The 57,671-nt window shown below is 34.7% G+C and carries 45 protein-coding genes (2 of these 45 cut by a window edge); 17 read left to right on the top strand and 28 right to left on the bottom strand.

Going from position 1 to position 57,671, the window contains the following annotated elements; all coding sequences use genetic code 11:
* Positions 1-257, bottom strand: the start of a protein-coding gene (locus tag EKM00_RS05015; protein WP_126515463.1) for a sodium:solute symporter family protein. 1,216 nt of this gene lie to the left of the window's left edge; 257 of the gene's 1,473 nt are visible here — the first part of the coding sequence; the start codon lies at positions 255-257; its stop codon lies beyond the left edge, outside the window.
* A gap of 495 nt (positions 258-752) precedes the next feature.
* Between EKM00_RS05015 and EKM00_RS05010 the strand changes: the two genes are divergently transcribed.
* Positions 753-2,600 (top strand): CocE/NonD family hydrolase, encoded by a 1,848-nt coding sequence (locus tag EKM00_RS05010; RefSeq protein ID WP_126515462.1) that lies wholly within the window; start codon positions 753-755, stop codon positions 2,598-2,600.
* A 252-nt stretch (positions 2,601-2,852) separates the two neighbouring features.
* Here EKM00_RS05010 and EKM00_RS05005 read toward each other — a convergent pair whose 3' ends face one another.
* From EKM00_RS05005 to EKM00_RS04990, 4 genes are all read right to left on the bottom strand, one after another.
* Positions 2,853-4,169, bottom strand: coding sequence for an ammonium transporter (locus EKM00_RS05005; RefSeq protein ID WP_126515461.1), 1,317 nt, complete (start codon positions 4,167-4,169; stop codon positions 2,853-2,855).
* A 331-nt stretch (positions 4,170-4,500) separates the two neighbouring features.
* Positions 4,501-4,878, bottom strand: coding sequence for a PH domain-containing protein (locus EKM00_RS05000; RefSeq protein ID WP_126454687.1), 378 nt, complete (start codon positions 4,876-4,878; stop codon positions 4,501-4,503).
* An 8-nt stretch (positions 4,879-4,886) separates the two neighbouring features.
* The gene (locus EKM00_RS04995; protein WP_126515460.1) at positions 4,887-6,191 is read right to left on the bottom strand and encodes an amidohydrolase family protein; all 1,305 of its coding nucleotides are present in this window, start codon (positions 6,189-6,191) and stop codon (positions 4,887-4,889) included.
* A 44-nt stretch (positions 6,192-6,235) separates the two neighbouring features.
* Positions 6,236-9,232, bottom strand: a complete 2,997-nt coding sequence (locus tag EKM00_RS04990; protein WP_126515459.1) for an amidohydrolase family protein — start codon at positions 9,230-9,232, stop codon at positions 6,236-6,238.
* A gap of 232 nt (positions 9,233-9,464) precedes the next feature.
* Here EKM00_RS04990 and EKM00_RS04985 point away from each other — a divergent pair, with 232 nt between their 5' ends.
* The 3 genes from EKM00_RS04985 (at position 9,465) to EKM00_RS04975 (ending at position 12,511) form a co-directional block, all read left to right on the top strand.
* Positions 9,465-11,000, top strand: coding sequence for a YifB family Mg chelatase-like AAA ATPase (locus EKM00_RS04985; protein ID WP_126515458.1), 1,536 nt, complete (start codon positions 9,465-9,467; stop codon positions 10,998-11,000).
* Between the two features lie 128 nt (positions 11,001-11,128).
* Entirely contained in the window at positions 11,129-11,914 is a 786-nt protein-coding gene (locus EKM00_RS04980) for a pseudouridine synthase (RefSeq protein ID WP_126515457.1), read from the top strand.
* 396 nt (positions 11,915-12,310) lie between these two features.
* On the top strand, positions 12,311-12,511 hold the full coding sequence (locus EKM00_RS04975; protein ID WP_126515456.1) for a hypothetical protein: 201 nt from the start codon (positions 12,311-12,313) through the stop codon (positions 12,509-12,511).
* Between the two features lie 48 nt (positions 12,512-12,559).
* Here the strand turns inward: EKM00_RS04975 and EKM00_RS04970 are convergent, their stop codons facing one another.
* From EKM00_RS04970 to EKM00_RS04960, 3 genes are all read right to left on the bottom strand, one after another.
* Complete coding sequence (locus EKM00_RS04970; protein WP_126515455.1) at positions 12,560-13,411, bottom strand: cyanophycinase; 852 nt, start codon at positions 13,409-13,411, stop codon at positions 12,560-12,562.
* A gap of 42 nt (positions 13,412-13,453) precedes the next feature.
* The gene (locus EKM00_RS04965; RefSeq protein ID WP_126515454.1) at positions 13,454-15,949 is read right to left on the bottom strand and encodes a serine hydrolase; all 2,496 of its coding nucleotides are present in this window, start codon (positions 15,947-15,949) and stop codon (positions 13,454-13,456) included.
* Between the two features lie 201 nt (positions 15,950-16,150).
* Positions 16,151-16,366, bottom strand: a complete 216-nt coding sequence (locus tag EKM00_RS04960; RefSeq protein WP_126462544.1) for a hypothetical protein — start codon at positions 16,364-16,366, stop codon at positions 16,151-16,153.
* A gap of 666 nt (positions 16,367-17,032) precedes the next feature.
* Between EKM00_RS04960 and EKM00_RS04955 the strand changes: the two genes are divergently transcribed.
* Together EKM00_RS04955 and EKM00_RS04950 are read left to right on the top strand one after the other, a co-directional pair.
* Complete coding sequence (locus EKM00_RS04955; protein ID WP_126515453.1) at positions 17,033-20,053, top strand: SusC/RagA family TonB-linked outer membrane protein; 3,021 nt, start codon at positions 17,033-17,035, stop codon at positions 20,051-20,053.
* 11 nt (positions 20,054-20,064) lie between these two features.
* Positions 20,065-21,420, top strand: a complete 1,356-nt coding sequence (locus tag EKM00_RS04950; protein WP_126515452.1) for a RagB/SusD family nutrient uptake outer membrane protein — start codon at positions 20,065-20,067, stop codon at positions 21,418-21,420.
* 638 nt (positions 21,421-22,058) lie between these two features.
* Here the strand turns inward: EKM00_RS04950 and EKM00_RS04945 are convergent.
* From EKM00_RS04945 to EKM00_RS15240, 3 genes are all read right to left on the bottom strand, one after another.
* Positions 22,059-23,339, bottom strand: coding sequence for a DEAD/DEAH box helicase (locus tag EKM00_RS04945; RefSeq protein ID WP_126515451.1), 1,281 nt, complete (start codon positions 23,337-23,339; stop codon positions 22,059-22,061).
* A gap of 403 nt (positions 23,340-23,742) precedes the next feature.
* Positions 23,743-24,525, bottom strand: coding sequence for a hypothetical protein (locus tag EKM00_RS04940; protein ID WP_126454699.1), 783 nt, complete (start codon positions 24,523-24,525; stop codon positions 23,743-23,745).
* Positions 24,519-24,740, bottom strand: a complete 222-nt coding sequence (locus EKM00_RS15240) for a hypothetical protein (RefSeq protein WP_233592241.1) — start codon at positions 24,738-24,740, stop codon at positions 24,519-24,521. The genes EKM00_RS04940 and EKM00_RS15240 overlap by 7 nt, the downstream gene beginning before the upstream one ends.
* Between EKM00_RS15240 and EKM00_RS15140 the strand changes: the two genes are divergently transcribed.
* Positions 24,702-24,827 carry a hypothetical protein gene (locus tag EKM00_RS15140; RefSeq protein WP_255416626.1) on the top strand — a complete coding sequence of 42 codons (126 nt, stop codon included), beginning with the start codon at positions 24,702-24,704 and terminating at the stop codon, positions 24,825-24,827. The two genes, EKM00_RS15240 and EKM00_RS15140, sit on opposite strands and share 39 nt — an antisense overlap.
* Before the next feature lie 250 nt (positions 24,828-25,077).
* Here EKM00_RS15140 and EKM00_RS04930 read toward each other — a convergent pair whose 3' ends face one another.
* From EKM00_RS04930 to panB, 4 genes are all read right to left on the bottom strand, one after another.
* Entirely contained in the window at positions 25,078-26,406 is a 1,329-nt protein-coding gene (locus tag EKM00_RS04930) for an aldehyde dehydrogenase (RefSeq protein ID WP_126515450.1), read from the bottom strand.
* Between the two features lie 26 nt (positions 26,407-26,432).
* Positions 26,433-27,773, bottom strand: coding sequence for a hypothetical protein (locus EKM00_RS04925; RefSeq protein WP_233592237.1), 1,341 nt, complete (start codon positions 27,771-27,773; stop codon positions 26,433-26,435).
* Between the two features lie 71 nt (positions 27,774-27,844).
* Entirely contained in the window at positions 27,845-28,534 is a 690-nt protein-coding gene (locus EKM00_RS04920; protein WP_126454703.1) for an RluA family pseudouridine synthase, read from the bottom strand.
* A gap of 91 nt (positions 28,535-28,625) precedes the next feature.
* Complete coding sequence (gene panB, locus EKM00_RS04915) at positions 28,626-29,444, bottom strand: 3-methyl-2-oxobutanoate hydroxymethyltransferase (protein ID WP_126454705.1); 819 nt, start codon at positions 29,442-29,444, stop codon at positions 28,626-28,628.
* Between the two features lie 653 nt (positions 29,445-30,097).
* Between panB and EKM00_RS04905 the strand changes: the two genes are divergently transcribed.
* Positions 30,098-31,156, top strand: coding sequence for a sensor histidine kinase (locus EKM00_RS04905; RefSeq protein WP_126515448.1), 1,059 nt, complete (start codon positions 30,098-30,100; stop codon positions 31,154-31,156).
* Positions 31,157-31,405: 249 nt separating this feature from the next.
* Here EKM00_RS04905 and EKM00_RS04900 read toward each other — a convergent pair whose 3' ends face one another.
* The 3 genes from EKM00_RS04900 to EKM00_RS04890 are packed head-to-tail and all read right to left on the bottom strand — an operon-like array spanning position 31,406 to position 32,942.
* Entirely contained in the window at positions 31,406-31,873 is a 468-nt protein-coding gene (locus EKM00_RS04900; RefSeq protein WP_126515447.1) for a PEGA domain-containing protein, read from the bottom strand.
* Positions 31,874-31,887: 14 nt separating this feature from the next.
* Positions 31,888-32,271: a hypothetical protein gene (locus EKM00_RS04895; RefSeq protein ID WP_126515446.1), complete on the bottom strand. Its 384-nt coding sequence runs from the start codon at positions 32,269-32,271 to the stop codon at positions 31,888-31,890.
* 50 nt (positions 32,272-32,321) lie between these two features.
* The gene (locus EKM00_RS04890; RefSeq protein WP_126515445.1) at positions 32,322-32,942 is read right to left on the bottom strand and encodes a hypothetical protein; all 621 of its coding nucleotides are present in this window, start codon (positions 32,940-32,942) and stop codon (positions 32,322-32,324) included.
* Between the two features lie 243 nt (positions 32,943-33,185).
* Here EKM00_RS04890 and EKM00_RS04885 point away from each other — a divergent pair, with 243 nt between their 5' ends.
* From EKM00_RS04885 to chrA, 4 genes are all read left to right on the top strand, one after another.
* On the top strand, positions 33,186-33,596 hold the full coding sequence (locus tag EKM00_RS04885; protein ID WP_126454715.1) for an OsmC family protein: 411 nt from the start codon (positions 33,186-33,188) through the stop codon (positions 33,594-33,596).
* A 295-nt stretch (positions 33,597-33,891) separates the two neighbouring features.
* Positions 33,892-34,371: a hypothetical protein gene (locus tag EKM00_RS04880; protein WP_126515444.1), complete on the top strand. Its 480-nt coding sequence runs from the start codon at positions 33,892-33,894 to the stop codon at positions 34,369-34,371.
* A gap of 1 nt (position 34,372) precedes the next feature.
* Positions 34,373-34,804: a DoxX family protein gene (locus tag EKM00_RS04875; RefSeq protein ID WP_126515443.1), complete on the top strand. Its 432-nt coding sequence runs from the start codon at positions 34,373-34,375 to the stop codon at positions 34,802-34,804.
* Positions 34,794-35,924: a chromate efflux transporter gene (gene chrA / locus EKM00_RS04870; protein WP_126515442.1), complete on the top strand. Its 1,131-nt coding sequence runs from the start codon at positions 34,794-34,796 to the stop codon at positions 35,922-35,924. Before EKM00_RS04875 ends, chrA begins: the two co-directional genes overlap by 11 nt.
* A 306-nt stretch (positions 35,925-36,230) precedes the next feature.
* Here the strand turns inward: chrA and katG are convergent, their stop codons facing one another.
* Complete coding sequence (gene katG / locus EKM00_RS04865; protein ID WP_126454723.1) at positions 36,231-38,483, bottom strand: catalase/peroxidase HPI; 2,253 nt, start codon at positions 38,481-38,483, stop codon at positions 36,231-36,233.
* A gap of 401 nt (positions 38,484-38,884) precedes the next feature.
* On the opposite strand from katG, the gene EKM00_RS04860 reads away from it, so the two are divergent.
* Positions 38,885-39,331 (top strand): tellurite resistance TerB family protein, encoded by a 447-nt coding sequence (locus tag EKM00_RS04860; RefSeq protein ID WP_158614879.1) that lies wholly within the window; start codon positions 38,885-38,887, stop codon positions 39,329-39,331.
* A gap of 487 nt (positions 39,332-39,818) precedes the next feature.
* Here the strand turns inward: EKM00_RS04860 and EKM00_RS04855 are convergent, their stop codons facing one another.
* The 5 genes from EKM00_RS04855 to EKM00_RS04835 form a co-directional block, all read right to left on the bottom strand.
* Entirely contained in the window at positions 39,819-40,391 is a 573-nt protein-coding gene (locus tag EKM00_RS04855; protein ID WP_126515440.1) for a TlpA family protein disulfide reductase, read from the bottom strand.
* A 60-nt stretch (positions 40,392-40,451) separates the two neighbouring features.
* A complete protein-coding gene (locus tag EKM00_RS04850; RefSeq protein ID WP_126515439.1) occupies positions 40,452-41,666 on the bottom strand; it encodes an MFS transporter in 1,215 nt (404 codons plus the stop codon).
* Positions 41,667-41,733: 67 nt separating this feature from the next.
* Positions 41,734-42,042 (bottom strand): DUF202 domain-containing protein, encoded by a 309-nt coding sequence (locus tag EKM00_RS04845; protein ID WP_126462775.1) that lies wholly within the window; start codon positions 42,040-42,042, stop codon positions 41,734-41,736.
* Positions 42,043-42,314: 272 nt separating this feature from the next.
* On the bottom strand, positions 42,315-42,632 hold the full coding sequence (locus tag EKM00_RS04840; protein ID WP_126515438.1) for a rhodanese-like domain-containing protein: 318 nt from the start codon (positions 42,630-42,632) through the stop codon (positions 42,315-42,317).
* Positions 42,633-42,643: 11 nt separating this feature from the next.
* Entirely contained in the window at positions 42,644-44,044 is a 1,401-nt protein-coding gene (locus tag EKM00_RS04835; protein WP_126515437.1) for an MBL fold metallo-hydrolase, read from the bottom strand.
* 1,301 nt (positions 44,045-45,345) lie between these two features.
* Here EKM00_RS04835 and EKM00_RS04830 point away from each other — a divergent pair.
* On the top strand, positions 45,346-46,254 hold the full coding sequence (locus EKM00_RS04830) for an SH3 domain-containing protein (protein WP_158614878.1): 909 nt from the start codon (positions 45,346-45,348) through the stop codon (positions 46,252-46,254).
* 84 nt (positions 46,255-46,338) lie between these two features.
* Here the strand turns inward: EKM00_RS04830 and EKM00_RS04825 are convergent, their stop codons facing one another.
* The 4 genes from EKM00_RS04825 to thrA all read right to left on the bottom strand — a co-directional run bounded on the left by EKM00_RS04825 (position 46,339) and on the right by thrA (position 53,333).
* Entirely contained in the window at positions 46,339-47,766 is a 1,428-nt protein-coding gene (locus EKM00_RS04825) for a hypothetical protein (protein WP_126515435.1), read from the bottom strand.
* Between the two features lie 665 nt (positions 47,767-48,431).
* Positions 48,432-49,721: a threonine synthase gene (gene thrC, locus EKM00_RS04820; protein ID WP_126515434.1), complete on the bottom strand. Its 1,290-nt coding sequence runs from the start codon at positions 49,719-49,721 to the stop codon at positions 48,432-48,434.
* 124 nt (positions 49,722-49,845) lie between these two features.
* Positions 49,846-50,772, bottom strand: coding sequence for a homoserine kinase (locus EKM00_RS04815; RefSeq protein WP_126515433.1), 927 nt, complete (start codon positions 50,770-50,772; stop codon positions 49,846-49,848).
* A 113-nt stretch (positions 50,773-50,885) separates the two neighbouring features.
* A complete protein-coding gene (gene thrA / locus EKM00_RS04810; RefSeq protein ID WP_126515432.1) occupies positions 50,886-53,333 on the bottom strand; it encodes a bifunctional aspartate kinase/homoserine dehydrogenase I in 2,448 nt (815 codons plus the stop codon).
* A 915-nt stretch (positions 53,334-54,248) separates the two neighbouring features.
* Between thrA and hutH the strand changes: the two genes are divergently transcribed.
* The 3 genes in view from hutH to EKM00_RS04795 are tightly spaced (at most 49 nt apart) and all read left to right on the top strand, a layout consistent with a single transcriptional unit that may run on beyond the window.
* Positions 54,249-55,763 carry a histidine ammonia-lyase gene (hutH, locus tag EKM00_RS04805; RefSeq protein ID WP_126515431.1) on the top strand — a complete coding sequence of 505 codons (1,515 nt, stop codon included), beginning with the start codon at positions 54,249-54,251 and terminating at the stop codon, positions 55,761-55,763.
* Positions 55,764-55,812: 49 nt separating this feature from the next.
* Positions 55,813-56,457: a DUF47 domain-containing protein gene (locus tag EKM00_RS04800; RefSeq protein ID WP_126454750.1), complete on the top strand. Its 645-nt coding sequence runs from the start codon at positions 55,813-55,815 to the stop codon at positions 56,455-56,457.
* 30 nt (positions 56,458-56,487) lie between these two features.
* Positions 56,488-57,671, top strand: partial view of an inorganic phosphate transporter gene (locus EKM00_RS04795; protein ID WP_126515430.1) — the 5' portion only. 100 nt of this gene lie beyond the right edge of the window; the window shows 1,184 of its 1,284 coding nt (coding positions 1-1,184); the start codon lies at positions 56,488-56,490; the stop codon falls past the right edge of the window.

Here is a 57,671-nt window from a genome sequence, read left to right as displayed (position 1 = left end):
AGCCAAGCGCCCAGCAGTCCGGTGAACAGCATCCAAGAACCGGATATTCCCATCGTAAAACCCAGACCGCCCAATCCTATTGAGAATCCACCACCTACATCTGTGGCTACAACGGATAAACCAATGTGCCAGCTATTCATATTTCTTCCGCTAACGTAAAAATCTTCAGCAGTTTTGTTTTTGTTAAAAAAATAAACGCCAACGCCTAGCATAACCAGCATGTAAACAACAAAAATTGCATAATCTATTGTGTGCATATTATTAATTTTCGATTATTTAATAGCCTGTACATGGAATTTTTCCAAAAGGCAAAAGGTGCAGTAAACTGCAAAAAAAAAGATGATTTTTTTTAGAATATTTTCTAAAATAAGGGATCTTAGCTTTGGGTTAAAAGTGCAAAAAAAAGACTTTATTAACCGCAAAAAATAATTTGGTATTTTACAAATGTAAGGCAAATTATCTAAAAAATCTTTTTAAAATGCAGATATTGTCTTTTACACAACAAATAACGGCCTCTTTTTGCAGTAATAGTATTGATTTTATAGAGGTAAAAGCGAATGAAATTTTTGATAAAAAATGCTAATCTAACCGTGTAGTTTTCTTTAAAAAGATCCTAAAAAAGATCGTTTTTTTTAACATATTTGTTTTTTTTTGACAAACTAAAATTCCTAAATTTTAAAAAAGAAGGAATATGGATGCAATATTCGAAGAGATTTTTTATCTTTAAAAATTATTTTAACTCAAAAGAATTCATGAAAAAACTATTAGGTATTTCGCTTTTTTTTATTGGTGCAGTTCTGTTTGCCCAAGACAATAAAGCCAATTATGTGTCTGAAAATTATACTAAAAAGGAAGTGCATATTAAAATGCGTGATGGAGTAGAGTTGTTTACTGCCATTTATACTCCCAAAGATGTTTCTACAAAATATCCAATTATAATGCAAAGAACACCATATAACTCCGGGCCTTATGGAGAAAATCAGTTCAAGAAAAGCATTTCTCCCAGTGAAACGATGATGAAAGAAGGATATATTGTAGTCTATCAAGATGTTCGAGGACGATTTATGAGTGATGGTTTGTATGACAACATGCGTGGTTTTATTCCAAATAAAAAAGGCAAGAAAGATACGGATGAAGCTTCGGATACGTATGATACGATAGAGTGGCTGGTGAAAAATGTGGCTAACAATAATGGAAATGTTGGAACTTGGGGAATCTCATATCCAGGTTTTTACGCTACATATTCTTTATTGAGTAATCATCCAGCTTTGAAAGCCGTTTCGCCTCAGGCATGTATAGCTGATTTCTTTTTTGATGATTTTCATCACAATGGAGCGTATTTGTTGAGTTATTGGAAAGTCACTCCGTTATTTGGCCCTCAAAAAACAAAACGTACTACGGAACCTTGGTACAAATTCACGAATGCGGGTACAAACGATGATTATCAGTTTTTCCTGGATGCTGGACCACTCTCTAATTTAGACAAATATTATGGAAAAGAGAATGAGTTTTGGCAACAGCTGAAAGACCATTCCAGTTACGATGATTTTTGGCAAAAGCGTGGAATTTTACAGCATTTGAATAATATTAAACCAGCGGTAATGACAGTTGGAGGTTGGTTTGATGCCGAAGATTTATACGGTCCTTTGAATACCTACAGTACGATAGAAAAGAGCAGTAAAAACTACAACACAATTGTTATGGGACCCTGGAGTCATGGTGATTGGGCTAGGAATTCAGCAAAGCAAGTGATTGGTAATATTAATTTTGGAGATAGTATTTCTGGTTTTTATCAAAAAAATATTGAATCTAATTTCTTCCGTCATTTTTTGAAAAATAATGGAAAAGGAGCTAATAAATTGCCTGAAGCTTATGTTTTTGACACCGGAAGAAAAGAGTGGAAAACTTATGATGCCTGGCCTCCCGTAAATACTGAAAAACAAGATTTCTTTTTGCAAGGTAGTAAATTGACAAAATTGGCTAAGCAAAATATTTCTTTTGAAGAATTTATTAGTGATCCTAAGAAACCGGTACCCTATTCGGAGGATATTAAACAAAACGGACTTACGCCAAGGAAATACATGACCGATGACCAGCGTTTTGCTGCACGACGTCCGAATGTGATTGTTTTTGAAACAGAAGTATTGAATGATGATACCACATTAGCTGGAGAAATCTTGGCTAAATTACAAGTTTCTACTACAGGAACTGATGCGGATTGGATTGTAAAAGTGATTGATGTTTTCCCAAATGACGAACCGGAAACAAAAGAAGTAGCTCCGTATCTAAAGATGAGTAATTACCACATGATGGTACGAAGTGAAGTTATGCGAGGCCGTTTTAGAAATAGTTTTTCAAAACCAGAACCTTTTGTAGCCAATGAGAAAACAGCAGTTAATATTAAGTTACAAGATGTATTTCATACGTTCAAAAAAGGACACAAAATCCAGATTCAGGTTCAAAGTACGTGGTTTCCATTTATAGATTTGAATCCACAGACATTTGTTGACAATATTTTTTATGCAAAACCTGAAGATTTTAAGAAACAAACGCACAAGATTTATAACGACTCTAAAATTGAGTGTACTGTTTTAAAATAAAACGGCAATCGGGTTGTGCGCCATAAAAGCATTCGACTATATTTAAAACTAAAATCCCAATCTTTTTTTTAAGGTTGGGATTTTAGTTTTAGAGGATGCAGGCTAAAATTAATATGTACTAAGCTATTTTTAAAGTTTTTAGTTTATTGTTTAAAGAATAAGAATTGCTTTGTAGATTATGGGTATTTAGAACGGATAAGAGCAAAAAAACGCTCTGAAATTTCAGAGCGTCTCTAACTTTATACCGAAGATTTATAGAAATTCACCGTGTTGCGAAATATCTAAGCCTAATTCTTCTTTTTCTTCACTTACCCTTAAAGGCGTAATTTTATTCACAATAAAGAAAAGAAAGTAAGACATTGAAAATGCAAATATGGAAACGACAACCATAGCAAATAATTGATTTAAAAATAATGTTGTTTCTCCAAAAATAAGTCCTTGGTTATCACCAACTGCCGCGTTTATTGATTTTGAAGCAAATACACCTGTCAAAAGCATTCCAATGATGCCACCTACACCGTGACAGGCAAATACATCTAAAGCATCATCAATTTTACATTTGTGGAAACTTCTAACCACCAGATTGCTCACAATACTTGCAAAAATTCCTATGAACAAAGCATGAGGAATACTAACAAAACCAGCTGCAGGAGTAATGGCAACTAATCCGACCACTACGCCAATACAAGCTCCCATTGCCGACAATTTATGACCAAGAATTTTATCAAGAAATACCCAAGCCATTCCAGCAGCAGCAGCAGCAATAGTAGTTGTCCCCAGTGCTTGTACGGCAAGCCCATTAGCTCCTAAAGCGGAACCAGCGTTGAACCCGAACCATCCAAACCACAACAATCCGGTACCTAACATTACGTATGTTATACGTGCGGGATTTCCTTTTTCTGCTTTTCTTTTGCCTAAGAAAATGGCACCAGCTAGAGCTGCCCAACCGGCACTCATATGAACTACAGTTCCACCAGCAAAATCCAATACGCCCATTTTAAAGAGAATACCATCTGGATGCCATGTCATGTGAGCCAGCGGGGTATAAACGAGCAGTATAAATAAAACCATAAATAGTAAGTACGCCCAAAAACGAATTCGTTCTGCAAAAGCACCGGTAATTAAAGCGGGTGTAATGATGGCAAATTTTGCTTGAAATAAAGCAAAAAGCATAAATGGAATTGTCGGAGCTAAACTCCAAGATGTATTTGTATTTACGCCTTGAAAAAATAAATTTGGAATTGGATTCCCTATTATTCCGCCAATAGTTGGACCAAAAGATAATCCGAAAGCGATGACAACCCACAACACGGTAACGATTATCATTGCCATAAAGCTTTGAAGCATGGTACTAATGACATTTTTTTTACCTACCATTCCACCGTAAAAGAAACCTAAACCGGGTGTCATGATTAATACAAGTGCAGTTGCAACGATCATCCAAGCGGTATCGCCGGTATCAAATTTTACTGCTTCTGTAGGAGCTGGACTTTCGGCTAAGAAATAATTTGAACAAAGGGTTAATACCAAAATCGTGATCAATATCACACTTAGAATAATTTTTCGCATCGTTTTTCAGTTTTAAATTTTGATAAAAATATAAAATTGTTCAACATACCCCTATTGTAAAGCGCATTAATGTTTTATTTTTATGATTTTTGCAATCTAGCCCCTATTTTTTTATGGGTATTTTATATTTTAAAGATAAAATTTGTTTTTTATTAAAATCTAGTTAAATAAAATTACCAATTTAGTGAATACTTGGGGTCTTGTGGTAAAAAATTAGACTTCCAATCTGGGAATTTTAATGCACTTAGCATTAAGACAAAATTTGATATATAAAAAATGCACCAATTGTATAGCTACAAGTGATGCATTTTTCAAAAACTAAAGGATATTCTTATTTTAAAAGATGTTTGCTTAAAAGTTTGTAAACTTCATTAATGTTATTACCACCTTTACCAAATTGTTTTACAATTGGGGTTGCGTCATTGTTTAACCAAATTTTCAACTCGGCATCCATATCTAATATTCCAGCACTTTCTTTAGAGAATTTTTTGATACTCAAATACGGAATTGACATATAATCAACCTTGGTTCCAACCAATTGTTTTTCGACCAGAATCAATCTTTTATTAGTGAAAACAAACATATCCCGAATTAATTTATATGCTTTTTCGATTGTTTCTCCATCAATTAATATTGGCTCAAATTCAGTAGTAACATCTTTAATGTTTACTTCAGAGGCATTGCCCAGGATGGCGTTAAATAGTCCCATTGTATTTGTTATTTTTGATTGTATTTTGTTTTATAAATATCGTTCATTTTTGTTTGGTGTGTTTCAAGACTGATCATTCTGCCTTGAATAAAAGCATTAGTTAGTTTGTTCGTTCTCATGTCTAAAGCATCACCCTCAGAAATAAATAAGGTAGCATCCTTTCCTTGTTCTAAAGTACCACATTGTTTATCGATCCCTAATAATTTGGCGGTATTGAATGTTATTAGTTGTAGCGCTTTTTCTTTGTCAAGTCCATAAGCAGCACATGTTCCGGCCAGGAAAGGTAAGTTTCTGGTATTCATACGCTCCATGGATCCGCTGTTTTCCAAGCCTACAATAACGCCTTTATCTGTCAATAATTTAGCGTTTTTGTACGGTAAATCAATGTCATGATCTTCATTTTCAGGCATATCATGCACTCTTTTTAATAATACTCCAATGTTATTTTTTTGAAGTAAGTCAGCCGTTTTATACGCTTCATAACCACCAACAATTACTATTTTTTTAACCCCATTTTCTTTTGCCATTTGTATAGCATCAATAATTTGTTTCTCTTCATTTGCGTGTATGAATAAGGTTTGATTTCCGTCAAACAATCCTTTTGTAGCCTCAAAAATCAAATTTCTTTCTTTGGGGCTATCTGCTAAGTATGCTTTTGCGCTAGTCAGAAAAGTAGTTATCTCTGAGTGTTGTTTGCTATAGTCTTTATTTGCTTCAATTGTTCCGGGTTCAAACCAGGAACCACTTCTTTTAAAACTAGAAGGGAAATTAAGATGAATCCCATCATTTTCTTTTATCAGTGCATCCTTCCAGTTCCAGGCATCAAGCTGAACGATGGATGAAGTGCCTGAAATTCTTCCGCCACGTGGGGTAATTTGCGCCATCAAAATTCCGTTTGGTTTAATGGTTTCAATTACTTTTGAATCAGCATTATAGGCAATAATACTTCTTACGTGAGGATTCATATTTCCTATTTCGCTTTCATCATCAGAAGATTTTATGGCATCTATTTCGACTAAGCCCAAGGTAGAATTGGGCGCTATAAATCCAGGATATACGTGTTTTCCGCTGGCGTCAATGGTAATATCATACGCTCCTTGAGCTAGTTTTATTAATCGGGCATCTGCCACTAATGTAATTTTGCCTTCTACAAATCCTATAGCACTGTTTTCGATTATTTCGCCATTTCCTAAATGTGCTGTTGCATTTAGAATTAAAATAGATTTTGATTGTTTTGAAGCAGGAGCTTGCTGTGCCTTTGTAAGTATTGATATGCTAAATACCAATAGTAAAATATATATATTTTTATTCATCCTATTTTATTGTTTTAGATTTAAGAAACGTAGATTTCTTGAGCTTAATGTTCCAAAGAATCACAATGATATTCTATTTTTTCCTTCTTTTTAGGCTCTTGAGTGATCATTCCTTTGTTTTTTTCTTGCAATAGTTGGCCTATTAACTCATTTCTTTCTTTGGCAACTGCTACTCTTTGTGCTTCATCTTTTTGCACATCATAATAAATGACACCTTCAATTATTGTTTTTTCAGCTTTAGCATAAATAGATAAAGGATTGTTGTTCCAAAGTACTACATCAGCATCTTTTCCTATTTTTATACTTCCCACTTTATCATCAATGTGCAATAATTTTGCAGGATTCAAAGTCACGAATTTCCATGCTTCTTCTTCTGAAATGTTTCCATATTTCACTGCTTTTGCAGCTTCTTGATTTAATCTTCTGGACATTTCAGCGTCATCAGAGTTATAGGCTACTACAAGTCCCGCATTGTGCATGATTGGACCGTTGAAGGGAATGGCATCATTCACTTCAAATTTATACGCCCACCAATCCGAGAACGTCGAGGCTCCTACTCCGTGTTTTTTCATTTCATCGGCTACTTTGTATCCTTCAAGGATATGTGTAAAGGTATTTACTCTAAAGTTAAATTTTTCGGCAACATTCATCAACATCAAAATTTCAGATTGTACATAAGAGTGGCAGGAAATGAAACGTTCCTTATTAAGGATTTCAGCTAGAGTCTGTAGTTCTAAGTCTACCCTTGGCGCTTTCCCTTTTCCTTTTTTACCACTTGAATTATAAGTTTTCCAAGCCAAGTCATATTCTTTTGCACGTTGAAAATAATCTGTAAAAACCTGTTCCACACCCATTCTTGTTTGAGGAAAACGAGTAGGGTTGGTAATTCCCCAGTTGGCTTGTTTCACATTTTCACCTAAAGCAAATTTAATGAATTTTGGCTGGTCTTTGTAAAGCATTTCTTCTGCAGAAGCGCCCCATTTCCATTTTACAATGGCAGAGCGTCCTCCGATAGGATTAGCTGAACCATGCAATAATTGCGAAGTTGTTACACCACCAGCTAAATCTCTATAGATATTAACGTCTTCGGAATTGACTACATCCTCAATTGTTACTTCAGCACTGGAGTTGTGTCCCCCTTCATTGACACCTCTTGAAATGGCTATGTGGGAATGTTCATCGATTATTCCGCTGGTCAAATGTTTGCCTTTTGCATCTAAAACTGTGGCGGAAGCATCAGACAGGTTTTTGCCGATAGCAGCAATTTTTCCATTTTTGATTAAAACATCTGTTTCTTCCAATACACCTTCTTTTTCATTGGTCCAAACCGTGGCATTTTTGAATAAAAGTGTCTGTTGTGTTGCTTTTTTTACCGTCCCGAAGGCAACATTTGGAAATGTTGTAGGGAGGATCATATTGTTTTTTTCAATTTTTGAAGAATCAACCGCTTTTACAAAAGGAGCCGTTTTTACAGCGCTCCATTTCACTTCATTTCCATTGAATAAAATTGCTTTTCCAGAAATTTTCTCAATATCGTCTATGTATCCTGTTGCTCTTGTAAAGCTGGTTTTTGTAGAATCATTGGGTTTGATTATTATTGAAATCCAGTTATTAGCAATAGTAAGTTTAGACTTTATTTTTTTAGCATCAACACTTGTGATTTCTGATTTTGGTGCAGCTATGTCGCCGTCAAGAGCCCATTTGTATTTGGTGTTATTGACCGTTAAGTCATACTTGCCACGAATGTCTTTAACCATAATATCATTGATGACATACTTACTTCCTTGAACCCAGTTTTCGTAAACGATTGTTTTTTCTTCGAATATTTCTCCGGAGGTGATCACAAAATTAGCTAGACTTCCGGTTTTTAAACTTCCAATTTCGTTGCTTTTTCCTAAAATTGATGCTGGAATTGTTGTCAGTGCTTCTAATGCTTTGGTTGTATCAAAACCATATTTAATGGCTCTTAGAAGATTGGTTCTGAAATCTTCCACCTTCTTTAATTTGTCTGTCGTCAAGGCGAAAACAATACCGTTATCAGACAAAACCTTTAAATTAGTAGGGGCTTGATTCCAGAAACGCAAATCTTTCAATTCCATTTGATTGGCTTGGTACGGATCAGACACATCATAAGCTTCAGGGAAATTGATTGGAATAATAAATTTAGAATTTGTTTTTTTTATTTCTTCAATTCTTTCAAATTCATTTCCTATGCCTTTCAATACATAGTTCAATCCAAATTCTTTTGCTATTTTAGAAGCTCTAACACTATTTAATTTATCCTCCGAAGCAAAAATTTGAACTAATTTTTCATTATTTGATAAGGCTTCTAATGATAAATCTTTGGTTGCAGCATTCCCTTTTTTGTACCAATCTAAATCAAAGTACATTTGGCGTAATAAGGCCATCATTCCCATTAATGAGCTAGGATAGGATTGATTTGTAGTGGCACTTTTTGTAAATGCAAAGTGATTAGTGATTTTGTCAGATAATAATTGTGTGCTTTTATCAGCGTTGTTCAAAGCGATTAACATTCCGGATCCTTGGGCAATTCCATCCGGAACGTGAGTACCTACAACACCAAATCCTGCTTTTAACAACTCCTCTGCTTTAGTTGGGTCGTATTTAAAACTTTCATATCCATTTACTTCTGAGCGAATACTTTCATTCCAATAATATCCCACTCTTTTAGTATCGTACAAAGGATTTCTTTCCGTATTTGTTATTCCTTTTGGTTTTTCAATTCCAAAACTGGTATAAATGTCAATAAAGGAGGGGTATATTGATTTTCCTTCCAGATTTATAGTAACGCAATTGTTAGGAATAGTAATGGTAGCACCTGCACCAATTACTGTTCCGTTTTGAATTAATAAAGTTCCTTTATCAATAATTTGTGTTGGGGTAACATAAATTTTGGCGTTGGTAAAAGCAGTGAAATTTGTGTTTTTGTTTTGAACACCTTCATTATTGGGAAAGTATTCCTGAGCATAGGTTTTTGGTACCAAAAAGCTCAAACAGAGTAGGAGTAGGATTTTTTTCATAGTGTGGTTTCTAATTATTTTCTAAAAGTAGAAAAATGTTAATGGTATACCTTCACTTTTTTTAATTTTAACATTTCGTAATTATGAAAAATGTACTGTATTGGGCCGTATATCAAAGTATTTTTATTTTTTTTGATTAAATTTTTGCTTTTCACTATTTTATTGGAATTTATGTAAGATTTATAATAATAATAAGAAAAGTTTCATTAATTTTAAAATCAAATAAAAACAGATGCTAGTTAAAGTTTTTGGAAGTGCAGTTTTTGGCGTTGAAGCCACAACAATTACCGTTGAGGTAAATATTGATAAAGGGATTGGATACCATTTAGTTGGATTACCAGATAATGCTATTAAAGAAAGCAGTTACCGCATTGCGGCAGCGCTCAAAAATAATGGTTACTCAATGCCTGGCAAAAAAATAACCATCAATATGGCTCCTGCAGATTTACGAAAAGAGGGTTCTGCGTATGATCTGACTTTGACAATTGGTATTCTGGTAGCCTCTGGGCAGATTAAAGCCGATGAAATTGACCAGTATGTAATCATGGGAGAGCTTTCGCTTGACGGAGGTTTGCAACCCATTCGTGGCGCTTTGCCGATTGCTATCAAAGCAAAAGAAGAGGGTTTTAAAGGTTTTTTTCTTCCAAAGCAAAATGTGAAAGAAGCAGCAATTGTTGCAGGATTAAATGTGTATGGAATAGAAAACATACAGGAAGTAATTGACTTTCTAGAAGGAAAAGGGACTTTGGAACCAACAACAATCGATACCAGAGCCGAATTTTATAAAACATTAGACTTTCCTGAATTTGATTTTAGTGATGTCAAGGGGCAGGAGTCTATAAAAAGATGTATGGAAATTGCGGCTGCCGGCGGGCATAATATTATCTTGATTGGTCCACCGGGTGCCGGAAAAACCATGTTAGCTAAGCGACTGCCTAGTATTTTGCCTCCCATGACGTTGCGTGAAGCATTAGAAACCACAAAAATTCACAGTGTTGCCGGAAAATTGAAGGAAGTAGGTTTGATGAATCAGCGTCCGTTTCGTAGCCCGCACCATACTATTTCGAATGTGGCGCTTGTTGGCGGCGGCAGTTATCCGCAACCCGGCGAAATTTCAATGGCGCACAATGGCGTTTTGTTTCTGGATGAATTGCCGGAATTTAAACGCGATGTTCTGGAAGTGATGCGCCAACCGCTGGAAGATCGAGAAGTGACTATTTCCAGAGCTAAATTTACAGTTACTTATCCATCCTCGTTTATGCTGGTGGCAAGTATGAATCCGAGTCCAAGTGGTTTTTTCAACGATCCGGATTCGCCACAAACTTCTTCACCACACGAAATGCAGCGGTATTTGAGTAAAATCTCGGGACCTTTATTAGATAGAATTGATATTCATATCGAAGTGACACCAGTCCCTTTCGAAAAATTATCGGATGATCAAAAAGCAGAAAGTAGTGTAGACATTCGCAAAAGAGTGACAGCGGCTCGAGAAATTCAAACCGAACGCTTTGAGCAAATGGAAAATATCCATTACAATGCCCAAATGAATACCAAACACATTCGGGAATATTGTGCCTTGGACGATGTTTCAAAACAATTATTGAAAACAGCGATGGAACGATTAAATTTATCGGCTCGAGCCTATGATCGTATTTTGAAGGTCGCACGCACGATCGCTGATCTTGATGCGGCTCCAATAGTGGTTTCCAGCCACATTGCTGAAGCGATTCAGTATAGAAGTTTGGATCGTGATGGGTGGTTGGGCTAAAATAGATTTCAGATGTTTCACGGCTGCAAAAATGAGAATACCTTCGCGCTAGCGGGGGAAAAAGAAAAGAATAGAAATAAATAAGTTAAAAAAGAGATTTCGATAGAAATCTCTTTTATTTTTGCCAAATGTTAGAAATTCTTTACCAAGACGAATATATCATAGCAATTAATAAACCAAGTGGCTTGTTGGTTCACAAATCATTCTATGCGCGTGATGCAAAAGTTTTTGCTATTCAAGAATTGAGAAATCAAATAGGAGGGCGACACGTTTATCCTATTCATCGGTTAGATCGCAAAACATCTGGTGTCTTGTTATTTGCGTTGGATAAAAAGGTTTTAAAAATTATGAATGATCGTTTTGCCACACGCGAAGTCGAAAAAAAGTATTTAGCAATTTTACGTGGTTGGTCACCCGAAGAACTAACGATTGATTATGATTTAACCAATAATGATGGTGTTATACAAAATGCAATAACCTACTTTCATCGATTGCAAACTACCGAAATTGAGTTAGATTTTAACAATCAACCAACGTCACGATATTGTTTGGTAGAAGCGATTCCTGAAACTGGACGTATGCATCAATTACGAAAACATTTCAAACATATTTTTCATCCCATTTTAGGAAGTCGGCCACATGGTTGTAACAAGCAAAATAAATTATGGTTGGAGAATTTTGAACTGAAAGGAATGATGCTTCATGCGCATCAGTTAATTTTTAATCATCCAATAACAAATGAACAACTAATCTTGAATGCAAAGATTAATGAAGAGTTTAGCAAAGTAGGTACTATTCTTAAGCTAGATTTGAATACGTATGAAATCGCCATGACAGAAGCTGTCGCAAACACCAATGAAGATCTGGCGATACCATATTGCTATAAAAAACAAATATTATCTACATATGAATAGAATACTTATTTGTAAAATAAAGCTTTAAATTATTGTTGTATTTGGGAACAACAATTTTCAGTGTAAAGTGGAGCAGAGTTGGGGTTTTTGATCAACAATTTTTAATTTCAGATGTTTATCACAACGTTCCACAAAATCTCGGATTTTGAGGAAGTGACTTTCGGTTTTTAACCGATTTTGTTTTTTGAATCTTTGAATTTTAAGATCAGTCGAAGACTGAAAAACACATACTCAAAGTCGGAGACTTTGCGTAGCGGGCAGCGGGAAACGAGCTCGACTTTGTTTTTCAAAGAGTTAAATACAAAATGCTATGATAAAAATAAAAACGATCTAAATAGCCCCGATAGAAATGAAAATCCTTGTTAGGGCTGGTGTTCAGCCCTAATAAGGATTTTAATGTATAGCGGGAAATACGTTCTTAAAAAACGAACTCGTTCTGCTCCTAAAAAAAAAGTATTTTCTAAGTTGTTATCTATTAGAGCGTCTGTCGTTATTTTGACTCGGACGTCTTGGACCAAAACTGTTATTGCTGGTGCGGTTTGTGGTGTTGTGTTCTTAGTAGTTGGAATTCTGATAAATACCGGAGAGTTTACATAAGCGTAAGTAAGATAAATTTCAGACCGTTTTTATAATTGGATAATAATTTTATATTTTAAATTTTTGACCATTATTGTAAATACTCATTTCCAGACTTTCTATGGATATAAGATTATTTGTACCTGACTTTTGAATCCCTTTTGGATTTTTGATTACGATAACTTCGCTTTCTCCTGTAATTTCTATAGTTTTATTTTGAACAATGATAGCTGTGGCTTCATCAATTCCTATTCCGACGTGAGAAGGGAATTCTACCATAGCAGATAATAAACGGTTGTATCGACTTCTTTTTAGAAAATGCTGATCAATAATCACGTTTTTCATTAAGCCTAAACCCTCTGTTGTTTCGAGATTATTGTGGCGTATGTTGTCAAAAGTTCCAGTATATACCGGATTTAATTTTTGATTTCCGGTGATCATGTGTTCGCACATTACCGCTGCTCCAGCACTTGTTCCGGCAACGGTACTTCCGTTTTTGTAGGCTTGATGAATGGCTGTTTTAATGGGAGTGTTTTTGATGATATCCATGAATCGGGTTTGGTCGCCTCCACTTATAAAAATGAGTTTTGCCTTTTGAAGAGAGTCAATCCATTTTGGATTAGTTGCGGTTTTTTTATCAAAATTGAGCATCACTATGGGATTTGGCGTTAGCCTTTTTAGCTGATCATTGAAGTAAATGTAGGCACTGTCTGGCTCTTCGCTGGACATGGGTAATACGACGATATAATCTTTTGCTTCTAATTTAGAAAGCGACAATAAACAGGTCATCAGTTTATCTGATCTGTTTCCACCGCCAATGATAAATAAGGTTCCTTTTGGAGTTTGAGCTTGAATGGAACAAAAGGCCAATAATAGAAAAATTATAAAATGAAATTTAGAAATTGAAATAGATTTGTTCATGGTTTTAGGTGTTTTATAATTATTTTGATTGCTTTTTTGTATTTAATTTTTTTCCATTTTAATAAACTTACCCGTAAAATTCGGAACTGATTTTTGCTCGTTATAAACTAGTTTTCCATTTACCCATACGCTCTGTATTCCTGTGGAAAGAGCCGTAGGATTGCTTACTGTGGCATTATCCATTATAGTATTAGGATCAAACAAGACTAAATCGGCAAAGTAACCTGGGGCAATGAGTCCGCGATTTTTTATGCCTACGTTTTCTGCAGATAAGCTAGTCATCTTTTGTATGGCCGTTTCTAGTGGTATCAGTTTTTGCTCACGGACATAGCGACCCAGCACTCGGGAGAAAGAACCATGTCCACGAGGATGTCCACCCATCGACCCATCAGAACAGACGTTGCTAAAAGGCCACTTGAGGAAATTGCTGATGTCAGTTTCACTCATTGATTTTGCCACAATAGTTCCATCCTGACCGATTGCTGATGTCTCGCGAATGATGCGCAAGAGTGCCTGCGCAGCAGTTTCATTATTTATTGCAGCAATTTCGGTCACCGTTTTTCCTTGCCAAGTAGGACTTGGTGCGTAACGGACCATTACTGAATTAGCAGGATCAAACAATTCTTGTGTTGCAAATTCAGCACTGGCGAGATTGTCAAAATCTTTCTCTGGAAATAAAACCCTCGGCGTAGAATTCCACATGGTATAAGGATATACATCGGCTGTGATATTGATACCTTCGAGTCGTGCCTGTTGTAATTTTTTAAGAATAAGACCAGAATTGCCCCATCTACTACGCATGGCAATTTTTAAATGAGAGATTTGAACAGGAATTTTTGCCTCTCTTCCAATATCAATAATTTCATCAATAGCTTCATCGAGATGCATATCTTCGCTGCGAATGTGGCTAATGTAACGCCCGCCTTTGGAGGCAGCTACTTTGGCAAGTTCAACTACTTCATCGCGACTACTGTAATAAGCTGCCTCGTATTCAAGTCCAGTGCTAAGTCCAAGCGAACCTTTATCCATCTCAGATGCTAGCAAAATTTTCATAGCATCAATTTCAAGAGTAGTAGCTTTTCTACCTACATCATCCTTCATTATTTTTTCGCGTAACCAAGCCTGTCCGGTGTATGTAGCGATATTTATACTTACGGGGATTTTTTTTATCGATGAAAGTATTGTGTCGATGGGTACTGATTCTCCATCTTGCCCTATTACAATAGTTGTAATACCTTGGTTTGTTGCTGCGATTCCTTCAGGTTTTTCATCAAGTCCTGAGGCATGATGACTATGGCTGTCAATAAAACCAGGAGCCAGTACTTTTCCTTTTCCGTCGGTAGTACTTTCATTCTTGAAAACCTTTAGTGATCCGATGTCTTGTATGCGATCATCCACAAGGCGAACATTAGCGGCATAAGCCGGAAGGCCCGTTCCATCAATTACTTTTATATTGGTAATAAGCTGGGTTTGTGGAAGTGCAATGAGTTTTTCTTCCCAAATATTCGGGATCAACTTGTTTGCATAAGAATTAGAAGAATTGTCAAGTATAATTAGTGTTTGATTTTTATCGATGTATCGAATGATGGCGGCATTGAAACCAACCCAATTGCCAGTATGTGCCACCGTTTTTCCAGGCTCTATTATGTCCCAGCCAAAACCATATTTAGTTTCGGCACCATTATTTAGTTTCCCGGCTGTGATCGCTTCTGCGAAGCTTGATTTGTTTAAAATTTTTCCGGTGTAGAGTGCCTGATCCCATTTATATAGATCTTCTGCCGAAGCATACACATTGCAATCGCCAACTACGCCATCAAAACGAATCAGGTCATTAGACAATGGTTTTCCTCCTTCATATCGCATACCAAAAACGCGTGATGGCGGATAGGATTTCATCTTCAAATGATAGACATAACTGTTGTTCATTTTAAGTGGAGCAGCTATATATTGCTGAAAAAATTTGTCGGACGTGCTACCAGAAACCATTTCCAGGACGGAGGCAAGTATGGCATAATTAGTATCGCAGTACTGCCATTTTTCTCCTGACTGAAAAACAAGATTTGGTTTTTTGAGGGCTAGTAATTCCAACAACGATTTATTGCTGAGTGTATCGAGCAATGTCATGTCGCCTTTCGCTATTTCGAAATAATCGGGAAGTCCCGAAGTATGATTCATCAGTTGACGAATGCTGATGTTGTTGTATGGAAAGTTTGGTAAATATTTTTGTACAGATTCGTCATAATTCAATTTACCTTGTTCTTTTAATATCATAATCATCATCGAAAAGAACTGCTTGGAGACAGAAGCAAGGTTGAATGCTGAAGAATTATTTAAGGGAGTGTCATTTTTTGGGTCTGCATTGCCAAATGTTTTTTTATAAAGGATTTTTCCTTCTTTTCCAATCAATAGGCTGCCGTTAAAAAGTTGTCGTTGATGCAAATAATTCAGTACAGAATCAATATGAGCAATTTTTTTGGATTCTTGTGAAAAAATGATAATGGGAACAAGAAACAGTAGAAGGAATAACAGTTTTTTCATAATCAGTATCGAGTTTATTACAGCAATTTCCATCTTTTTAGTTAAAAAATTACAATTAATTTCTATGGGATTAACTATCGAATTGATCCAAAATACAATTTATTTTTTAATACAAGACTAGCTTTCAAGTAGAAAAACTGATATTTAAAGAAAGTGAACATTATTTTTTCTATATTTTATTTTTTTTGTAATTATTGGATTCTATTCCTCCAAGTTTAAAAGCCTGCATTGATTCTTTTCGAATGAGAAAATGATAAAAGTAATCAAAAAAACAGGATTCGATGTGAAATTAAAATAGCGTTTTGCAGTTTGTAAAAAAGCAAAAAACACAACCATTTCGGCCTCAATTCGTGGAGATGTTATAGAATGTCCACTTTCATCGGCATAGTCATAGAAAATGTATTGGATGTAAGGCATCCGATATCTTTTGGTTTAGGCAATAAATATTTCCGTTTTAAAACAAACAACAGAGATTATTCGCGTTAAAAAACATTTAATTCTGGTTTATGTCCCAAAAGAGTATAAGAGTTATGGTTTTGTAGAGCATGAAATTAAAAATAAATTAGAGAATACAGTCAGTTTTGCAATCGATTCAAAAAGAAAGGGATTTACATTATGACTGATTATTCTCTTGTTCTGAATTCTCACGGAAAAACGGAAATTTACTATTTAATAGTACTTTGTTTTTTGTTAAAAAATGTAAACGATATTTTCTTTTTTTTGTATGAATACCAAATTTTAATTTCATATTTTATTATTTTAACACGTGCTAACCTATATTTTATTTATTTTTTTAAAAATGAGTATAATTTTTTAAGATTTTTATACCTTTTAAAAACAAATTATCACCTCCTTGTTTTGTATTCTAAAGTTATGATTTTTAATGTTTTAGGCTTTGTTGCTTAAATTTTTTTATTCAAAGCGATACTCTTTAACGCTTGGTAAATTATTTCCTATTTTAAATTTAATTCCTTCTCTTTTGATTATTATCAGTTATCAATTAATATTTTCTTAACTTATTTGTGTATATTTGTTAAAATTATAACAAATAACAACAGGTATTAACTAACTTATTTATTATTTATGAAAAATAGTCTACTCAAAGGCTTGCTGGTGTTTCTAACGATGTTTTGTACTACTATGACCTATTCACAAGAGGTTTCTGGTAGAGTGTCGGATTCTAATGGTCCCCTTCCAGGAGCCACTATTTTAGTTAAAGGAACAACCAATGGCGTACTTACAGATATGGATGGAAATTTTACGATTAAAAATGTTGGCTCTAATGCCGTTTTAATCTTTAGTTACATTGGATTAAAAACTCAGGAATTAAGTGTAGCAGGGATAAGTACCCTAAATTTAATTTTAAAAGAAGATTCGGCTGAGCTAAAAGAAGTTCTAGTAATTGGTTTTGGAAAACAATCCAAGCGTAAATTAACGGATAACATCGCTTCTATTTCTTCTGATCAAATTAATCAAATTCCAGTAGCAAATTTGCAAAATGCACTTGTTGGTAAAGCTGCGGGTGTCCAAATTACTCAAATAAATGGTAAAGTGGAAGGTGGTGTGAAAATGAGAATAAGAGGAATTTCTAGTATTTCTTCGTCTCAAGAGCCTTTATACGTAATCGATGGGTTGCCATTGATAAATGATAATGAAAGTACGGGAAGCGCTCCCATTAATCCTTTAATTTCATTAAATCCTAATGATATTGAATCTATTCAAATATTAAAAGATGCTTCATCTGCCGCCATTTACGGAGCTCGAGGAACGAATGGAGTTGTTTTGATTACAACTAAACAAGGGAAATCTGGGAAAACGAAAATCTCTTTGAACACCTCTGCAGGTTGGAGCGAAGCAACCAATAAAATGAGCTGGTTAAATACAGCACAATATACGGAGCTTTTTACCGAAGCTTCTGCAAATAGTTATGGAGCTGCGGATTTATGGTTAACGGAACCTGGAGGTGTTTTTGATCAACAGGGGAATGGTAAAAATTGGAGAATTAATGAAGTTGATACGGATTGGCAAGATTTAGCCTTGGTAAAAGGATCAGTTCAAGACCATACCTTTTCTATATCAGGAGGTGATGAAAAAACGGTATTCTTTATTTCAGGTGGTTATAATAACACGCAAGGAATTATTAGAGGGAACAGTCTGGAGCGTTATTCTTATAGAGGGAATTTAGATCATAAAGTTTCCGATAGATTAAGAGTGGGACTTAATACGAGTTTAAGTAAAACAAATATTGCAAGAATTGGAGCAGATAATTCTTTTGCAACTCCATTGCAAGCGGTGGCACAATCCCCTTTATCTCCAGCTTATTTAGACGATGGGGTGACACCTAACAATCAATCTACCATCTATTATAATTTTTTAATGCAAGAATTTAATGGAAGTTGGGGAGTAAATATTTTTAGAACTTTAATGAATAGTTATTTGGAATATAAAATTTTGCCTGAATTGACTTTTAAAACAGAGTTAGGCTATGATAATAACAATCAAACGGAAGAATATTTTTCAGGAAGTCTGACGGAATCTGTTTCTACTAATGGTTATGCAGATGCCAATGCAGTTCAGGCGGATAAGTACAGTATTAATAATTATTTTACTTTTGCTAAAACATTTAATGAGGATTATGACGTAGAGTTTGTTGGAGGAATGAGTTTTGAAGAAAGTTCTCGAAGCAGGCAATATGTTGCGGGAACAGGATTTCCGTCAGATGCGCTGCAAACTATAGAAAGTGCTTCTGAAATAATAGCTGGATCTTCAAGTAGAACAAAGTATAATTTTCTTTCCTATTTTGGTAGAGCTACTTTTTCATTTATGGATAAATACCTCTTAAAAGGAAGCATACGTTATGACGGTTCTTCGCGATTTGGAGTATCAAACCGATACGGAGTATTTCCTGCTGCTTCTGCAGGTTGGATTATTTCTGAAGAAGATTTTTTGAAAGACAGTGGTGTCATCAACTTATTAAAAGTTAGAGGAAGTTTTGGAGTAACGGGAAATGCAGGTATTGGCAACTTTGCTAGTTTAGGTCTTTTTGAAGGATCCTCCTATAATCAACGATCAGCAATTAATCCAGTTCAATTGGTAAATCAAGATTTAAAATGGGAAAAGACAAATCAATTTGATGTGGGAATTGATTTTGGAATATTGAATAGCAGAGTAAGCGGTGAAATTGATTATTACGTTAAAAAAACAAATGATCTTTTATTAAATGAACCACTTCCGGGAACTTCAGGCTGGAGTTCTTTAACTCGTAATGTAGGATCTTTGACTAATAAAGGGTTTGAATTTGTATTGAATACTACCAATATCAAAACAACTAATTTTAATTGGAAAACGTCTTTAAACCTTTCGACTTTAGATAATAAAGTGACTGCTTTGCCTGGTGGAGATATTGTAGCTGGACATAATATTGTTAGGGTAGGTGAAACCATTTCCTCTTTTTATATAGTGGAATATGCTGGGGTTGACCCCGCAAATGGAGATGCTTTATTTTATCGAAATACGGCAAATCCAGATGGTAGTTTAGATAAATCAACAACTAATAATTATAGTGAAGCACAAAGAGTAATTTCAGGAAGTCCATATCCTACGTTTATGACAGGAATGACCAATACGGTATCTTTTAGAAATTTTGATTTTTCTTTTACTTTTCAAGGCGAATGGGGATCTTCTATGTATAATGAAGGTGGGAAATTCCAATCAGGGAATGCCCGATATGAAGACAATCAAACAACGGATCAGTTAAATAGATGGCAAAATCCGGGGGATATTACTATGGTACCTCAAGCCAGAATGTATTCTACAAACGGGCAACAAGCCTCAACACGTTATTTAGAAAAAACTGATTTTGTTCGATTAAGAAATTTATCTTTAGGATATACGCTTCCTAAAACACTCATTCAAAAATTGTCTGTCGACAGGGTACGACTTTACTTAACAGGAGTCAATCTGCTAACCTTTACTAATTATAGTGGATATGATCCAGAAGCCTCTTTTGATAATAATGGCGATTCTAATATTCAAAAAGGAATTGCATTTTATTCCGCTCCTCCTGCTAAAACAATTACTATTGGATTAAATATTGATCTATAAATAAAACATTTATGAAAAAGTATAACTACATAATAATTTTAATGTCATTACTTACTATCTTCTTTGTGGGTTGTGATGATAACTTGGATATTAAGCCGGAACAAGCCATTTCAAAAGAGGTAGCCATTTCAACTCCAGAGAACATACATAAGATTTTAATCAATGCTTACGGTGTTGCGAGGTCCAGTTCTAGTTATGGCGGTGGAATCGCACTAGCTTCAGAATTACTGGCCAATGATGGTGATCTTTATTGGAACGGAACTTATATTCAACCAGGAGAATATAATGAGAAAGCTATTTTAACGGACAATAGTTTTGTTGCAAGTATTTGGCTAAACGGATATGGAATTAGTAATCACGTTAATATCGTACTTGATAATTTAGCTGTAATCACCGACGTGGCTGATAAAGATGTTACCGAAGGAGAAGCAAAATTCCTTAGAGGTCTGGTATATTTTGATTTGGCACGATTATTTGCGAAACCCTATGTTTCGGGATCCGTAAATAGTCAGCTTGGAGTTCCTATTGTTCTTAGAGGGGTGCTGGATCCTAGTCAGATTGAATTTCCTAAAAGGAACACTTTAGAAGAAGTATACACTCAGGTTATTGCGGATTTAAAAGATGCTTACACTTTGTTACCAGCATCGAATGATATTTTTGCAACAAAATACAGTGCAGCGGCACTTCTTGCTAGAGTTTATTTGCAAAAAGGAGACTATGCCAATGCCCGAAATATGGCTGATATCGTTATTAATGAAAGTTCCGCGACTTTAACGACTACTTTTGCACAAGCATTTAATAATTTAGAAAATTCAAATGAAGATTTATTTGCTTGGCAAATAACGAGTCAGGATGCTAGCTCTAATGATTTTAATGTGTTTTGGGCCGGTTCTGCTTTTGGAGGTCGCGTGGGAAATCCAGATGTGGAAATTTTATCACAGCATTGGGATATTTATGATGATCCGAATGATAAGAGAGCCGATTTCTTTTACAAAGCAAAATGGTGGTGTACAACAAAATGGAAAAGCCAATTTGCGAATATACCAATGCTACGTCTAGCTGAAATGTATTTAACAAGGGCTGAGTCTAATTTTAGACTAGGAACGGTTACAGGGCTTTCTCCTGTTAATGATGTTAATATACTACGCCAACGTTCGGGTGCAGCTCTATTTATCACTGTTGATTTGGCTACTATTTTAATGGAAAGAAAAAGAGAATTATCTTTTGAAGGATTTGCTTTATTTGATGCAAAACGATTAAAACAAAATATTGGATCTCTTCCTTACGATGCCAATAATTTAATTTTACCTATTCCGAGAAGAGAAATAGATGTAAATAAAAACTTAACTCAAAATGATGGGTATTAAATAAAAATTTAGTTTTAAAGTTAAAAAGGAGTTCTGTTTGTATAGCAGAGCTCCTTTTTTACGTTTAAAATTTTAAATTAATTGGATCAAGTATTGTGTTTTGAATGCTAATATAAAATTAACTATTAATAGAAATAAATATCATTCAGCCATTCTTTTAACAAAAGTTCTTTAAACATTTTCTGATTTTGCAGAATTTTTATAAATAGTTATTGTCTTATAAGAAAAACAATCTGCTGATGGTCAATGATAGCTGTGCTTTTGGATATAGTTGAAACCAACAAGAGTAGTTTTGAGCCCCGATTAAGCGGTTTGAATAGCCCCATTGCAAATCCGCCTATCGGGGTTTTAAGATCAGTCGGAGACTGAAAAACACATACTCAAAGTCGGAGACTTTGCGCAGCGCGCAGCGGGAAACGAGCTCGACTTTGTTTTTCAAAGAGTTAAATACAAAATGCTATGATAAAAATAAAAACGATCTAAATAGCCCCGATAGAAATGAAAATCCTTTACACCCTGTCAGGGTTCAAAACTCTGACAGGGTGTAAAGATTGTAGTGTATAGCGGGAAATACGTTCTTAAAAAACGAACTCGTTCTGCTCCTAAAAAAAATGTATTTTCTTAAACTATTATTTAGTTTAACGTCGATCATTATTTTGACTCGGGCGTCTTGGACCAAAACTGTTATTGCTGGTGCGGTTTGTGGTCTCTGTTTTTGGTTTTCGCGGAGTTGAATCGCGTTGTTGTCTTCCTTGTCCTTGTTTGATAGGTTCTTTGGAAGCGTTAGGATCTGGCTCGAAACCTTTGATGTTTTCTTTAGGTAATTTCAAACCCACTAATTTTTCTATATCACGTAGAAAGACTGTTTCGTCCGGACTGAATAATGAAATAGCTTCTCCATTAGCTCCAGCTCTTCCTGTACGGCCTATGCGGTGAACGTAATCTTCTGGAATGTTGGGTAATTCAAAATTGACCACATGTGGTAATAATGGTATATCCAGACCTCTGGCCGCAATATCTGTAGCGACCAACGCGGTCAGGCTTCCGTCTTTGAAGCCCGCCAAGGCTTTGGTACGTGCTCCCTGGCCTTTATTTCCGTGAATAGCAGCTGCTTTAATTCCGGCACTAATCATGCTTTCCGTCAGCTTATTAGCACCTTGTTTCGTACGGGTGAAAACCAAAATTTGTTTCCAGTTTCCCTCTGTAATCAATTTAATGATGAGTTCTGTTTTTTTCTCTTTGGCAACAGGATACACTATTTGAGTAATAGCATCCACGGTTGTATTTTCTGGGGTTGCTTCCACATGAACGGGATGATGCAAAATGCCCATGGCCAATTTCTTTATATCTGTTGAAAAGGTTGCCGAAAACATCAAATTTTGCCTTTTTGCAGGTAATACTTTTATAATGCGCTCAATGTCTCGTACAAAACCCATATCTAGCATGCGATCCGCTTCATCTAAAACTAAGATTTCAACTTTGGCAAGCGATATTAATCCTTGGTTTTGCAAATCGATTAACCGACCTGGTGTGGCGACTAAAATATCGATACCCTGACGCAGTTGGGTAACTTGTGGATTCTGGTTTACACCTCCAAAAATAACGGTGCTTTTTAAGTCTAAAAATTCACTGTATTCTTTTATATTGGCTAATATTTGTGCGGCTAATTCTCTGGTTGGCGTTAATATTAAAGCACGAATGGGCCTTTGTCGCAACTGTTGCCCTTGCGATAATAATTGTAAAATAGGCAGTGTAAAACCAGCCGTTTTTCCTGTTCCCGTTTGTGCGGATGCTAATACATCTTTGCCTTCTAAAATGGGTGGAATTGCTTTTTGTTGTATTGGAGAAGGGGTTGTGTATCCTTTTTTGCTGATGGCTTTAAGTAAAGCATCCGATAAGCCTAATGAGTTAAATGACATAAATGGTGTTTATGAAGCAAACACTATTATTTAGTTTACTCCTTTAATTTGGCGCAAAGGTACTGCTAATTTCCCTGTTATGGTTTTATTGTTTAACTTTGTTTACTTAAAGCGAGTACGTTATTTTTAGTCTGACCCTTTACTAAAGCCTTAGGGGGACTAATTATATAAGTTAAAAAATGAAAATAATGTAAAGTTCAGTATTCATACTAAATTAAATATTTCTTACATTAATTCCTGCAAAAGTATTTACTTGAGAGATATCACCCGTTTAATATCCTTTCATAAACCAAGCTGTCCGTTGTGCGGAAGTTCAGTGTAATACCATAGAAACTGTTAGTTAGATTTAAAGACTAGCTTTAAAATATAATTCTGTTCTGACTTTTAGTAAAAAGCGGTTTTATTAATACATTTGTTCCATTTCTGGTGTAGTTTCAAAACCAATAATTTCGCTATAAATGGCGTAGTATAAAGAATATATAAAGGGTACTGTAAAGACCATACCAACGCAACACCCGATGAGTCCCACTAATGTAGAAATGGCACCTACTACCAATAAACCCAGCAAAATAAGCGGTTGTTTTGCCACGATTAGTATGCTTGATTTTACAGCTTCAATTGCATTTAAGTTTCCAAAAATAATAAGTGGAATGGTCAGTATCGTGATTAATGTTATGGTTACCGTGATAATAAATCCGACGAAGGGTATTTGCGCATAGTCAATCAATGATGATAGTAAGGTACTAAAAATTGAAATTAGTAAAGTAGCAATGAAGAGTTCTTTGAAATACGATATTTTATAGTATTCAAACATGGTTGATACATGAAATTCTTCATCTCTTTCAGCACAATACGCCATTTTAATTAAACCGGCACTTATAGGACTAAATAAACTCGATAGTAAAACAGAAATCCCGGATACAATTAAAATAAAGTTTAAACTTAAATTTTCCGGTTGTAAATTTTCCGGTTTCATTTTTTCCAGTATCATGGCAAAATCAAAAAAGGCAACAAGTATTACTGATACAAAAACAATCAGCATAATAAAAAACACAAAAATAATTAAACCAGCATAAATCGCAATTTTTTTATAATTTTCAAAAGCATGGTTAAAAACGATTCCAAAATCTAAAGGATATCCATTTTTTTCTATTTCATGTATTCGGTCTTGTGTAGTTTTTAACATTTTATTGGTCGTTTTAGTGGGTTAATTATTTTGTTATTTTTCAAAATAAACGCATTCAAAAGGAACTCTGAATCGTTTTCCGTACACTCCTTTTCCGCTACCCAATAGCATATTAAATTAGGATGATGCCTGTAAATGTAATATTTTTTTATTCGTAGCGAATCGAAACCTTCCATTTGGCACGTATCATAGTTTATGGCTGTCATGCTGATGATGAAGTTTTGTGCCGCAAGTCTGGCGCTTTTATGGGCTACAATGCGCATGCCGCTTTGTCTTGCCTGTCTCTATATGGGTCTGAATAACCCAATAACTTAGAAAGCAGTGAATTTGATCATTGCAGTAATTCCTGTGATATCAAAGTAAATCGACGGAACGATTTTTTGATAATAATATAAAGCAAATTGTTCTCTTTTTAAATATTCTGCTTGTGGCTTGTTGCCATATCGTGGCTAAGTAAATACACTTTTACTTTTTTTACATCAATAGTTTCATTTTTAAAAACCCAAACCTAGCGTCGGTATTTTATGGATGCACTGACGGTTTTTTTATGGGTTACATCCATTTTAATATTTTTTGAAAGGTCTTTAATTTGTCTTTGTAAGGCGCATACCGAATGGGTAAATCCAGCCATGTCCCTCTTTTTACAATGGCTTTTTTATGCGAAAAAGTATCAAAACTCCGTTTTCCGTGATAGGCTCCCATTCCTGAAGTACCAACACCGCCAAAAGGCAAGCGATTATTCGCTAAATGGATTACGGTATCATTGATACAGCCACCACCAAAAGAATATTTTTGCAAAACTTCTGCAATAAAAGATTTGTTTTGCGAGAATAAATACAACGATAATGGTTTTTCGAAACTTAAAATTATTTTTTCAATATCTGCCTCTGAATGGTATGAAAGTATAGGAAGTATGGGACCAAAAATTTCTTCGGTCATCACTGGACTATCCATTTTTGGCTCGTCCAATAGCGTAGGAGCAAGGAATAAAGTGTCTTTATTGTATTGACCTCCAAAAAGTATTTTTTGGTTTTCCAATAGATGCAATTGGCGTTGCCAGTTTTTCAAATTGATAATTCTGGCGTAATCAGGGGATTCTTCCGGATTTGGACCTAGTGCCTTTTCAATTTCCAGAATTAGTAAAGTTATGAAAGTAGCTTTCATTTTATGGTGCACCACTATGTAATCAGGGGCAACACATGTTTGTCCGGCATTTATAATTTTTCCCCAGACAATGCGGCGGGCACTCAATTCTAAATTGGCAGTTTCATCAACAATACAAGGACTTTTTCCGCCTAATTCCAGCGTAACTGGAGTTAGGTTTTCGGCTGCAGCTTTTGCTACAATTCTGCCAACGGCAACACTTCCTGTAAAAAAAATATAATCCCAACGTTTTATTAATAATTCCTGTGCAACAGCCGCGTTTCCGGTAATGACGACGACATCTTTTACAGGGAAAGTTTCATTTATAATTTTCGCTATTATAGTAGACGTATTTGGGGTAAGTTCAGAGGGTTTTAGGGTTACTTTATTTCCGGCAGCAACAGCAGCAATCAGAGGGCATAAGGCCAATTGAAACGGATAATTCCAAGGCGAAATGATCAATACATTTCCGTAAGGCTCACTATATATGTAATCTGACGATGGAAAATTCAAAAAAGAAGCGATAACTTTTTTGGGTTTAGCCCAAGAATCAATATTTTTAATGGTTTCTTTTAAATCACTTATGACATAATTTGTTTCTGTTAAAACGGCTTCAAAGGCTGGTTTTTTAAAATCATCGTAGAGCGCTTTAATAATTGCTTGTTCCTGTTTTATGATGGTATGCAATAGTTTTTTTAAAGATTCTTTTCGGTAGTCTACACTATTTTCATTTTTCATATTATGATTTTAAAGGTACAGATTTATTATTTTAACCCGAGTCGGTAGCCTACATAAAAATCAGCTTGTTTACTGTCGCTGGCCAAAGCAGTCACTATAGAACTGGATCCCATATAAAAGCCATAGACTCTAAATCCAACACCACCGGTAATTCCGGAAATTTCGTTATCTGACCAAGAGGAATAAATTTCATAATTTTTCAAAGAAAAACGAGGTGTAATAGAAACCACATTTTGTGTTGTCACCTGATTATCGCTGGTATCATCTTTTAATTTTTGTTGTGTGTAAAGCGCAACAAAAAATTTAGGAATTACTTTTATATCTGCATAGGCAGAGAAAACAGTGGGTAAGGTTACTTTGAAGTTTTTGCTAGATTTGGTTTTAGTTAAGTATCCGTCGTTTACTAAAATGGTTTCTACTTCCTTTAAAGTAGTAGTGTTTTGAAATTGGCTTAATGCTAAACCATTTGGGTTAGAAAAAGTAGACTGTATGTTTAATGCATAATTAGTAGAGGAATTTGCATCATCCTTGAAGGTCATCGTACCAATATTTCGCACTGCGATACCCGCATTGATTTTGTAATCGTCTTGGTCTTTCCATTGGTAATTTACGCCAAAATCAGCTGCAACTCCGTTTAATTTTCCAAAAACGGATTCAGCATAATTATTAAAATCAGTAAAACCATCGTTGAAGTTTCCGGAATACGCAATGTTCATTGTAGCTTGAGTATTATTTAAAAACGCTTCGGCACCTATGGTATTAATGGTTCCCTGAAATTGATCCAGGCCTAAGTTGGTGTACGAGCCTGGAAATAATAATTTCAAGGTAGCACCCGCATTAAATTTATGGTGTTCATTTTCGAATACGTTTCTGGCTGCGGAGAATCCTAATTCTCCCCAGCTTGTACCATTTAAACGTTGGTTGTAGTCATTGCTTATCGATGAAGAGCCAATAAGATTTCCGGTATTGATCGCCGCACCAAGTTGTGGGTCAATATCAATTAAATTTAATTTCGCAGTAGCTTTTGTAGTAAAGCCAAAAGCCCATTTGTTCATTTTCATAGCAAAACCAGGACCGTATATTTCTGCGTCTACGCGCATATTTACCGGGGTGTTTCCTGTAAATAACAAATTCTCTAAATTTTCGCCATTAACAATATCACTAAATCCTATTTTATTATTAGAAGCATTTACACTAGCCGAAAAAATATTTATTTCATATTTTGAACTTAAATTAGACAGTTCCGCAGGATTCATGCCAGCATTCATTATTCCGACTCTAGTAGACATATTGATTCCTGAAAAATGGTCTTGAGCGGTCATGTTTAAGAACGAAACGAAACAAAAAATAATAGGTAGTTTTTTCATACAATTTGTTTTTTTGAATATTTATTATTGAGTTATTGAAAGCTTGAAAGTAAAAATACTGTTTTTTAGTGTCAAATGGCATTCCAGATCACATCATTTGGAGTAGGGGCAATTATTTTTATATTTTCCTTTGTAACTGGATGGACGAACATCAATTTTCGAGCATGCAGATGAATGCCTCCATCTGGATTGCTACGATCAAAACCATATTTTAAATCCCCTTTAATTGGCGATTCAATCGCTGAAAGTTGTGCCCTTATTTGATGGTGTCTTCCCGTATGAAGATTGATCTCAAGAGCATAGTAGTTGTTTAGTTCTTTGATAATTGTATACTCTAAACTGGCTAATTTGCTGTCAGGAACTTCTTTTTCATGCGCTTTTGAACTATTGTTTTTTTCGTTTCTTTTTAAATAATGAACGAGTTTATCTGTTGCCTTGGCAGGTTTGTTTTTGACGATGGCCCAATATGTTTTTTGAGTTTCTCGGGTACTGAATAATTCATTCATTCGAGTCAGAGCTTTACTGGTTCGAGCAAATACTACTATTCCGGTTGTTGGTCGATCTAAGCGGTGTACAACACCCAGGAAAACCTCCCCGGGTTTGTTGTATTTATCTTTGATGTATTCTTTAACCACATCTGATAAGGGTTTATCCCCCGTTTTATCCCCTTGAACAATATCTCCTACGCGTTTGTTAATTACAAGAAGATGATTGTCTTCGTGAAGTATTTGCAGGTTGTTTTTAGTAGAAATTATTTTCATTTGGATTTTTAGATTGTTCGATTTCCAGTACTCTAAGAGTGTTCTACAATAATAAAATACTATTAAAGGCTACTCATCTTAGAAGTCAAATTTAATATTGTTCATTAGCATTCGGGAAATCACTTGATTTTACATCTGCAACATATTGGCCAATGGCCGTTGTCATTCCATCATATAAATTCATATACCTTCTTAAGAAACGCGGACTGAATTCGTTGTTCATGCCTAACATATCATGAATTACTAAAACTTGTCCGTCAACACCACCACCAGCACCAATTCCAATAACTGGAATCGATATGCTTTGAGCTACTTTTTCGGCTAAATGAGCTGGAATTTTTTCTAAAACTAAAGCAAAACAGCCTAGTCTTTCCAGTAATTTAGCATCTTCGATTAATTTATGTGCTTCTTCCTCTTCTTTGGCGCGAACGGTGTAGGTTCCAAATTTATAAATGGATTGTGGTGTTAAGCCTAAATGTCCCATAACTGGAATTCCGGCGTTTAATATTTTCTTGATAGAGTCTTTAATTTCTTTACCACCTTCTAGTTTTACGGCATGACCACCGCTTTCTTTCATGATTCTGATGGCAGAGCGCAAGGCTTCTTTTGGATCTGATTGGTAACTTCCAAAGGGTAAATCCACGACTACCAAAGCTCTTTCAATAGCTCTTACCACAGAGGAGGCATGATAGATCATTTGATCCAGCGTAATAGGTAATGTAGTTTCATGACCAGCCATAACATTTGAAGCGGAGTCTCCCACTAATATTACATCAACTCCTGCCGTATCAACGATTTTTGCCATGGTGTAATCGTATGCGGTGAGCATCGAAATTTTTTCTCCATTGGCCTTCATTTCAATCAATGATTTTGTAGTAATCCTTTTATAATCTTTTTTTGCGACAGACATATTTCCTTTTATTTGAGAAGGTAAAGGTACTCAATTGTATAATTTTAGGTTAAAAATGTAACACTAATATTGTTTCGGATACATATTAATCAATAAATTAATCATACGAAAAACACTAGTACTTACTTTATTGCTTTAATCAGAATATTACTATTCTTAAAATCAATAAGTTGAAAGCGTAATTGATATTTTTTTTCAAGTTTTTCAGACCAGAGATTCACTTCAATTGTATTTGCTTTGTGACGATACATTTATACTTCAATCCATTGCTGAGAATGAAAAGAACACTTTGTTTTCTCATGAAAAAATTAGGGGGCATTTTATAAATCCATTGCTTCCATTCCATTGAATTTAAATTTCCTGAAAAATTATCAGGTACTTTATTCAAAAAGATGGAGCCATAGCGCATGTCTGGACACCTTATGAGTTTTATGTTAATGGTGCATTAAGTCATAGTAGGGTGAACGCGTTTGCACTTTTCAAAAAAGACAACCATTGGAAAATTAGTTACCTTATTGACACTCGCAGAAGGTAGCTTGATGAGTTTTTTTTAGAATATTCATTGTGTGTTACCGATAAGATAAAAATTAATTGGAATTTTTGCGTTCTATAATTTTTTACTAATACATTTACACGTTAAAAAGAATAAATTTATGCAGTTGTATAAAAAATTGTCTCGGATTGGTTTTCTTAAAAATAGTTATGCCTTCAAATTCCTGTTTGTTGCATTTATAGGCATTCATATTCCATTAATTGGATTGTTATTTTTTGTACTTTATGGAAGTAAAGCGATTTCATCCGATTCTATTTTAATTTTTGCGTTGATTACTACTTTATTGGCAACAGCAGTCACTTTATTTTTTTTAAAGAAACTAATTAAACCTATTGAATTAGCTTCCAGGTCATTAATTGCGTATCGGAAAGACAGGACAATACCTTCTTTGCCCACTAATTTTTCGGATGAAGCAGGGTTGTTAATGAGTAATATTCAAGAATCAATAGCTGATAACGAAAATTTCATCATTGAAAAACAAGATTTAGTTTATTTGCTTTCGCATGATCTAAGAAATTTTGTAGGAAATTCAAAATCGGCCGCATTACTTATTTTAGAGGAGGAATCTTCGGATTATATAAAAGAACTAGCGGAGTTAATAGCTCAATCCAGTAGTGAACAATTTCATTATATTGAACGTTTTATCACATTATTAAAGGAACAAGATCAAATTATCAAAAGAAATTCTCAGGTTTCCTTAATTCAGTTTTTACCTGTTTTTTCTATGGTGGCAAAACAATTGGATCAGGTGTTAGTGGTCAAAAATATTAAACTAGTTTTATCAATTGACGTAAAGGAGGCACTTTTGAAAATTGATGATGATTTGTTGATTCGAGTTTTAGTAAACGTCATTGATAATGCTATAAAATTTTCCTATCCGGATAGTGAAATTGAAGTTCATGTTTATCTTGATGATAGTAAGCTGTATTTAAAAGTGAAGGATACAGGAGTAGGTTTTGATCAAAAACAGAGTGGCGAATTATTTAAAAAATTCACTAAAATGAGCATGTCGGGCACTTCAAATGAGCCTTCTACAGGAATTGGATTGTATTTGTGCAAAAAAATAGTAGAACGGCACAACGGTGTAATTGATGCAGAAAGCAGTGGGACCAATAAAGGGGCTACTTTTTCAATTGTTTTTGATACAAAAAAGGGCTAAAAATAGTTTTCAAATGTGTTTTGTCCTTTTTAGGGCAGACGAAATCCACGAAAAATAGTTAAAGCACTGCAAAAAATAAGATTATTCGGTGCACTAAAAAATAAAGCTGTAATTCTATTCTTGATTTGGAATAGCGTTACAGCTTTTGGTTTATGATTAGCAGGGATAAAAAGAGAACGGTAAAAAGGTGTTTTTTATAACACCTAAACCGCATTGTGATTCCATAGCTATCGGTGTAAATACTTTGTATTAGTTCGTTTTTTTTAATTGACCCACTTTTTTCCAGTTTGGATCTATATTTAAAGCGACTGCGATGTACACTTCACTTTTATTTATTTTGAAAGCGGTTCCTCTATTCATTTCAGCATTGACTTCTTTTGGCGTTAAGTTGTAAATTGCCCCGGTAATAGGATCTACAATGATACCAATCAAGCCACCAAATAAAATATTTCCAATATACCAAGCATTGAATTTTTTAGTTAAGTTAGTTTCAAATGTTTGGTATCCTTCTAATTTAATCATCACATGATGTTCTTTTTTTCGTTCCAGTTTGATTTCAAAAGGCGTTTTTCCTACTTCGATTTCATCAATAAAAATAGAGGCCGCAGCTGGGTTGCTTCTAAAATTTACTTTTTGTTTAGATCCGGAAACAATTGTAGCACAACTACTCATTAGTAGCGCTAGGGATAATGTAGAGATAAAAATTGTTTTTTTCATTAGAGTGTGTATAATTAATTAAGTTGTAATTTATATTGGGGGATCGTGGTTACGTCGCCGTCATAGTAAAAGAAATCTACTTTGATGCGATAACAAAGACTCCATATATCGGGAGTTCTCTTTTCGGTTACTTTTACAAGATTAGCGCCTTTTTCTCGGGCTAATTTTCGGGCTTTTGTCAGGTGTGAGTTAAAATCACAATCGGTTGTGAAACCACTGTCTTGATATCTGGCATTTCCTATTTTTTTGGCACCTTCAGGAATTGCATGATGAACATCAAGAAAGACTACGGGGTCTTCAATTGTAAGAGGTTTTTCTGAGGATTCAAAATTAGAAGTGATTTTTGGACTACAGCTAAAAGCTAAAAACACAAAAACGAGAAGAGATAATCTTTTCATTGTCAGATGGAATTGGTTATTATTATTATTATTATTATATAGGGAATTTTTTATTCTACTCTAACTTTAATAGCACTATAATTATCAGACTGGAAAGTAATAAGCCCAAAAACAGTTTCTCCTTTTTTTATTATTTTGCCATTAATGGAATAATCGTTCAGCTCAGTTTTGAACTTTTTATTGGCATTACTCGCAACAATCATATTTCCTAAGGCTAATCCGGGTCCAATAATCAGTCCTATTGGTGTCGAGCTAGTTTGCTCCGTCATTCCGTTTGAATTGGTTTTTGTAGTAAAAAATTGAATTGGAGATAATAATAAATAAAACAAATAGGAGGCTGGGCTCTGTTTTAAAGATTTGAATGTTTTTTCATTCTCCAATAGATACAATTCATTTCCACTTTCAAAATTTAATTTTATATCTTTTCCAAAAACCAAATCTTTTTCAGTGTCGTTTTTTACTTTAATAGCTACTATTCGAAGCCCTTTTTTAGTCTCTTTCTTTGCGTATTTCTTATTTAATAAATCATATTTGTATTCCAGCGTTACTCCATGAAGTGTGTTGTTCGAAATGTAATTAAGTGAAGCGGGATGTATTGATTTGTACGCTGAAGCACAGCTGTTTAATGCAATTATAGTCGATAATAAAAAAATAATTTTAGTTAATTTCATTTGCTGATTAATTAGTTTTTTTTATTTGTTGTCAATTAGTTTTTTTTGTAAGTAAAGTATACTTTTTCAAAAAGCAAACATAAATAATTTATTGATACTATTAAAATTAAACAGTATTTATTTTAACCACGTTTTTGTTTATTTTTTTTTGATTTAAGTTTAAATATTAGTTAAAAAAAACGGATATCCGATACTATTTTTTTTAAAAAGAACTAAATTTGGTAAAATAGAAAATTTATAATTATGAAAAGAAATGCAACCGCAGTCTGGAATGGTTCACTCAAAGAGGGAGCCGGAAAACTAACCACACAAAGTACCACACTTAAAGATACCCAATATTCATTCAAATCTCGTTTTGAAGAAGGAGTGGGGACTAATCCTGAAGAGCTTATCGCTGCAGCACACGCTGGCTGTTTTACGATGCAACTTTCGGCCTACATTAGTGAAGAAGGGTTTGAAATCGAAAGTATAGAAACCAAATGCGACATTGATTTAGTTGATGGAACAATTGTTACCTCACACCTGATGCTTCAAGCAAAAATTGGCGGAATAACAGAAGATGCTTTTCAACAATTAGTAACTAAAGCAGAAAAAAATTGTCCTATTTCTAAAGTCTTAAATGCTGCAATTTCTTCGACTGCTACCTTAGTTTAAAAAATATAGGCATCAAAAAGGCTCGATTTAATTTTAAATTGAGCCTTTTTTTATGTGTTTGATGAACTAAAAAAAACAGAATTACAGATCTTTTTACTTAATGTACAATTAGTTTTATCTTGTTTTTTAGAAAGTCTAAGTAGCAACATTTGTATAATGCAGTGTTTTAAAATTAAACAAAATGACACAACAGATTGATTTTAAACTATTTTTTAGAATATTGCTCCTTTTGACTTTATGATGTTTAAACTTTGAACTTACTTAATTGTGTTTAAAAAAAATAATAATACAAAAAATGAAAAAAATAGTTATTCTTATTGCAACATTTGGTCTTTTTGCTTGTAACCAACAAAAGGATAAAGGTAACCAACAAGGGGACTGGATTAAAGGAACAGAAGCAGAGCAAATCCGGACCATTGAAAAACAATTTCGTGGTTTTGACTATGCAATGTTAGAGACTGGATATCGGTATCAAGAACTATTTTGGGCGGGACAAGACCAAAATTGGGAGTATGCGGAGTATCAAATAGATAAAATAGAAACCGCCATAAAAAATGGTCTTGAGCGGAGGCCCAAAAGAACAGCATCAGCCGATCATTTTTTGACAGTTATTTTACCCAAAATGAAAAAAAGTATTCAAAGTAAAGACCCCGTAATCTTTAATAAAGAATTTGAGAACGTAACAATTAACTGTAACCGATGTCATGCCATGGAAAACGTACCTTTTTTTACGATCAAGACACCCATAGACAGACAATCACCGATAAGAAAATAATATGTTAGAAAAAATCATTAATACAGACAATTCAAAAACTACAATAATCATTCGTCTTATAGTAGGAGTCGTGTTTTTATCGGAAGGTATTCAAAAGTTTTTATTTCCTGCAATTCGCGGAGCTGGTAGATTTGAAAAAATAGGTTTGCCTTCACCAGATTTATTAGGAAGTTTTGTTGGTGCATTTGAAATTATTTGTGGCTTCTTACTTTTAATTGGGTTGTGTTCGCGCTTAGCAAGTATTCCTTTACTTATAGTTATGCTAGTAGCATTTACAACAACAAAATCAGATGTTTATTTGGAAAAAGGATTTTGGGAACTGCTTCATGGGAGCAGAACTGATTGGGCAATGCTTTTAGGTAGTTTTTATTTACTAATAAAAGGGAGTGGATTTTGGTCTGTGGATAAAGCTTTGATGAAGAATGAAAAATAATGCTGAGTTAAAAGATCTTGCAAAACTTTTTTTTAAACTAGGCGTAATTGGTTTTGGAGGTCCTGCATCTCATATTGCAATGATGCATCAAGAGGTTGTTATAAAAAGGAAGTGGCTTGATGAGCAGCACTTTCTTGACTTGATTGGTGTAACAAATTTAATTCCTGGACCCAACAGTACCGAGATGGCTCTACATATAGGACATGAAAAAGCAGGTTGGAATGGCTTAATTATCGCAGGTCTTTGCTTTATTATTCCTGCAGTTTTCATTACCGGAATTTTTGCATGGCTTTACAAAAACTACGGTCAACTTCCCGAATTACACGATTTTGTTTATGGTATAAATCCTGTAATTATTTCTATTATTCTTGGAGCAGTTTTTCCTTTAGCAAAAAAATCATTAAAATCATTTGAATTAATATTCATTGGGCTTTTAGTCTTAATTAGTTCCTTGTTGAATTTCAATGAAATTTATTTAATGTTTGGAGCAGGTTTTCTTGCTTTATTTTTGAATTTAATCAGAAATAACAAATTGACTCACACCAACAGTATTTTTCCTTTAGTATTATTGCAGGGACTAAATAACTCTTTTTTAACGGTAACAAACTCAAATCTATTTTGGATATTTCTAAAAATAGGTGCTCTACTTTACGGCAGTGGTTATGTTTTATTTGCTTTCCTTGATGCAGAATTGGTCTCAACAGGACTTTTATCAAGGCAAGAACTTAATGATGCAATAGCAGTTGGGCAGTTTACACCTGGACCCGTTTTTTCTTCGGTAACATTTATTGGGTATCAAATCAATGGACTTTCTGGCGCGATTGTTTCTACTATTGGGATTTTTTTGCCTTCGTTTCTTTTTGTTTCTTTTCTCAATCCGCTAGTAAAGAAGTTGCGGAACTCAAAATTATTTTTAGTATTCCTAGATGCTGTAAATGTGGCTTCAGTAGCTATTATTATTTCGGTTTGTTTTGAAATGGGTAAAGATGTCGTTACAGATTGGAAGACAATTTTTATTGGTATTTTAAGCTTGGTTTTGATCGTTAGTTTAAAAAAAATAAATAGTGCTTTTATAGTTTTGGGAGGATCTTTATTGGGGTACTTATTGACGTTTTTTTGATGAAATAAGCGATGAGTTAATATAAGCGAGTAGCAGCATTTAGTTGTTAGTTGGCTCAGAGTTGATAGGAAAAATCTTTTTTCGTGTTCTTTCTGACGATAATTAAAATAGACTTTTTAGTCCTTATGAATCAAAAGAAGCAATCCGCTATAAATATTTTTATAAAGACATCATCATACAAAGGATTATTTTGAACAAAAATTTTATAAGCTCTAAAGAAAAGAAGAAATTAATCTGAAATTTTTAGATAATAAAAAGGGTGATCTGTTGCCAGACCACCTTTTTAAACAAATTATAAAATCTAAATTACAGTAAGTCAAAACGATCCAGGTTCATCACCTTAGTCCACGCTGCTACAAAGTCCTTTATAAATTTTTCTTGACCGTCTTTGTACCCATACACTTCGGCAATGGCTCTTAGTTCCGTATTAGAACCAAAAATAAGATCTACACGAGTTCCTATCCACTTCAATCCGCCTGCTGTACGATCACTTCCTACGAATGCATCATCTGACTCAGAAACTGCTTTCCATGTGGTACCTAAATCAAGTAGGTTTACAAAGAAATCGTTTGTAAGGGTTTCTGGATGTTTTGTAAAAACACCATTTTGAGACTGATCAAAGTTTGTATTCAATGCACGCATACCGCCTACAAGAACAGTCATTTCTGGAGCTGTTAAGGTCAATAATTGTGCTTTATCAATCAGCATTTCTTCTGCTGATATTGTATATTTTGTTTTAACATAGTTACGGAAACCGTCAGCTTGAGGCTCAAGAACAGCAAATGATTCTACATCTGTTTGTTCTTGTGATGCGTCTGTACGTCCAGGTGTGAATGGCACTGAGATAGTTTGACCAGCTATTGATGTCGCTTTCTCTATCGCTGCACTACCGCCTAAAACAATTAAATCAGCAATTGAAACTTGTTTACTATCAGATTGAGCATTATTGAACTCGTTTTTGATGTTCTCCAGTTTGTTAAGTACTTTTTCTAGCTGTGCTGGGTTGTTTACTTTCCAGTCTTTTTGAGGTGCTAGACGTAGGCGACCTCCATTAGCACCCCCACGTTTATCAGAGCCACGATAAGTAGAAGCTGATGCCCAGGCAGTTGAAACTAATTCCGATACAGATAATCCCGAATCAAGAATAATAGTTTTAAGATTAACTATATCTTGATCATTTATTAATGGATGTGTAACCGCAGGAATTGGATCTTGCCAAATTAGTTCTTCAGCAGGAACTTCTGGTCCCAGATAGCGTACTTTTGGTCCCATATCTCTGTGAGTAAGCTTGAACCATGCTCTGGCAAATACATCATTAAATTCTGCCGGATTTTCTAAAAAGCGTCTTGATATTTTTTCATAGGCTGGATCAAAACGTAATGAAAGATCTGTGGTTAGCATAAACGGTTGATGACTTTTAGAAGGGTCGTGTGCATCTGGAACTAATCCAGCACCTGCTCCATCTTTTGGTCTCCACTGATGCGCACCAGCCGGACTTTTGGTCAATTCCCATTCGTATCCAAAAAGGTTTTCGAAATAGTTATTACTCCATTTTGCGGGTGTTGTTGTCCATGCTCCTTCGAGACCGCTAGTTATTGTATCTCCTGCATTTCCGGTTCCAAAGCTGTTTTTCCAGCCTTTACTTTGCTCCTCAATAGGGGCTGAAGCCGGTTCTGGACCTACATATTTATCTGGATCTGCAGCACCGTGTGTTTTACCCAATGTGTGTCCACCAGCACTTAACGCTACGGTTTCTTCATCATTCATTGCCATACGAGCAAACGTTTCACGAATATCATGAGCGGCCAATACTGGATCTGGATTTCCATTAGGCCCCTCTGGATTTACATAGATTAATCCCATTTGAACTGCGGCTAGCGGTTGTTCTAATTCGCGTTCTTCATTGTAACGATTGTCTCCCAACCATTCCCGCTCTGAACCCCAATAAATATCTTCATTTGGTTCCCAAACATCTTCTCGACCTCCAGCGAAACCAAAAGTTTTAAATCCTGCGGATTCAAATGCACAGTTACCACTTAAAATTAATAAGTCAGCCCAAGAGATTTTTCTGCCATATTTTTGTTTAATAGGCCATAGCAACAAACGAGCCTTGTCTAGATTCGCATTATCAGGCCAACTGTTTAGTGGTGCAAATCGTTGTGTACCAGCTCCAGAACCACCACGTCCGTCAGCAATACGGTAGGTTCCTGCACTATGCCATGCCATTCTAATAAAGAATCCGCCGTAAAAACCATAATCTGCCGGCCACCAATCCTGCGAAGTATTCAATAAATCCATAATATCTTGCTTTAAGGCAGCATAATCTAAAGACTTGAACTCTTCCGCATAATTGAATGAATCACCCATAGGGTTTGACAGTTCAGAGTGTTGGCGCAAGATATTCAATTTTAACTGATTAGGCCACCATTCGCGATTTGTAGGAGCTGAACCAGCACCTTGCTTTGCAGGAGTACCTGCACTCGCACCATGATTAAATGGGCATTTGTTTTCTCCGTTAACATTGTAGGACGTGGAGCTTGGGTTTGTGTTATTTTCCATAGTATGATTTATTTTTTATTTTCTTAATAGCAAAACTACATATAAATAACTTTCTCTAAATTAATTTTTAATAGATAAAAACTATAGCGGTTGTCATTCATTCTGATTTTATAAATTTACTAAAAAAAATCAATTAAAAAGTCATCTGTGTTTGTGTGTTAGCATTTTGGTGCTTCTAAGCATACTAATTGACGAGTAGTGGGCTGCACTCTTTTTTAGTTCGAATTTATGTTTAAATAAGGGAAATGGAATAGCAAAGGTGGTTATGGAATCGTCCAGCAGTGACATAATACTATTTTGGCCTTACACGGATAAATTTACCATGCACTAAAAAATAAATGATAATTAAATCCCAAACTAAGTCTTCCTTGGTGCTGTTATCTGTAACTTTAACAAAAAAAATGAGTTTATTTGATGATAATAAAAACAAAAATAAAAATCTGATAGTATCAGCTCATGAAGCTTGGGTTGGAATTTTATATTCTTGCATTTCTGCGGACAATCAAATTACTGATTCGGAAACAGCAACATTATCGCGGATATTGAATTCTAAAGAGCAATTTATAGGAATCGATATTGCGCTTCTTTATGCAAAATCCTATGCTTTAAGAATTGAAATGGGGCAATTAAAATACCTTTCTGCCTGTTGTGAATGGATTCAGAAAGAAGATAAAGAAACCATATTTGCACTTGCGTTAGAAGTACTACTTGCGGATGGAAAATTGGAGAAGGAAGAAAAAAACATAATTGAAGTATTGTCTAATCGACTCCAAATAGAGGCGGCAATGACCAGTAAAATAATTGAAGTGATATTCTTGAAAAACAGAGGAAATATCAAAGGGATATAATTAGGACACTTTAAACCGAGTCGTGATATAAAAGAGGTTTGATGTACACTGATTTTGTATGACTGAACAATTTGAAGAGTATTTTGGATTGCATTATTCTTTTTTGGTTTGATGCGTTATTTATGTTGAATTTATTACGTACTTTACAGCACTGTAATTAGGGATCCAAAAACAACAAGAATTATCCAGAACTGTTGTTTTAAAAAAATTATTGATTATCAAAAAGAAAATCAAAATAGCAAAGGAAAGTATCCACAAAAGACTTCGGAGGGAACCAATAATCACGCATCCCAGACTGAAGTTTATCCCTAATGTTGTACTCAATTTGATTAGTTGGCTTGCTACATTAGCCATAGTGGGAACTTTACTGTATTTAGTACTGCACTATCTGATTATGAAATTTTATTATTTGGATTAAAAAAAATCCAGTATTTTTTGTGTAAAAAAATCACACAAATTATTTTATACTAATTTGATACGGATGGTCCTACTGTTTTTTTAATAACTCGTCTAGCATTTCTCGGAACGAATCACTATTCCAATTTGCTGTTCCAATTTTGGCTACGATTACATTTCCTGATTGATTAATAATATAGGTTGCCGGAATTGTCGCTGATTCCATTTCTAATGGAGGATTGGTTACCGATTGATACACAGGAAGTGTCAGATTTTCTTTAATCATAAAAGCATTTGCTTTTTCGAAGGAATCCGTTGTCACAAACAAAAAGACTATTTTGTCTTGATAATCAACATATAATTTTTGAATGCTTGGCATTTCGGCAATACAAGGTGGACACCAGGTGGCCCAGAAATTAATGAATACTATTTTACCTTTGTATGCGTCCAATGACACCGTCTTTCCGGTGGCGTCTTTTAATTGCCATTGATAAGTTGACAGTTCTTTTTGATCCATAACGGCAATTGTTTTAGGCGAAAAAGCAATTAATCGATTCAGTTCTACTTTTACAAAAGTGCCCAACGGACTGAACAGAAGTAGTGCTATTAATACGATAAAAACAATATTTTGAACAGTCCATTTTTTTAATTTTTTTGGCTCCATTTTTTTAATTATTATTCTCTAAAAAGAGATGATTTTAGATTAAAATTAGCGGGTTGTTTTTTATAAAGAGTCTTTCGGCATTCGGATTTCAATAATTAGTGATGATACAATGGTGATGACACCGATTAGAACAATAGCATAATTTACACCGAATAAATCAGCTGTTATTCCTGAAATAATCGCGCCTATCGCATATCCTAAATCCCTCCAAAGCCTGAATGTGCCAATACTTTCTGCTCTTTGATGTGGAGTTGTAGCTTGTGCGATGGCAGATAAAAAGGTGGGGTAGACTAACGCCGTTCCTAAACCCAAAAATGCTGAAATTGCGGCCAACTGATAGAATGCTGCAGCAAAAGGAATAAAAAGTATCGCTATTCCCTGAAGTAACATTCCCCAAAACAACATCTTTTTTTTCGAATAAACATCAGACATTTTTCCGGTTACCAATTGTCCAAAACCCCAAACAGTAGGATAAATGGCGGTTATAATTCCAATATTCTGTGAATCATAATTCAAAGAAAGCAACACAATAGGTAAAAGTCCCCAAATCATGCCGTCATTCAGGTTATTGACTAATCCTGCTTGTGTTATGGTGCTTAATGTTTTGTTTTTGAAAGTAGTTTCAAGAAAAATAGTATCTAATTTTTTAGTTTTATTCGTTGTGTTTTCTTGATGAACAAATACTCGGGTATCTTTTACAAAAAATAAAGTCAATAAAAAACCAATTATCGAAATCCCAATTCCCAAATAAAAAGGGTAGGGCGTAATGCCATATTTTTGTGCAATGTAGCCTGACAGAAAAGCAACTAATCCAACGGCAAAATAACCGGCAAACTCGTTGAGTCCCATCGCAAGTCCACGATCTTTTTCTCCAACCAAATCAATTTTCATCACCACTGTACTGCTCCAGGTAAGTCCTTGACTAATTCCCAATAAAATATTGGCAAAAATCACCCAGTTCCAAGATTCAGCATAAATTAAAATAAAAGGAATAGGAATGGCCAGAATCCAACCGAATAAAAGCAGATTTTTTCTCCCGAAACGGTTCGCCAGTTTGCCCGTAAAATAATTGGTAATGGCTTTTGTAATTCCAAAGGCAATGATGAAAGAGAGAATAGCCGTTTTTGAAGCAATACCAAATTCAATCTCAGCAAATTTTGGAATAATAGTTCGTTCCATTCCTATCATTCCGCCGACAAAGGCATTGACAATTACCAAAATAGTAAATTGTTTCCAATTTTCTTTCAGTCCTAGTTTGGTTGTATTTGTTTTCAATTGATGTAATTTATGAATTTAAAATCTCCGTTTAAAAAAGAAGTTAGGAATAAAAAAGTGTAAGTTCTTATAATTTGTAATATTCTAATTGGTAGTCACCTATGTGTTTTTTATTTTCTAGGATGGATTTTTTATGCTTGAAATAGTTGATTGTCCCAAAAACAAAAATGATAAATGAAGTGATAAAAAGTGCGATTTCAATCAGTAAACTATTTTCAATTTTGAGCAGATTTCTCAAACTTAAACCCGCAATCAAAAAATACATTGACGTTCTCAAAAAGGCAAGAAAAGTAGATTGGTTGGCCAATACAGTCCGTTGCAATGCTAATTTTTCTCTTAAAATTAAGTCTTTGTTTGCTGCTTTTTTTGTTTCCATATTATTTTATAATTAAGTGCAAAAAGTAGTTTAGTTGTATTTGTTTCGTAGAAGAGTAAAAATGAAAATTTTTTCTAAAAGCACTATCAAATTTACTTCTTTATTTAAATGAATTTGAAAAATCAAATGTTTTTTCAGTATTTGTAAGTAGAATAAAATCAAAGTGTTTTTATTGTCCTCTAATTTTCATTGCTGAATAAATAAATATGCAGTTTAAAACAACTACTTTTCTTGTTTTAAACTGCATACACTATTATTAAAACAACAGCTGTTTATTTGCTTATCGCTTCGTTTACATCTTGCCAAGTACCACCATTGGTCACGTTTTTGAAACCATTTTGTTCCAAAATCATTTGGGCTTGACCGCTGCGATTACCGCTACGGCAGAAAACAATAATATGCTCTCTTTCTTTGAATTTTTCCAATTGGCTCGCCACTTGATCCAAAGGAATATTGGTTGAACCTTTTACGTGACCTTCTGCGAATTCTGAAGGTGTGCGAACATCTACAAGGAACGCACCTTCTTTTAGTATTTTTTCCATTTGTGTGGTGTCTTTTTTTGAAAATATATTTTTAAAAATTCCGAACATAATTGTTTTTTTTAGTATTCAATAGGATTATTTTGGCTTACCCATTCATTCATTCCAGGAGAATAATTGAGAACATTTTTATAACCATTTCGCGCTAATAATGAATAGGCAATTGTTGCCCGGTCACCTCCTTGGCAATGGATTAACACTTTTTTTTCCTTACTTATTTTGTCCAAATTATTTACTAAAGTGCCTATAAATGCATTATTAGCTCCTTTTATGTGACCTGCTTTGTATTCAGCAGCGCCACGAAGGTCAACTACCTGAACGTCTTTTTCTTGTTGTAAGGCTTTAAATTCTTCTATTGTAATTTGATTTACTTTCTCCAAAGAACCGCCATTTTCTTCCCATATTTTCGTAGAAGGAATGTACCCGTGAATGTTGTCTAATCCAATACGCATTAGTTTTCTGGTCAAATCATCTAATTGTGATTCATCGGCAAGCAACATAAAAGGTTCTTCATAAGTAAGAAACCATCCTGCCCAAGTGGCAAATGAATTGTTCCCTTGAATGTTGATGCTTCCCGGAATAAATCCGTTAGAAAATTCTGTTTTATCTCTGGCATCTATCAATTTGATTCTTTTTTCTAAAGCTGCTGTTAACTCACTATAATCCAGTTGTTTTAATTTTGGAATAGTTGTAATAAGCGGACGATCTACTTTATTTAGTTTTTTCATCATCGCAAAATACTTTGGCGGTTCCGGTTGGTCTTCCAATAAATAATGTATGAAACCAGTTTCATCATTTTTATACTGAAAAGCCCAGTTTCTTATTTTTTCATACCCTATAGTGGTGCTTGGAACAGCTCCTAATGCTTTTCCACAAGCGGAACCAGCACCATGACCAGGCCAAACTTGAATATAATCAGGTAATGCATCGAATTTGGCAATGGATTGATACATTTGTTTAGCACCAATCTCCTGTGTTCCTTTCATTCCTGCTGCTTTTTCAAGCAAATCTGGTCTTCCTATGTCTCCAACAAATACAAAGTCACCGGTAAATAACATTACGGGTTCATTGCTTGCGGGAGTATCGGTTAGCAGAAAACTAATGCTTTCCGGAGTATGTCCTGGCGTGTGAACGACCTCTATTTTTAAGTTTCCAAGTTTTAAAACATCGCCCTCGCTAAGGTCAACATGAGGGAATTCATATTTCCAATCGGATCCGCCTTCCGCTGAGAGGTACATTTCTGCTCCCGTCAAAGCGGCTAATTCTCTGGAACCAGCGAGGAAATCAGCATGGATGTGTGTTTCTAAAATATGAGTAATTTTCATATTGTTCTGCTTGGCAATTTCAAGGTAGGTGTCAACATCCCTTTTAGGATCGATAACTGCGGCAACTCCTGCTTTTTGACAGCCAATAAAATAACTTGCCTGAGCAAGACTCTTGTCGTAAATGTGTTGAAAATACATATCGTTTATTTTTAAGTTTCTAAATTATTGGACAAAATTAGGATATGATTTTATTAAAATTGGTGACTTATGTTACATAAACGTTTATAATAGAATTATTTGTAGGTCTATCAATTCCAAACTGGAACAAACTGTTCTACAATTATTTTGAGGCTATTTGAGGAATCCTTTTTTTTTGATTTTTAAAATGGATTTAGTTTGAATGGAATAATTTTTTAGGATTACATCCATTTTGATAAATAACCAATCAACTATTCTCTTAACTTTTAAATATTTTTAAAAAAGCAATATTTTCTCGGTATTTTGCAATAGCCTGAAATTTTTTATGTTCAATATCAGCAGTATTTCTGCGAACGAGTGCTTCAAGGAAGGATTTATGGTTTTTGAGATCCTAATTTAAAATGTCAATTTGCTCTTTTAGGATGGCTAACTAATTGTGAAAATGATCATCTAGGATGAACACCTTTTTGGAAGTGTTTTTTCCTGCTATTTCCTGAAGTTGGTTTGCCATAATTGAAAGGTCATCTTTGTCAAACAAAAGTTCGTTTAGCCACGTTTTGTATTCTTTATGTAATTGATAAATTGTTTTTGTGTTTTAATTTTCTTGTTTTTTAAAAAGTTTTAGATAAATCGAATTGGAATTGTCGTTGATTTTAATAAAAAAGCATTATCCCATAATAGAGGTAAATAGTCTAATGAATTGATTGTGTTTACTATGCAAAAAGGCGGGCTCATGTGCTATGCGTCTACTGGTGGAAAGTGATTTAAGTTTAATAAATTGTGATACAACTAAAACTGTGGAAAAATTTTCTTCGCCGTTTTGATTTTTAGTAGGTGTTTTGAAATGCGATTTTAAAGACAATTTTAATTCTTGCAGAAGAAGAATTGAATAGTTGATATTGATTATTTCTTTTTCTTTTCGGATTAAATTTATTTTTGAATATATATTTAAGATCGCTCATATTTACTAATAATCGTAAGTGCGGTGAGTAATAAAAGAATCTCGACTGCGCTCTATTTGACACTGAATCAAAATATTTTAATAAAAAACCTAGTAATAATCACTTTTCAATTGGTTTATGTTTTTAGAGTATACCTTTAAATGCAATGTCTAAAACATTTTCAATTTCTTCTAAATCGGAATGTGCACTCTCCCTTTTTTACTGACTAAATAACACTATTTATTGTTATCAGGCATTATTAGTTTCTAAAAAAAATCTTAAAATAACGACTTCTGGTGGTGCTTTGTTAGTTGTTTTTAGTATTTTGGCGGTAGAATGATTTATAAGAAACTGATTAGTATGAAATATAGAGTCGCTACCCCGTTATTAAATCTAAGAGATTTTCCGGCAACGCATGATAATTCCAAAATTTTAATAAAAATACCGTTTAGACATACTGTTAAATTAATTGAAAAAACAGCATCAGATTGGTGGAAAGTAAAGCTTTTTAATACTGAAACAGAGGGTTTTGTATTTTCAAGAGATATCGAGCTCGTAGATGAAGCCACTGAAAAAAGTACGGATATTGAGGTGCCTAATTTTGAACTTGGTGCACGAGCAAGTCTTGACAGTAAAGAGGAAACGTACAAACCTATTGGTGATCCTTCAATTCCTTTTAGGGATTTAACTAGTCTTGAGTCTAAACTGACGTCAATTCGTAACATCATCACTGCACTGGATGTTTCAAAAAGTTTTCGGTATCAGAAAGACGCATCGGATACCTATTGTAATATTTATACTTTTGATTATTGCTTTTTTGCCAAGGTCTATATTCCCAGATTGAGATGGACGGATAAGGCAATTGAGGAACTGGAGAAAGGGAACGAAGTGGCTGTTATTTTTGATGAAACGGTAAGGCCTTTTTATTCAAATTACATCTATGATTGGTTTTTACAATCCGGAAATGAGTTTGGATGGGAAAGAATCGCTGATGTTAATGAACTTCAAGAGAAAGTAAATGCCAATGGTGGTGTAGGAATCATTTGTGCCAAAAGAATTATTTTAAATAAATCCGGGCATATAGTAGTAGTGGTGCCAGAAACAGATACCGATAAAGCCTACAGGAAAGAGGGCAAAGTAATTTATCCGCTGCAGTCTCAGGCAGGAGCTGATAATTATAATTATTTTTCAGAAATTAGAGCAGATTGGTGGAGTAATAATGATCCTGAAAGTGGGTACGCTTCTGCTATTTTTTATTATCATGATTAATTAAAACCTCTTGTAAATAGTATACTTCTTGTGGGGTTAAGTCACTAAGAAGTATACATACTTTCAGGTTTTTCTAAAAAGATACTAGTGCATTTGAAGTACTTGCTTTTTAATTAGTAAAGAACTGCAAAAGCCATTTTCGTAATAACGAGCGTGTAAACTGCTGTATATTTGTTCGTAAATTAATAAAGGATCAGTAGATTCTATCTTAACAGACAGTATGTTTTCTAAAAGTACGATAAGGTTTGCTGGTACGTCCGTTTCTTTGCCGTGTATAATAGATTCATAAACAAAGTTATTCCATTCCAAATCGCAAATAGGATTTTCTATTTCGTTTAATAAGGCATGATCCATAATAAAAACAAGAAAATTCAAAACCTCCTGTAGGTGTTTTTCGTCGAAATAATCAAATATTCGAAACTCAATACCATGATTTTTGTGCTTGTGAAAATTGATGTCTAGGCCAATTTTATCAATCTTTTCGTAATCCGATATTTCAGAATAACGGTTCACCCACCACATTGGATTTTCATGCATGGGATGTTCGTCAAAATTCATCTGGACAATCTTCCCGGTTTTCATCACATTGGTGTCATAAGTGCCCACACCAATGTACCTTGACATAGCACATCGTTGTGATGCTTTTGTCAAATTGACGCTGCTGTCATTGTGCGATAAATAATCAGAAGAACCAAATTTTATCATAAACAAGGGGCTCAGCCATTGGAATAATCGAATTGCTCTCTGGTGTTTTTTTATAAAACCTAATTTATCCTTAATTTCTCCATCACTATTTAATTCAGTTGGAATAGTTAAATTGAAGTGATAGGTCATATTATTAAAAACAGAATAATTCGTGTCGTTTGATATAAATATAGCAAAGGGATGGTTTACAGCACATATTTTTACAGGGCCGTATTCCGTAAAGATTTTGTCTTTATCAAAAGCGTTTTGTAAATGGTGTATGAAACCTTGTTTTATTGTAGCTAATTCAGCAATAACCGAGTCAACATCTGTTTTGTAAAATTTTTGCGTAACAAATTCAACTGTGTCACCATCAAAAATGAATTCTTTTTGAAGCTCGTCTATAAAATAAGGATTGTTTTTTTGTAGTATTTCAAAGATACTTTCCCCTGAATAGTCAGGATTTGGTTCATTATCTATGGGATCAAAAGTCTTATGTTGGTTGTTAATGTCCGTTTTTGTAAACGAATGGGAATTCATCAGTACCGGCAAATAATATTCTTTATCGGATAATATTTTCAGCAATGAATTCTGGTATATGTTTTCTTTGTAATTCTTAAAATGATTAACACTATACTTTTCATGAAGTCCTTTAGTAAGCAAAAAATCTTTGTCCACCACACGATGGTTTTCAAACTCTAAATAGCATTCATTTTCGATTCCTACGCCCCAATACAAATCATTTGATCTGTAATGATTTCTATAGTCTTTGTGTTTATCCAATAATTCAATTTCAAAACTAACAGCATTCATGCTATGATCCGTCATACACTTTTTTCTCCTTTTTTTAATAAATTATGTTGATATGGGAAGCTACTTTATCAGGTAGTTTTTTTGGAGTGTTTTTTATCTGTTGTTTTAGTTACATTGAAACAGATTCTTAAATACTTCGTTTTTTTAATGGGGTTGATGTTGTTTTTTATACCCATACAAGGCCTAAAGAAAACAACTCAATTTTTTTGCAAAAGTAAGTATTAAATAAGTCATATTCAAGCTATATTTTTAGATCTTGAATTTTATTTTTCTGTGACAGAATTTATCGCTTTGTTTTCCTGTAAATTACTCATAATTATATATTTAAAATTGATGCGTAAAATTGGTAGAATTGTTTTTTTTGTGTTCTAAAACAAAAGTTTAGAACCATCTTAAGACCAGATTTATTTGGATATAAAAAATGATTAAAATTGAATTCTAAGTCGTTTTTTATTATTTCATACAGAATATAGTTAAAACTATGCACTTTGGTACATTTCACTTTCGCTTCTAAAAATTTCACCAAGAACTTGCGAATTATTTATTCAGCTTTGATGTGTTTAATTTGCGAATCTGCGGTTTGATTTTTTTTGTTCCCATTTTAATCTTGCAGACTTTAGTCTGGCAAACCAAATCTATGGATATTTAAGCCATAGTAGTTTAATTGTTTTGAGAAAATTTTATTCCAAAAATGCTTTCAATTCTTTGTAGGTTTTAATTTTCACGCTTACTTTGTCCTTTCCTAAAACGCTTTCAATTTGGGTAGGAATAGGCAGTTTTACGTTTAATGTTGGTTCAACCGTATCCAAAAATTTAATAGGGTGGGCGGTTTCTAGGAAAATACCAATAGCATTTAGGTAATTTTGTAATTCTTTTTTCAATCCTAAATAACCCACTGCTCCATGAGGTTCAGCAATATAGCCGGATATATTATAGATGGTAGTCATGGCTTCTAAAGTCTCTTTATCAGAAAAAGTAAACGAAGAGAAATCTTTTTTGAATTGCTCTAAGTCATTGTGATACATTTCCTGAATTCGGATAAAATTACTTGGATTCCCCACATCCATCGCATTCGAAATTGTAGCTCTAGATGGTTTTGGGGCGTAAATTCCGTTTTCTAAAAACCGTGGAACCGTGTCATTTGCATTCGTAGCCGCTACAAAATGTTGAACAGGCAATCCCATTTTTTTTGCGATAATACCCGCGCAGATATTCCCAAAATTCCCACTTGGGCAAGAGAAAACTAACGGTTTGTTTCTTTTTTTTAATGCTTTGTACGCAAAGAAAAAATAAAACATTTGGGGCAGCCAGCGCGCAATATTTATTGAATTCGCAGATGTTAAGTTTTTATGTTTTAGACTTTCGTCCAAGAACGCTTTCTTTACCATATCCTGACAATCATCAAAAACGCCCTCCACTTCAAGCGCTTTGATATTCTGTCCTAAAGTAGTCAATTGTCGTTCCTGAATATCGCTCACTTTTCCTGATGGATAAAGGATAATCACTTCCACACCTTTTACATCAAGGAAACCACTGGCGACAGCACCTCCCGTATCACCGGAAGTGGCAACAAGAACCGTGTTTTTACTGTCGGCGTTATCTTTATTGAAATACCCCAAACAACGCGACATGAATCGCGCGCCTACGTCCTTGAAAGCCATTGTTGGTCCATGAAATAATTCTAGGGAATAAATATCTTTTTCGACTTCGACCACGGGGAAGTCAAAACACAGGGTTTCGGCAATGATTTGTTTTAAAGTGTCTGTGGGAATTTCGTCACCTATAAATTGTTTAATCGCCTCAAAAGCAATTTCCTCATGGCTTAAATTTTCGATGGTATCAAAAAAAGCAGGTGCTAATGGGGTAATTGTTTCCGGAAAATACAATCCTTTATCTGTGGCTAATCCTTGTACTACAGCTTCTCTGAAAGAAACTTTGGGCGCGTTATGGTTTAAACTGTAATATTTCATTGTGTATAGTATTTATAGAATCCCCACCCCAACCCTCCCCAAAGGGAAGGGAGACGAAACTGGATTTAGAATGTATTTATTGTAATTTTAAAATCGCTGTGTTTTTTTTATTCCTCTTTAGGGGTTATGGGGCTATTATTTTAATCCCTTCGTCATTCACTTTTGAAACGTGAATTTCATATGGTAAATTCATTTCGTCGTAAATAACACTCATGGCTTTGGCAATTTTATCGGCAGTTTCCTTTCCTTTGCTTAAAGCAAAAATAGAAGGACCAGAACCTGATATTCCGGAACCTAAAGCTCCGTTTTCTAAAGCAGTTTGCTTGATTAAATCAAATCCCGGAATCAAAACGCTACGCAACGGTTCTACGATTTCATCATGCAATGATCGACCAATTAAGTCATAATCTTTGGTGTACAATCCAGCGATTAATCCGCCTACATTTCCCCATTGCATAATCGCACTTTTCAAGGAAACTGTTTGCTTCAACACCGATCGCGCATCCGAAGTCTTCAACTCAATTTGAGGATGAACCACGGTGGCATACAATTCAGAGGGACTTTCTATTTTGATAATATCCAATGGATTGGAACTTCTTACTAGCGTGAATCCACCCAAAAGGGCAGGAGCAACGTTATCCGCATGAGCGTTTCCACTGGCTAGTTTTTCGCCCTGCATGGCAAATAAAACTAACTCTTTGCGTGTAAATGGACGCCCTAATAATTCGTTGATTCCAAAAACTGCTCCCGCTGAACTGGCGGCACTGCTGCCAATTCCACTACCGGCTTTGATGTGTTTGTAGATTTCGATTTCGAATCCAAATTCCGTTTCAACAGCTTCCAGCATAGCCAAAGCTGATACTCCAGCCACATTTTTTTCGGTTTCCAAAGGCAAGTCGGCACCCACAATTTTAGTGATGCGAATCCCTTTTATGTCTGATTTCCGAATAATCATTTCGTCACCAGCAGTTTCTAAACACAGACCAAGGACATCAAACCCGCAAGAAAGATTAGCGATTGTGGCAGGGCAAAATATTTTTATTTCGTTCATAATAATAGTCTTAATTCTAAAGTCTAAAGTCATAAAGTGGTAAAGTCTTAGGAATGAACATAAAATCAAGTGGCTAACTTTCAGACTTTACGACATTTGACCTTACGACTAATTTATACGTTTCCTATTCTAATTACATCTGCAAATATTCCTGATGCGGTAACTGCAGCTCCGGCACCAGCACCTTTTATTAATAAAGGTTGGTCTACGTAACGATCTGTGAAGAATAATACGATGTTGTCCTTTCCTTCCAAATTGTAAAAGGGGTGGTCTTTAGGAATGAATCGCAACCCAACATTTGCTTTCCCGTTTTCGAATTGCGCTACGTATTTCAAACGAGATTCTTTGCTTAACGCTTCTTTATAAATAGTTTCAAAATGAGCGGCATGTGTCTGTAAAGATTCGAAAAATGCTTCATTTGAAGTCGTATTCAAACATTCTGCTGGCAGGAACGATTCGTTTGTGATTTCATTGATTTCCATTTTGTAACCGCTTTCTCGTATCAGAATCAATATCTTTCTGGCAACGTCAATTCCGCTCAAATCAATTTTCGGGTCAGGTTCTGTAAATCCTTGTACACCAGCTTCTTTAACAACGTCATGAAAAGTGTTATTTTCATCAAAATTATTAAAGATAAAGTTCAAACTTCCAGATAAAACGGCTTGGATTTTATTGACTTTATCGCCGGAGGCAACGAGATTTTTTACCGTATCAATGATTGGTAATCCAGCTCCCACATTGGTTTCAAATAGGAAAGGCGCATTGAACTGTCTGGATAATTTTTTTAGTTTTTTATAATTGTCGTACTCGGAGGCGCAGGCAATTTTGTTGCAGGTTACTACGGCAATATTTCTTTTTAAATACTGTTCGTAGGTTTTAGACACACTTTCATTTGCCGTGATATCCACAAAAATACTATTGCGTAAATTGAGCTCTTTTACATTTGCAATAAACTGTTCTTTATCCGCAGGTTCTCCAGTTTCTAAAGCAAATTTCCATTCTTTTAAGGAGATTCCGTCTTCATCAAAATGCATTTTTCGGGAATTTGACAACGCAATGACACGCAGGTTTATCTTTAGCTTCTCTTTTAGGAATTTCTTTTGTTGGTGAATTTGTTCGATGAATTTCTCCCCCACATTTCCAACGCCCATTACAAATAGGTTTAACTGTTTGGTATTTTCTTCAAAAAAGGTTTCATGCAATGAATTTAATGCTTTTTTCACATCTCTTTCGTTGATTACTGCCGAAATATTTCTTTCGGAAGCACCTTGAGCAATCGCTCGGATGTTGACGTTGTTTTTACCCAAAGTACTGAACATTCGACCGCTCAATCCTTGGTGGTTTTTCATATTTTCGCCAACTAAAGCAATGATGCAAAGGTTGTTTTCAACAATGCAAGGGTCTATTTTATTTTGTAAAATTTCTATTTCAAAAGCTTTGTTGATGGCCTCTTGCGCCACATCGGCATCCGAATTTAGAATTCCAATACAAATCGAGTGCTCTGAGGAGGCTTGAGTGATGAAAATTACGTTGATGTTTTTATTGGATAATACTTCAAAAAGTCTTTTGGATGAACCGGAAACACCAATCATTCCGGAGCCTTCAAGCGTAATTAAGGAAATAGCATCAATATGAGTAATTCCTTTTACAGGATTTGATTGCGCAAAAACCTGATTTGAAATATAGGTTCCTTCAGCCTTAGGTTCAAAAGTGTTTTTGATCAGAATTGGGATATTCTTTCTTAATACCGGTTGAATTGTTGGCGGATATAAGACTTTGGCACCAAAATGTGACAACTCCATGGCTTCTTGGTAAGAAATGTAAGCTATAGGTTGTGCTTGTTTTACAATTTTTGGATTGGCAGTATACATTCCGTTGACGTCAGTCCAAATCTCCAAGTCAGTTGCATCAAGAGCGCCTGCAAGAATAGCGCCTGTATAATCAGATCCACCGCGCCCTAAAGTAGTATTGATTCCGTCTAAAGAGGCAGCAATAAATCCGGGCATAACCACTACCTGACTCTCATTCGAAGCAAAAAAAGCAACAATTAATTCATTGGAAGCATCAAAATTAACAATTGCTTTTCCAAAATGGTTATTGGTTTTTATTAATTCTCGGCTGTCTTTATAACAGCTGTTTATTAGGTTTTGTTTTAATGCTTCAGCAATGATATACGAGGACAGTAATTCACCAAAACTCAAAATAGTATCTGAAGTTCTGGGAGATAATTCGCCTAAAAGGTAACATCCATCCAATAAGGTTTCCAGATGATTAATGATTCTTTTGATATGGCTCAAAAGACTGCTTTGTTCGCTTACTGGTATAAGTTCTTTTAAGGTATCTAAGTGTTTTTTTTCTATATCGGCAAGGATAACTTTGAATTTTTCGTCTCCAGCAGCCGCTTTTTGGGAGGCAATTTGAAGCAAATCAGTAACTTTACTGAAAGCAGAAACCACAACGATTAATTTTTCTTCTTTTGCTTTATCGCTAACGATAGCTAAAACCAGTTTTATATTTTGTGCATTGGCAACCGAAGTTCCGCCAAATTTTAATACTTTCATAGCAAGTTATTTGTTTTTAATGTAATGGGGAGTCGCCATTTTCAGGATTAATTGCCTGCAGGAGATCTAATGGTGTGTGTTGTTTTTTTTGAAAAATGTAATGTTTGTTATACACTCAAGGTCTTTCTTTCTTGTGAAAAAAATATGATAAATAGGATTATATGTTGAAAATTTACCCCAAGGGGGTAGTTGTAGTTGTTGTAGTAAACGTAACAGCAGTGCTAACCCAGATTTGAGTTGTTATCGAAGCGTGATATGTAGCTTTGTTGTTTTCCATTTTGATCTTTCAAAAGTACAGTTTTTTATAAAAAACAAAGCGTTTGACAGTGTTTTTGCGAATATTTTAAAATAGGAGAAGCTATTTGCGGATTATGAAATATTGTATGATATATTCAGTCTCAGATAAAGCTATTCGTATAAATCTCTAAAGTTTATAAAAATGTATGCAGCCGAAGTTCTATTTTTTGCAGTGCTTAATGGATTTAATTCTACTTAATTTGCATTCCAAGCAGGTTAATGGGTTTATATTTTTACGAATTAGTGCTTTAGTGTTCTGAGGAAAAGGAAAGGAATAATCAAAATTTGATCTGTTAAAGTCATATAGTTATTGATATCTGAAGGCTATTATTTGGTTTTTGTTTAACTAGGAAATACCCGTTGGGTGTAATTATTCAAAACGTCAGTTCGAGTGTTTTTTGTGTAGTAATACGCAACAAAAAATGTATCGAGAACCGTTTTTAATACTAATTTTCTAGTTCTCGATATAATCCCGCCCAAAAGCGGGATCACTCGAACTGACGAAAATTATCATCAAAAATTAATTGAACCCAACGGGTTATGAAATGTAAATTATTAGCAATAAATGTTGTGTATTTATAAAGATTTATTCAATTTTACCTTTTAAACACTATCAAAATGGATAATACGCATTACATTAGTACTGAGTTGCTTAGCCTGGAAACGCTAGAGGGAATTGTCTCACATCATAAATCATTGGCTTTGTCCGATGAAGCAAAAATAAATATTCAAAAATGTCGCGATTATCTAGATAAAAAAATGGCTTCACATTCGGATCCCATTTACGGTATAAATACAGGTTTTGGGTCGCTTTGTAATGTTAAGATTTCGAATGAAAATTTATCAAAACTTCAGGAAAATTTAGTCAAATCGCATTCCTGCGGAACGGGAGAGGAAGTACCAACTCAGATTGTGAAACTGATGTTGTTGCTGAAAATTCAATCGTTGAGTTATGGTTATTCTGGCATTCAATTGCAAACGGTGGAACGATTGATTGCCTTTTATAACAATGATATTCTTCCGGTAATTTATGCGCAAGGATCGCTGGGCGCTTCGGGAGATTTGGCTCCTTTGGCGCATTTATCACTGCCTTTATTAGGTGCTGGCGATGTGTATTTTGAAGGTAAAAAAGTGCATTCCAGCGAAGTTCTAAAACATTTTGGCTGGGAGCCAATAGTACTGCAGTCTAAGGAAGGATTAGCCTTATTGAACGGAACACAATTTATGAGTGCTTATGGAGTACATATCTTAATGAAAGTCAGCAAATTTTCTTATTTAGCAGATTTAATAGGTTCTATTTCACTTGAAGGATTTGATGGAAGAATAGAACCTTTTAATGAATTGATCCATTTTATAAGGCCTCACAAAGGACAAATTGTTACTGCTAAACGCATAAAAGGATTTTTAGACGGGAGCGAAATTATCGAACAAGAAAAAAATCATGTCCAAGATCCATATTCGTTCCGATGCATGCCACAAGTGCATGGTGCTTCAAAAGATGCAATTGATTATGTAAAAAAAGTGTTCAAGACTGAAATCAATTCCGTTACTGATAATCCTAATATTTTTATTGAAAGTGACCAAATTATTTCTGGAGGTAATTTTCACGGACAACCTTTGGCTTTAGCCTTAGATTTTATGGCAATCGCTTTGGCTGAGTTGGGAAGTATTTCTGAAAGAAGAACGTATCAATTGATCTCCGGAAGTAGGAATCTCCCGGCATTTTTAGTAGATAATCCCGGTTTGAATTCTGGTTTGATGATTCCTCAGTATACAGCTGCCAGTATCGCCAGTCAAAATAAACAACTGGCAACTCCTGCTAGTGTAGATAGTATAGTTTCCAGCAACGGTCAGGAAGATCATGTGAGTATGGGGGCAAATGCCGCTACCAAAGCATTACGGGTTTTGGATAATCTGGAACGCATTTTAGCAATAGAATTGATGAATGCTTCGCAAGCTATTGAATACAGACGGCCAATGCTGTCTAGTGATTTTATTGAAATGTTTTTGCAGGCCTATCGCGAAGAAGTTCCTTTGATTAAAGAAGATCGAATTTTGCATTATGATATTGAAAAGACGGTTTCTTTTTTGAACAGTTTTCAAATAGAAAATGATTTATTAACAATGGCTTAACATTAACAATGAATAATGAATTAATTTTGCCGGACTAAATTTTAATGAAATGAACATAAATAATTTTTTCCAATTTTTGGTTCCTAAAGACAAAAAGTTCTTTCCGCTTTTTGAACAAGCATCCAGTAATTTAATTGAAATTGCTACAAATTTACACGAAGCTGTAAACCTTCCTTTAAAAGAGCGCGAAGACCTTTTTATGAAAATTGATGCATTAGAACAAAAAGGAGAGGATATAACACGTCAAACAAGTTTAGAGTTGAGTAGAAATTTTATTACTCCATTTGACAGAGAGGACATACACTCTCTAATTACTTCAATTGATAATGTAGCGGATAACCTTCATGGTGCAGCGAGCAGGATGAAATTGTATCAAGTTGATAAAATTACGAAATCCATTAGAAAATTGACTGAAATCAATCTTGAAGCATGTCAAAATATTGATGTAGCGGTAAGAGAATTGAGAGATTTAAAAAATATAAAGAACATCACGGATGCCTGTGTCAGAATTAATAAATTAGAAAATAAATCAGATAATGTTTATGATAAAGCAGTTCTTGATTTATTCGAAAATGAAACGGATGCAAAAAACATTATCAAGTACAAAGAAGTATTGTCAGTTTTAGAGACGGCTACTGATAAATGTAAAAGTGTAGCGAGTGTTTTAGAATCCATTTCTGTAAAACATTCTTAATTCAATCCGTTTTATTCTGAAATTATAATTATGGAATTTACTCTACTTATAGTTATTATAGTCCTGGCTTTAATTTTTGATTACATTAATGGTTTTCATGATGCTGCCAATGCTATAGCAACCGTTGTTGCCACAAAAGTATTAACTCCTTTTCAAGCAGTTGTTTGGGCCGCTTTTTTTAACTTTTTGGCGTACTGGGTTTTTGGTTTTGGTGTTGCAGATACTGTGGCAAAAACAGCCAATACGATGGATATTAATTTAGTCGTTATTTTGGCGGGTGTAATCGCCGCTATCATTTGGAATTTATTCACTTGGTGGCAAGGAATTCCTTCTAGTTCTTCACATACCTTAATTGGTGGTTTTGCCGGAGCAGCTATCGCTCATGCCGGATTTGGTGTGGTTTCTTGGTACAATGTTGGAAAAGATGGAGGAATGCCCTCAGGTGTTTTGATCATCGTTGCATTTATTATATTGGCACCTTTGTTAGGCGCTTTAATGTCTTATTTAATATCAATTTGGTTGCTAAATGCCTCTAAAAAAAGTATTTATCCTAAAATATTTACAGCTTCTTTAATGATTTTGACCATCTGGTTTGTAGAAAGTCAAATGATCTATTACGACCAGATTAAAGACCCTCGTTTTGATTCTCCTTTTTGGAGTGTTGCGTTTGAATCCCATAATATTAAATGGTTTTTAGTGGCATTCATCGTTCTGTCTATAAGTACATTTTGTTTGATATTTAGTAGTTTAAATTTAAATCAAGCTACTGCATGGTTGAAAAAAATGCAATTACTGTCTTCAGCAGCCTTTAGTTTAGGGCATGGAGGGAATGACTCCCAAAAAGTAATGGGTATTATTGCAGCAGCGGTTGCGGTTTATATTCACACCAGTGGTGTTGCTCAGGAATCGCTTCCAGCTTGGTTAGATGTGGTGCTTCCTAATGACGAAGGAGCCTTTAAAATGCCAACTTGGATTCCACTTGCCTGTTATTCTGCTATTGCAGCAGGGACTTTAAGCGGCGGTTGGAAGATCGTGAAAACAATGGGTTCTAAAATAACAAAAGTGACCTCTTTTGAAGGTGTTGCCGCAGAAACTGCTGGGGCACTGACCTTATATTTTACAGAGCATTTTAAAGTGCCCGTAAGTACAACGCATACTATTACTGGATCTATAATTGGAGTTGGACTTACTAAAAGAGTTTCAGCCGTGCGATG

Source organism: Flavobacterium sp. RSP15 (assembly GCF_003968755.1).
Lineage (GTDB): Bacteria > Bacteroidota > Bacteroidia > Flavobacteriales > Flavobacteriaceae > Flavobacterium.
Note: the sequence above shows the minus strand (reverse complement) of the source record. Positions and strands in the feature narration are given on the sequence as shown.

Bases quoted from the DNA above. Each gene is read 5' to 3' on its own strand.
- EKM00_RS05010 (WP_126515462.1), top strand. From the start codon at position 753: ATGAAAAAACTATTAGGTATTTCGCTTTTTTTTATTGGTGCAGTTCTG.
- EKM00_RS05005 (WP_126515461.1), bottom strand. From the start codon at position 4,169: ATGCGAAAAATTATTCTAAGTGTGATATTGATCACGATTTTGGTATTA.
- EKM00_RS05000 (WP_126454687.1), bottom strand. From the start codon at position 4,878: ATGGGACTATTTAACGCCATCCTGGGCAATGCCTCTGAAGTAAACATT.
- EKM00_RS04995 (WP_126515460.1), bottom strand. From the start codon at position 6,191: ATGAATAAAAATATATATATTTTACTATTGGTATTTAGCATATCAATA.
- EKM00_RS04990 (WP_126515459.1), bottom strand. From the start codon at position 9,232: ATGAAAAAAATCCTACTCCTACTCTGTTTGAGCTTTTTGGTACCAAAA.
- EKM00_RS04985 (WP_126515458.1), top strand. From the start codon at position 9,465: ATGCTAGTTAAAGTTTTTGGAAGTGCAGTTTTTGGCGTTGAAGCCACA.
- EKM00_RS04980 (WP_126515457.1), top strand. From the start codon at position 11,129: ATGTTAGAAATTCTTTACCAAGACGAATATATCATAGCAATTAATAAA.
- EKM00_RS04975 (WP_126515456.1), top strand. From the start codon at position 12,311: ATGTATAGCGGGAAATACGTTCTTAAAAAACGAACTCGTTCTGCTCCT.
- EKM00_RS04970 (WP_126515455.1), bottom strand. From the start codon at position 13,411: ATGAACAAATCTATTTCAATTTCTAAATTTCATTTTATAATTTTTCTA.
- EKM00_RS04965 (WP_126515454.1), bottom strand. From the start codon at position 15,949: ATGAAAAAACTGTTATTCCTTCTACTGTTTCTTGTTCCCATTATCATT.
- EKM00_RS04960 (WP_126462544.1), bottom strand. From the start codon at position 16,366: ATGCCTTACATCCAATACATTTTCTATGACTATGCCGATGAAAGTGGA.
- EKM00_RS04955 (WP_126515453.1), top strand. From the start codon at position 17,033: ATGAAAAATAGTCTACTCAAAGGCTTGCTGGTGTTTCTAACGATGTTT.
- EKM00_RS04950 (WP_126515452.1), top strand. From the start codon at position 20,065: ATGAAAAAGTATAACTACATAATAATTTTAATGTCATTACTTACTATC.
- EKM00_RS04945 (WP_126515451.1), bottom strand. From the start codon at position 23,339: ATGTCATTTAACTCATTAGGCTTATCGGATGCTTTACTTAAAGCCATC.
- EKM00_RS04940 (WP_126454699.1), bottom strand. From the start codon at position 24,525: ATGTTAAAAACTACACAAGACCGAATACATGAAATAGAAAAAAATGGA.
- EKM00_RS04930 (WP_126515450.1), bottom strand. From the start codon at position 26,406: ATGAAAAATGAAAATAGTGTAGACTACCGAAAAGAATCTTTAAAAAAA.
- EKM00_RS04925 (WP_233592237.1), bottom strand. From the start codon at position 27,773: ATGAAAAAACTACCTATTATTTTTTGTTTCGTTTCGTTCTTAAACATG.
- EKM00_RS04920 (WP_126454703.1), bottom strand. From the start codon at position 28,534: ATGAAAATAATTTCTACTAAAAACAACCTGCAAATACTTCACGAAGAC.
- panB (WP_126454705.1), bottom strand. From the start codon at position 29,444: ATGTCTGTCGCAAAAAAAGATTATAAAAGGATTACTACAAAATCATTG.
- EKM00_RS04905 (WP_126515448.1), top strand. From the start codon at position 30,098: ATGCAGTTGTATAAAAAATTGTCTCGGATTGGTTTTCTTAAAAATAGT.
- EKM00_RS04900 (WP_126515447.1), bottom strand. From the start codon at position 31,873: ATGAAAAAAACAATTTTTATCTCTACATTATCCCTAGCGCTACTAATG.
- EKM00_RS04895 (WP_126515446.1), bottom strand. From the start codon at position 32,271: ATGAAAAGATTATCTCTTCTCGTTTTTGTGTTTTTAGCTTTTAGCTGT.
- EKM00_RS04890 (WP_126515445.1), bottom strand. From the start codon at position 32,942: ATGAAATTAACTAAAATTATTTTTTTATTATCGACTATAATTGCATTA.
- EKM00_RS04885 (WP_126454715.1), top strand. From the start codon at position 33,186: ATGAAAAGAAATGCAACCGCAGTCTGGAATGGTTCACTCAAAGAGGGA.
- EKM00_RS04880 (WP_126515444.1), top strand. From the start codon at position 33,892: ATGAAAAAAATAGTTATTCTTATTGCAACATTTGGTCTTTTTGCTTGT.
- EKM00_RS04875 (WP_126515443.1), top strand. From the start codon at position 34,373: ATGTTAGAAAAAATCATTAATACAGACAATTCAAAAACTACAATAATC.
- chrA (WP_126515442.1), top strand. From the start codon at position 34,794: ATGAAAAATAATGCTGAGTTAAAAGATCTTGCAAAACTTTTTTTTAAA.
- katG (WP_126454723.1), bottom strand. From the start codon at position 38,483: ATGGAAAATAACACAAACCCAAGCTCCACGTCCTACAATGTTAACGGA.
- EKM00_RS04860 (WP_158614879.1), top strand. From the start codon at position 38,885: ATGAGTTTATTTGATGATAATAAAAACAAAAATAAAAATCTGATAGTA.
- EKM00_RS04855 (WP_126515440.1), bottom strand. From the start codon at position 40,391: ATGGAGCCAAAAAAATTAAAAAAATGGACTGTTCAAAATATTGTTTTT.
- EKM00_RS04845 (WP_126462775.1), bottom strand. From the start codon at position 42,042: ATGGAAACAAAAAAAGCAGCAAACAAAGACTTAATTTTAAGAGAAAAA.
- EKM00_RS04840 (WP_126515438.1), bottom strand. From the start codon at position 42,632: ATGTTCGGAATTTTTAAAAATATATTTTCAAAAAAAGACACCACACAA.
- EKM00_RS04835 (WP_126515437.1), bottom strand. From the start codon at position 44,044: ATGTATTTTCAACACATTTACGACAAGAGTCTTGCTCAGGCAAGTTAT.
- EKM00_RS04830 (WP_158614878.1), top strand. From the start codon at position 45,346: ATGAAATATAGAGTCGCTACCCCGTTATTAAATCTAAGAGATTTTCCG.
- EKM00_RS04825 (WP_126515435.1), bottom strand. From the start codon at position 47,766: ATGACGGATCATAGCATGAATGCTGTTAGTTTTGAAATTGAATTATTG.
- thrC (WP_126515434.1), bottom strand. From the start codon at position 49,721: ATGAAATATTACAGTTTAAACCATAACGCGCCCAAAGTTTCTTTCAGA.
- EKM00_RS04815 (WP_126515433.1), bottom strand. From the start codon at position 50,772: ATGAACGAAATAAAAATATTTTGCCCTGCCACAATCGCTAATCTTTCT.
- thrA (WP_126515432.1), bottom strand. From the start codon at position 53,333: ATGAAAGTATTAAAATTTGGCGGAACTTCGGTTGCCAATGCACAAAAT.
- hutH (WP_126515431.1), top strand. From the start codon at position 54,249: ATGGATAATACGCATTACATTAGTACTGAGTTGCTTAGCCTGGAAACG.
- EKM00_RS04800 (WP_126454750.1), top strand. From the start codon at position 55,813: ATGAACATAAATAATTTTTTCCAATTTTTGGTTCCTAAAGACAAAAAG.